Origin of the sequence: Legionella wadsworthii DSM 21896 = ATCC 33877, assembly GCF_000701265.1 — a bacterium.
Taxonomy (GTDB): Bacteria; Pseudomonadota; Gammaproteobacteria; order Legionellales; family Legionellaceae; genus Legionella; species Legionella wadsworthii.
In genome coordinates, this window is the sequence record NZ_JNIA01000024.1 from 115,344 (window position 1) to 173,014 (window position 57,671).

Below are 57,671 nucleotides of genomic sequence, written 5' to 3' on the forward strand. Positions count from 1 at the left end.
ATAGCAGCAGTGAATACAGGGACAAATCCATTTTCATATCCCCTCCAATTCGCGAGAGCACCATTAATCTGCTAGTCTAGAAGTTATACAATGTAACAAATATGGAGATAATCATGAAACCTTATGGTTTAGACAATTGGATGGTCATGGCGAGTCAAATGCAAAAACCATTTCAAGAAATGCTGGATCTTAATGTGAATACCTTCAAAAACTTAAATTATCTTACTTTTCAGGATATTTCCTCGATGAAAGATCCGGGAGAATTATTCAATAAGCACATGAAATTACTGATGAAAAATAGCCAAATGATGCTGGATTATCTGGAACAATCCTATCAACTATGGCAATCTTCTCTTCTACCTTTTTCAAAACCTCTTAAAGAAAATGCTGTTCAATTCTTTAAAGACTCAAATGCGGAACTTTCTGAAAACAAAAAGGATGATGCTGTAAGCATGCTGAAAATGAGGAAATCGACGCAGTCTAAGAACATGGAAACTAGAAATGAAACTGCCGCGCCTCAGAAAAAAACCAAAAGCGCAAAAAAGAAGACTGAATCCAAAACCGCATCCTTACAAAATAAAGTGGTGCCTGAACAAAAAACGGTGAAGTCTATACAGAAGCAACAGGAATCTGCCCCTAAAAAAACAATCCCTAAGAGCATCAAAGAGACCCCAAAGCGTACGCAGGCCAAGTCAAATAGTAAAAACAATGCCTCTTTTCCCCAAATCAATGCAGAAAAGAAACAAAATGAATGGCCTGAGCTCAGTAAGAATATTTCGGATAAACCAAAAAAGAATTCAAAGCTTAAAATGACTCAATTAGAACGAAAAATGCAAATGCCAGATCCCAAAGCGGGATTATTATTGAATGAAATGAGCATACACAATGAGCCAGTAGATCTGAAGGAGCTTGATGTGATACCAGAGCATCATATCATTCATACCGAGCATCCCATGCCTGAGCAGGAAGGAAAAGGAAAAAATCCGTTTAAGAAATAAATGACACGAACAGGTCGGGCCTAGGCCCGACATTAAATTCAATGCTTCCCCATCCTATCTCAAAGATTAGTGAATCAATTTAATGCCCAAAATCCCAGAAATAATAAGGCCAAAGCAGCACAGTTTACTGAATGAAGCAGACTCCCCAAAGATAAATATTCCTATTAAAACTGTTCCTATAACGCCAATTCCTGTCCATACCGCATAAGCTGTCCCTAAAGGTAATTCTTTCATTGCCAGTGACAATAAGAGAATACTCAGCAGTAAAATAAATAAGGTACAGGTGGAGAGTAATACATGAGTAAAACCATTTGTATATTTCAATAAAATAGACCAACAAACTTCTAATAAACCGGCAAGAATCAAAAATAGCCAAGACATAGGACACCTCCTTAAAATGAGGCCGTCCTCAACGAGCAAAGGTAACACAGGGTCGTCCCTGTTAAAAAATAGTAACAAAACAATTCTATTGGAACAAGGTGATGCTGTCCATGAGATCAAGGCTATGGAGAAATCTTCCCAATGGTTGAGATGACGTCTTTCGAAAATTTTAAATTAGGGAATTGAATGGTACACATCCTACCTCATGCGAAAAACACGTATACGGATTCATATTTTGTTAAACGGGTACGGATATGATTGTTTCTTGAGGACAGAAATGAAGCTAAAGATGAAGGATAAGAGGTTCCATGATCATAGCTGTTGAATATGTCCCTCGTCATTTAGCTATTATTTAAGGAAACATCATGAAAACTAAAATTGAACGGGAAAGAGAAAGTCTCGATACAGTGGAGAGATTCACTCATGAACTAAGTTTGTTTTTTACGTCCCTTCTCAACGCTTCAGCGGGAAATCAGATTGAAAATCTCCCGGTCGAGCTTTTTCTGAAGATTATCTCTTCAATGGATTTATCGAATCCAGAAAATTTGACTCAATTAATGTATATTTCTAAAACATTCTGCAAGGTATTAACCAAAGACAGTTTATGGAAACAAAGTGGGTACAATAGTTATCAAGAATATTTTGAAACAAACCGTTTAAACCTCATAAAACAAATCAAAGGCGAAGGGGTTGTTTGGGCGCATCGTTTATTGCAGTTACAGGCTCAGTCAACAATAAAGATATTACTTACAGGGGATGGTGAAGTTGGCAAGAAGCTTGAATTGGCAGCAGTCAATATAGATCGAATGGGATATGCTTTTGATGGCGGGGTACAAGTAGGAATGCACCAATCTCGTCCTATCATGTTTTTTAGTCGAGTGGGGCTTCATGCTGGAGATCAAGAACTCAATCATCTACGGAAGCATTATGAAGGGTCTCAAAATACTTACAGCCGTATGTATACAAAGAATGGGCAGGAAGGTGGCGCCCAAGTCGCCTTTATTTCTATTGATTCGAAATATGACTTTAATCCAAATCAGCTCGTGAAATTTGCTTGTGATGAACAAATGGCAGGAAAATTAATCTTTGTTATCACTGATTCCCCTCTGAATAAAAAGCGGATTCATGAGGTATTGGCAACCAGTAAATACCCAATAGTGGCCGATCAGTTTGCAGGTGTTATTCAGCCCCAAGGCAGACTACCCCAAGAGTTATTTGATTCGGTTGTCATGCAAATGATGCCGTTACTTCATGAGAAAAGTTTTCCTTGCGACACTTCTGCATTTTTGGAAAAGTTAAGCTCTGACTTAATGGGCTTAATCTGTGAGGAATTAGATAAAAAAGAATTGAATAGTCTGGCTTGCGTATCCAAAAATTGCTATAGCCTTTTTAAAACAAAACAGCCTATTAAAAACACTGAAAAGAGAGTGATTAAGGAACAGGAAAACCCATTGGATAATTGCTCCATCATGTAAGCGAAGCAGCGTGAGTAATCAGAACTTGTTGTTTGTCGGGCTAAAAGCCCGACTATTATTATCGTGATGAAAAATAATCTAAAGTATAGCTGTGAAGGAACCTTTACCAAACGCACTGTCTAACATTCCCTCATTGCTGATACTCATACCATCACTGGGTTCATTCACTTTTAACTGGAAGATTCGGTGCGAGTGTATGGAATTTGCATGAAATCTCTTACTCGTATTACTTACATTGTCAGGTAGGACAGACGACCAGATTGTCCTTAATCTGTTTTAACCCCTGAGCCACTTTTTCCTGGCTTAATGCATAACAAAAACGTAATACGTGTTTCCCTTTATCGGGATTTAAATAAAAAGCCCTCCCAGGAACTACAGCAACCTTCGCCTGTTCAAGTAAGCTACGAGTCATGGCCGTATCGTCTTTAAATCCCAGGTGTGAAAAATCAGCCATAATATAATAAGCCCCTTGCGGCACGGTTACTTCAAAACCAATTTCCCTTAACTCGCGAACAATATAATCTCTTTTTTCTAAATAAGATTGACACATTTTTTGATAATAGTTTTCTTGTAATTTGAATGCATCGATGGCCGCATGTTGTAACGGTGTGGCAGGACATACATACAATAAATCTTGCAATAAAGCCATTTTTGCAATGACATGGGCCGGCCCACTGGCATAACCTAAACGCCATCCCGTCATATTGTATGTTTTGGAACAACCAGAAATTGTAATAGTACGGTTTTTGAAATTTTTTAAACAAGCAAAGGACACATGTTGAAAGCCCGGATAAGTAATATACTCATAAATTTCATCCGTGATAACGGCTAAATTATAGTGTTCGGCAATGGCACCAATTGCTAATAATTCCTGTTCAGAAAAAACTTTGCCGCAAGGATTACAAGGTGTACAAATGATAATCGCTCGAGTTTTAGGAGTCATTACTTTTTCCAGATCTTCGATTTGGAAACTCAAATCAGTTAAATTAATGGGTACCGTTTTAACATGGACTTGATACAGCTCTAAAATATTTTTGTGATACCCGTAGAAAGGCTCAAACAATATCACTTCGTCGCCTGGATTAAATAAGGCCATCGTCGCACAGATAAAAGCACCAGTCGATCCATGGGTGACTAGAACTTCGGTTTCAGGATGTACGCTAATTTGATTAAACGATTGAATTTTATTGGCGATAGCTTGTCTTAAATTGAATACGCCTTCACAAGCAGAATAGACATTTTTTTCCTGTTCAAGAGCACGAATTGCAGCTTGCTTAATTACTTCTGGTGTTGGTAAATCACAAATCCCTTGGCCTAAATTGATACCGCCCACTCTTTCACATTCTGTGCTTGCTGCACGAATACCTGATTGACACAAGGTTTCACTCGCTTTACTTGTTTTCAGCATGTTGTTCGTTCCTTTTGATTTTATCCTGTGCATAAGAAAAGATAGCCTACCCAAATCGTTAACCAATTCATTGGTGCCAATGACCCAACCAACTGTTTCAAAATCGAAATGAATCGAAAGACAGCATACCATTTAAAATTCCTACACCCAAGAAACATCTAGTCAGATTCAATTCTTCTAATTACAGATAGAATAAAGTGGATTTTGCTATGCTTCTGGACTAGTAAATGTGCCTTAACTTATAGAAATTTAAAAAGCTTTCCTTTTTAGTAATCTGAATTTGCAAAAACCATTGACGGAATTAAAGAGTAAAATGGCGGAATAATTACAACATTTTAAAACACGTCGCTCATATGAAAATAGAATGCTATAAATAACTAATAATCAGCGGAGTGTAAGATGACTCATATTGCGGACAAGGAAGGTTTTATTTTATCTATCCGTTCTCGATTGCTAATAGGCTTTACCAGTCTGTGTTTGCCTATATTGATATTAATCCTGCTTTTAATTTTGAAAATTAATAGCATCATGCAATTGAGTCAAAAGTTGGAGCTAGCAAGCCTTCCCCAAAATCTGGATTCCGAAATCTATCAACTTCAAGATATTATCGATCATTGGGAAACGGCTGGAGATCCAAAAGACCAAGAATATTTTATGCATAAGTGGGAAGAAATAAATAAAACCCAGCGACAATGGAATAAAATAATGAACTCCGAAGTTCTGCAGGATGAGCTATTACAAAAGAAATGGGAGCAACTGCGGCGGTTTTATGGACCTCTTCATGAACTTCAATCTACCTTAATGAATGCCGCAAAAAATGCAAACAATACAAATGATGTGCAATTAATTAGAAATAAAGCCAATATAATGATGGATCAAATGATAGATCTGATTGATGGTCAGTATTCGCCTGAAAGCGGAAAACGAACTGGCGGACTTTCTAATGCTCTATTATCAGAAATGAGCAAAACGACCCATATTATTTATCAGACTGTAGCGAACTTAAAGCAGTCCGCCTTTTGGTTGTTCATTTTTGCGCTTGCACTTATTTTTATTGTGCCTTATGTTACTCAGAGATCCATATTAGGTGCTGTGGATTATGTCATTAATATAGCAAAAAGAATTGCAGCAGGTGAACGAAACGTACCCATTAAGCTTCGATCCACCGGTAGGCTTGGAAAGCTCATTGTATCCTTGAAAACCATGCAAGAAGCCATTGCGGCCAATGATGAAGCCCTGAGACAACAGGAAAAAGAATCTCGAGAATTATATGAGCAATTATTGGAGTCGTCCAAAAAATTCAGAGAGTACAGCAGTAAAGTGGCTGCAGGAGATCTTAGGGAGCGTCTTGTACTTGAGGAAAACGAATTGTTATATCATCTTGGTCAGGATTTAAATTCCATGGCCGATGGATTGTCTTTAATTACAAGAAATATTACTAGTGCCAGTGGTGACATAGTGAGCAAAGTTAAAACGGTCATTACTTCTGCAGACGAACAATCAGAAAGCATCAACTCTCAAGTTTCAGCGATTCATGTCATTACTACTTCTTTGGAGGAGATTGATAAGAGTTCAAAACAGACTATGGCTAAAGCACAAGCTCTGCGGGAAGCTGCAAAAAATACATATGAACAAGGAAAATTAGGGGCAGAGTCTATAGAACGAAGCATCCAAGGTATAAGAGCATCAGAAGAAAAGATGGAACTTATTGCCCAAACAATTCTCGACTTAAACAAGCACACACAACAAATCGGGGATATCACGCGCGTCGTAAATACTTTGGCGCAACAATCCAAGATGTTGGCATTGAATGCATCAATAGAAGCTTTAAAAGCAGGGGAGGCAGGAAAAGGCTTCGTGGCAGTTGCGACCGAGGTAAGAAACCTTGCTGAACAATCAGAGCAATCTACAGTACAAGTGCAAAAAATATTAGATGATATTCAGCATGCTACCGAAAAAGCGGTTCAGGTGACTGAGGAAGGAGCCAAAACACTGGATGCAGGTACAAAGCTAATTGGAAAATCTGGCCAAGTCATTCAAACACTTAGTAAAATGATTCATGATGCTTCTATTGCCAGTCAACATATTGAGATCGCTATTCGCCAAGAAGCGGTTGGTATTGAACAAATCGTGGAAAGCATGGGCGAAATTAATCGAACGACCTCCTTATTTTCTACTGGGATTCATGAAATGATGACTTTTATTCATCATTTGGATGAAATAGCCAAACAACTTAAAAATGATGTGGGTGTGTACAAGGTTTGATTAAGGAATAGTTACCATACATTTTCCCATTTTTCTAACAACATGACATCCGTACCTCGGATATGCGAAATTTTTTTTATGGTTGTTGATGTATTTTTTAATATGAATTCTATGTCTGAGAATAAGTCGATGCCATGATGTTTTAATGGCCGTAATAAAAAATAGGCCTTCCCTTTATGGGCAAGTGAATTTGCAAGAGCCTGGATATAACTCTGGAAAGAACTGTCTAAATAAAATCTACACCGATTTTTAAACTGGGAAGGTGAAAGCATGCCGTGTTCTGGATGGAAATAGGGTGGATTACTGATAATTAAATCAAATGTTCCTTCCCATTTTTTTTCTCGTAATGCATCATAATTTAAAAGATGCCAGCGGCATTGCAACTCAGATCGGTTCATGTTCGCGACGTTTTGATAAAAATATTCAGTATAAATATCCTGAATTTCAATAAAGTCAATCTGTCGGATTGCGTGAAGGTGCCATGACAGTTCAATCCCAATTACCCCACAACCTGCACAGAGATCTAAAATGCGCAAAGAACCCAGATCTGGATGGGATTGCAATTGATTTGCGACAAATCGCGCGAGATGAATTGAATCCAAACTAAAATGGTATTCGTCAGGTTGTTTGTAGTTATAAGTGAAATTCATGTCTCTGGTTCATCAATACAAATTATCGGGGTAGGCTATTTTAATCTTATTCAGTGGACAATTATCCTATGAAGTCATTTTTTTTGCCAAATAAAAAGAGGAATTATTTTGCACAGTTCATTCAATTTTGTCCTGATCAAAGTATTGCGGGGGGAAAGGTTGCCGATGTAAAGTAGCACAACTCCAAATAAATCTTTATTCCTATATTTTCAAGGATTATCCTTATCCTTTGGAGTTGCTACCTTAGGTCAGGTCTGAACCTTTTATGCACTTTTATAAAATGTACATTTATTCTCAAATCCTTTCTGATGCGCTCCCTCCGAATTGACTTGATAAGAATTCACAATCAGGGTATCGCCATCCATTGTTAAGGTAGTTTCTAAATGAAATGCCAACAGAGTTTGTTCCGAGCTGTTCCTATCAACCCAACTGGTTGTTACAAAAACATCCTTACTTTTTAATACAGTCCCTTCAGTATTCCACGTGAGTAACATATGGTTTGTTGTCGCATTCCATTTATTGGATGAAGACTCACTCAACATTTGTCCTATACCGTACCCCTGGCCATCAAATTCAACATAATAATAGTCGTTTTTAATAGTGACAGTTTGTATCCCCTCAGATGCAGAACACGTACCAGTCCACTGACCAGAGAAATCAGTATAGCTTTGTTTCCTGGCACTTTTGGAGGTCATATCAGTCTGGTTCAATCTGTATTTTGGCATGAAATGGTTCAAGAAATTAGAAGCAAAAGAAGAACTAATCAGACAGCTTCCTAGTAAAACAGTACTCATTATTTTAATACTCATGAACATCCTCCAGTGATTTTTAAAATTAATATAGTTTCTTAGCAATTTTTATTAAGAGAGAGATGGAAAAGAAGTGAGGGAAACCAGTTCTCCGGTATATGAAAGTCTGCTGAGATATTAAGTCAATGTTCTTGATATTGTCAAAAAATGGACTTTACCTGAGACAGGAAATATTTAAAAACGCTTTTTGGTGGATTGCCTGAAGCGGAACTCATACATGGGATGTCGGGCTCAGGCCCGACGGTCGCTAATTAACTTTTAGTACAGGTTTCTGTGCCACTATCTTTTCTCGATTGAGATATCCAGTGACCTTGAAGGGAACCATCTGGCTTGAGTGTGATGGATAAAAGACCCACGAGTGTCGGGTCGGTTGTACTCCAAAAAGAGGAGGTCAACGCATTATTGATATTCGGACTCATTAAGCCAGTTCCATACAGCACAGGATTACCCGAATCATCATCCCATTCAGAGTTATAGGTATCGCCGCTTTTCGATATGTTTAGGGATAAATTTTTATTGTCTAAAGAGCCACCTTTCCACTGACATTTATAATTACCAACGAGAGACGGAGATGTGCTTTTAGTCGTGTCCGCACAAGCCAATGTCGAAAGAAAAAATAAAACGGCTGTTGAAGAGATTCTTGCCAACGCTGCTTTCATAACAAACTCCTTTTGTTCATTCATAAAAATGCATATACCGTTCATGATGATTTTTTACAATTAAATTGTCCTGTTTTACTTCGATTGCTTTGCACCCATTGTCCTTCTAAAGTTCCGTCAGGCTGAGCAACGATATATTGGACAAGAGTCGCTGAAGGAGCCTTTGGCCACCAAAATAAAAAAGAAAATACATGATTCATGTCTTTATTTTGCAGACCAACACCAATGATGCTAGGAGTCGAATCACCTTCTCCTTTTTTTTCCATTCTATAATTATTTTGTTTGTCTTTTTTAATGATAAGTATTTCTTTGCCGTCGGGAGGGTTGATAGTGGCATCATGGTAAGTGCAGGAATAGGTACCCAAAATATCTGGGGATGATGTGGGCGCTGTATCTGCAAAAGCTATAGATAATGCTGAGAAACAAATCACCCCAAGCACCATATTTAAAGTTATCTTATTCATTGAAATCATGAAAAAACTCCTTTTAAAATTACTCCATCTTTAAAATATTTCTACATTTTAGGAAATATTTTTTTAATATTATAGATTATCTTACATCAGATGTTTTAATAAATGGGCAGGACAGAGGTATTTGCAAAAATATAAACTAATTTGATTTTTAATTATTTAACTTGTATCGAATCCGCCCAAGGCGGATCTCCTAAAAAGGGTTGCGATTGCAAATCTTAAATTATCTCTTATCAAGGCCAGAGCTTCACTTCCTTGCTGTTGAATCATTTACGCCCATTTGTGACTATGGCAAAATGGAATGTTTTCTAATATTTTTTTGTAGGAGTTTGCATGGTCTCCGTTTCAGTTATTGGCTCTGGGGCAGTAGGTAAATTTTATGGGGGCCTATTTGTTCTTGCAGGATGCCATGTTTCTTATCTTGAACGCTCAGATTATTTAATTTTGCAAGAGAGAAACTATTATGAGATAGAACTGCCCAACGGCCAAATCTTGAAAATTACACCCAGCCAGGTGGTGAAGAATTACATGCAACTTCCCAAATCGGATATCATACTTGTCGCATTAAAAACCACGGAAAATTCTATATTAAAAGAAATTCTCCCCTGCATACTGAAACCCGAAAGTAAAATTCTTATGTTACAAAATGGAATTGGTAATGAGGAGTTTCTATCTACCTTCATTAAAAACCATTCTATAGTGTGCGGAGTAACTACGATAGGCGCTACAAGAATCAATCCGGGACATGTCCAAATCAAACATTTTGGAGAACTCAAACTTGCTCCTTTTGCAAATAATACCATTTCAGATTGTGATTTCATCAAACAACATTTATGCACTAATCTTTCTCCTGAACTTTGTCCTACCGTTCAATTTTTTGAAAATCATCGTGTTCTTCGATGGACGAAATTATTGTGGAATACCACTTTTAGTAGCTTGTCTTTAGTGTTCAACACCTCAGTGGACAAGCTTTCTTTGTTAGAGAAATACCAGTCCATAGTGCGAGCAATGATGCACGAAGTAAGTTCTGTTGCTAAAAAAGATGGCGCAGAAATTGAAAACACGATTGACGCTTTAATCGATATTACAAAAGGGCTAAAAGAATATTATCCCAGTATGTATTACGACTTGAAGCAGGGTAAGCCAATTGAATCTGAATATATAGTTTCCAATGTAATTGACTATGGTCTTTCGCGGGGTTGCCATATACCTTATTTGTCTTTGATTTACCAAAAATTAAAACTTCTTGAAAAAAGAGATCAATGGTTTAGTGCGTTAGAGCAAGAAGAAATAAGTCATGAGTTATCAATGTTAGGCATCAATTAGGCCATAACTTAGAATGATCCTTGGAAATCAGCGACAACACAATTCAATGAACACGACATAAAAGTGTAGTTTACTACTTTTATGGCAACTTTTCATGAACGCGTTTCATATTGATTGAATTTTGCCATTTGGAAATAATTAACGCTGCAATAGCATTCCCCATCATATTGGTTAACGATCTTCCTGAAGACATAAAGCGATCCACGCCTAAAATGATGACCACACCAGCCACGGGTATTGTCCCTACAGCCGCTAAAGAACTTGCTAATATAATGAAACCGCTTCCGGTCACACCCGCAGCGCCTTTGGAACTAATGATCATAATAAGTAATAAAAAGATTTGCTGGTTGAGTGTTATATCCGAATTTGTGGCTTGGGCAATAAATAAGGCAGCAAGCGTCAGATAAATTGCTGTTCCATCTAAATTAAAAGAGTAACCTGTAGGTATCACTAAATCCACAACGGATTTATCACAGCCCAGTTCATTTAATTTCTCAAGGAGATTGGGCATTACAGTTTCAGACGAAGAGGTTGCAAACACAATGAATATTTCTGTTTTAAAATACTGGATGACTTTTAATATATTTAGACCGAGGAAAAAATAGACAATCATACCGAGTAGCACAACAATAAAAACAATACAGGTTAAGTAAAAACAAAGCAGTAATTCGGTTAATCCAATTAAAGAGTGCGCACCATATTGGCCCACTGTATAGGCCATCGCAGCAAAAGCAGCAATGGGTGCATAATGCATCATGGCATGAATGATATTAAAGAAAATTTTTGTTACATGCTCAAAAGATTCAAGGATAAATTTTCCCTTACTTCCATAAGACATTAATCCTAAAGCAAAGACAATAGCAACAAACAATACTTGCAGAATTTCTCCATGAATCAATGCACTAAAAAAGGTTTCAGGAATAATATTGAGTATAAAATCTTGTACATTGTCTATTTGCTCTGCTTTACCAAGATACGTGCTCGCTTCGGATAGATTTAAAGAAGCCGGGTCTATATTCATACCAGTTCCAGGATGGAAAAGATTTGCCACAACCAGTCCTAAAGCCAAGGCGCACGTTGTTGTAAACAAAAAATAAATAAGAGAAATCCCGCCAATTTTACCAACTGTCTTTAAATCACTTATTGCGGCAATCCCTGAAACAAGCGTAAAAAAAATGATGGGGGTAATCATCATTTTGATGAGCTTTATAAATAAATCCGCGAAGGGTTTAAAGGAGACGGCGAGATTTGGAGCAAGCATACCTAGAAAAATCCCGATAACGATACCGGCAATAACCTGAAAAGATAACTGCTTCAATAAGTTCATAATGAGTCCATTCACGAAAAAAGGGTTTTAAGTTTTATTTTTTTCTAAAGGATTGGCCACTTTATAGATGTAGTTCTCATAGCGAATATAACTCTCTTTAAATACCTGGGGCAGGATGCTTTGTATGACATAGTTTTTCATCTCTTCTAAATCCTGGTGTTTGTCCCACTCCCAAGTTATTGAAAAATATCCATCCCATGTGAAGCACCAGCCAGCAGATTCTTGTTCACAATCATTCTTCCATTGGATGTCACGCAATAATTGATAAGGTTCTAAAGTTTTGCTCACACTGCCTGGAATCGTATGCGATTGATTGATCATATGGATGAAATTTCGCTCATAAACAAGTTGGACTTCTTCTTTGTAGTCAAATCGTTTACCAAGTATCGATTGTTGTACCTCAAGTAAAAATTTATCTTTGGCCAGGGGATCTGATGCAGGATCTTGGGTCACCGTGATATTTAGCATGCCGCTTTTATAAAAATCATCTATAAGTTCTTGAACAATGAATGAGGCAGGATATTGATTTTGATACGATGCATGCCCACAAGCAGGAAGTGCGAATTTGAAATGGTACAAATTTCCTTCATGGCTAATTTGAATTTTTTCTTTGCTTGGCACAGTAATGTCTTTGCACTCCAAAACAGGCTCAGTATTTACAGATGGTGCAACAGGAGCAGCACCAGCTTCTAAATAACAGCAAATCATCATGAGCAAAAAAGTACTCGTCTTTGTTACTTTGGATAATGGCATAGTGGCACCTGGATAAGAATAAAAAAAGTATCATACCATATCTGCAACACAGCACTTACTGATATCCTTATGCGGATGAACCTGCTTTGCTTATGGCGTATTACTGGATGAAAAAAAATAAACGTAGTTGGCCTATATTTTTTACTATTCTGATATTATTCAATTTTTTATTCTATACTTATTAAGGTTTAGGAATTTAATTGACTCTTAAATAGCTCTGGATTGATAATTTATAGGAGATTATTATGGCTAGAAATGATGGAAGCAACAGTGTGGCTATTGTTGCTATTGTCGTGATTGTGATTCTTGTAGCTGTGGGAGCTTATTATTTCTTTAATCAAAATCCTGGTCCTGCAACAGGGACTACCGGTACCACTTCTACAACAATATCTGCACCCAAAACCTCAATAGACATGCCACAAACTACTCCTGGCTCAGGCACAGGCGGTACAAGCACCGGAACAGGTGGTACAAGCACTGGCGGTGGAAGCAGCGGTGGTGGGTCTAATAAATAATGGTCATGACTGGTGGGAATTACTTGGTAAAATAGAAGTAAGCCTCATCTGCGAAACCATATTACCTGGGTCTTGCTCGGTGAGATCTGACCCAGGCCTGTCTTATTTGATGCTTCATCCGAATCACCACGAAATCAAATATTCCCTATTTCATCAAATGACTTGGCGCCTGAAATCAGAACCTCTTGACCCAAAACTTAAAAAGTAGCTTTCCATATTTCCTGAGTCTCCCTTTGACATTGAAGGATAGGTTAAATTTTCAATTGTATAGACGATTTAAACCAAAGGTTAAATCGGTTTTATGGCGAAGGTTCATGCTAGTGTATTGCCTCTATAAAAGAGGATTTTTAACTGGCTGGGGAATCGGTGCTGGTGGCGAAAAAAGGAAGAGAAGTAGTAATATGATGAAAATAATTAGAGAGATATAAAAAACAATTTTCGCTTTCTCGGTTGTAGAAGCATCGGTTCCTTTGAATCCCATATATCCTGAAATTAAGACAATAACTAAAAAAATCAAAGTTGCGGTTAACATTTTATCGTTCCTTTTCAGAATAAAGTTTATTTCGCTAAATCTCTTTTATTTAATTATAGATAGCTTTATCTCGATTGTTTCTTTTAATTGATTCACAGGTTACCTAAATCGCAATGAGATTGATAATAGCCTGTTTGTTTTTAATTTTGGTTTATGTTAGAAATCATAAACTTAATGAATGCAATTGAAATGCATTTTTCTTTTTTATAAAAGAGATTTTCATGGATGAAAAGAATAATAAATCCCTTACGCTTCATGTCTGGGTAGTATGCGCCTTGGGTTTGTTTGTGGATGGTTATGATTTATACATCACCTCTGTCGCCGAACCTTTCATCAACGCTTTATATGAGCCTTCTTCTTTAATGATTGGCCTTACTCAGGCTGCAGCACCTTTAGGTGCAGTATTTGGCGCAATTATTATTGGGCGATTGGCCGATATGGTGGGTAGAAAAAGCATGCTCATGATGAATCTTGTGTTTTTTGTAGTGATTTCATTATGTTCTGCATTGGCATGGGATATTACCTCTATTTGCATCTTTCGATTTTTATTAGGGTTTGGCGTAGGTGCCGATTATCCCATTTGTGCTGCTTATTTGGCTGAAATGATACCTGCTCGGAAAAGCAATCAATTTATTGCCACAGCGATGTTCATTAATTGTTTGGCTTCCCCAGTAGGGGTACTTGTTGCCTGGTTGTTATTTAAAATTCATCCCGAGATTGACGTGTGGCGCTGGATATTCGCTTCAGGAGCTATACCCGCTGCACTGGGCTTATTATTTAGAGCAAGACTGCCAGAAAGTTTTATATGGAAAGTGCATCAACAAATAAAAACCACTTCGAAAGGTTTATTCTTAGACCATTATCGTTTGATTTTTTCTCCTGATCGAGTAAAAATTACTGTTTGCCTCTGTGTGTGCTGGTTTTTATTAGATATTTCATACTATGGTATCGGTTTATTTACCCCTCATGTCTTACAGTCATTTAATCTCTCGAGCGATGCCAGTTTTTTGCAAGCACAAACTGAGGTACTGAAAAGCACCTTGTTGGTGAATGTTTTTGTTTCTTTAGGAGCTTTTGCGGTCATTTTTTTCATCAACCATATTCCATTAATCAAGCTTCAGAAAACAGGATTTTTAGGTTCCTTCATAGGACTATTTATCCTGAGCCTTAGCTTTCTTATTCCAAGTTCCAGTATCATTTTCATCGGGTTTATTTTATTTAATTTTTTTATAAATTTTGGGCCTGGCATTACGACTTATTTATTACCCGCCATGATTTATCCTCCTGAAGTTAAAGCAACGGGCCATGGACTGGCTGCGGGGACAGGTAAACTGGGTGCTTTTGTAGGAACTGTATTTTTACCCATTTTTCAATCCGGGTTAGGTATCTATCTGACTTTATCCATACTGGCCAGTACTCTTTTATTAGGTTGGTTGTTCACTAAATTCATGGAGCGAGAAAAGAGCAAATTACTTCATTTATCAAAGCCAATCTCGGATAAACCCATTTTATCCAGTGCATAAATTGAAAAGGGTAAAATTGTCCTCATTTACCCAATCTTGAAGTCAAGACTTGCCGGCACCCTTAAATTTTCTTTGGGTTTTTTTGAATGTTGAAGTGGTTCTCTTTTTAGTTGGCACATGTTTTTGTGACTTTGAAACACCAGTGGATTGGGGAACATGGTGTTTGGGTTCAAAATCATCGATCTCAATTCGTGATAACTTACATTGTATCAATTTTTCTATAGCGTTGAGCTGGTTTACTTCATCGGCACTGACTAAGGAGACGGCTAATCCTGAAGCCCCTGCGCGTCCGGTTCGCCCAATTCGATGAACATAATCCTCCGCAACCTGGGGTAAATCAAAATTAACCACACAGGGTAGTTGGTCAATATCTATTCCTCGAGCGGCAATGTCAGTGGCGACTAAAATATGCAGTTCCCCAGATTTAAATTCAGCTAAAATTTTAGTTCTCTGGGACTGCGATTTATTGCTATGAATGGCCGCAGCATGAATTTGAGCCTCAGCCAATTGTTTTACTAATTTATTGGCGCCGTGTTTTGTTCTTGAAAATACAAGAGTCTGACCCCACTTGTTTTTGTGAATCAAATGGCTCAGTAAAGCTGCTTTTCGGCTTTTATCCACGGGATGTACTGTTTGTTTGATTTTAACTACGGTTGTATTTCGAGGAGTGATATCAATTTCTACAGGTTGATTAAGTAATGTTTTTACAAGTTTCCGGATTGGATCATTAAAGGTTGCTGAGAACATAAGGTTCTGGCGTTTTTGGGGTAACCATTGAATGATTCTTTTCATGTCATGAATAAATCCCATATCCAACATTCTGTCGGCTTCATCCAGCACCAGCGTATCTACTTCATTAAGCTGTATTGCGCGCTGTTGGTGTAAATCCAATAAACGTCCGGGTGTGGCGACAAGAATCTCTACCCCTGAACGAAGCTTCATCATTTGGGGATTAATTTTTACTCCACCAAAAACAACGGCTGAACGAAGTGATAAATGACGTCCATATTGTAGGATGCTTTCATGGACTTGATTGGCTAATTCGCGGGTAGGGGTTAGAATGAGCACGTAAGTTCTGTTACTTTTAGCGCGTGGTTTTGAGTGCAATTTCTGTAAAATAGGCAATACAAAACTTGCTGTTTTCCCAGTCCCTGTTTGTGCCGAAGCAAGAACATCCCGTTCAGATAGTATATGGGGAATTGCTTGAGCTTGAATGGGAGAGGGCTCTTCGTAACTTAATTCGTTTAAAGCTTGAAGTAAGGGGTCGATTAAACCTAACGACTTAAAACTCATGCTGTTTCCTTTATTTATTGGACTGGTGGAAGGGATGGAAGGTATTTCAAAATGTTTATTTTAAGGGCAATTGTAGCACAACTGTTGAAAAATATATATTGAAGCCTTGTAAAACCTTTTTGAAATGGTGATTTCAATGAATAATTTATTGCATTAACCTCATATCCTTCTAAAATGATGTCAAGTCAGATGACAAGGAAAAAGTGATGGATTATCAATTAACTGAAGCACATATAAACTTTTGGAAAGAGCAGGGCTTTGTTCTTTTGGGTGACTTTCTCCATTACAATTTAAAACAAAAACTGCAAACCTGGTGTGATGAACTTACATCTTGGCCTGAAACGCCAGGGAAGTGGATGAAATATTTTGAAAAAAATGCCCAAGGGGAACGGCAATTGTGCCGCATTGAAAATTTTATAGATTACCACTTGGGTATGCATGAAGTGGCCAATAGTATACGTACTGTCAATTTAATATCCTCTTTAATGGGAGAGCGGGCGAGTATTTTTAAGGAAAAAATAAATTATAAATTTCCAGGGGGAGGGGGCTTTAAGCCTCACCAGGACGCGCCTGCCTTTGTGAGTTTTAACCAGAAATTCCATATCACAATGATGGTGGCAATCGATGATTGCACTTTGGAAAATGGTTGTTTACAAGTGGTAGCAGGGGGGGCCAATAAACCTATTATTCTGCCTCAAGAGTCCGATGGCTCCATCAAAAGGGAAATTGCTGGTGCATTTCAATGGTCTCCGATTGAGTGTAGAACGGGTGATGTCATTTTATTTGATTCCTACTTACCTCATTATTCTGAGGCAAACCAAAGTAATAAACCCCGTCGAGCAATTTTTATCACTTTTAGTAAATTTTCTGAAGGTGGAAGGAAGCGTGAAGCTTATTACCAGGATAAGCGGGAAAAATTTCCTCCTGACTGTGAACGTGACCCCAATAAAGATTACTCTGCCGGAGCAGCTATTTATAATGTCGCTAACCCGATTAGTGAAATGATGCAATGAATACATTGAATATATACCAAAAAGTAGATAAATCTCTTCAATATTTGTCTTTAGCAAACGAAATGGATTACATCGGGGAACCTGTTTCTCAATTAGAACATGCTCTGCAATGTGCGTATTTTGCTGAAAAAGCGGGACATTGCCATGAAGTGATCCTCGCTTGCTTATTTCATGATATAGGTCATTTTGCTTCAGAAACACAGCAAAGGAATATGGAGAACTTAGGCATAGTGCATCATGAATGGATCGGTGCAAAAATTGCCTACGATCTGGGTTTTTCTGCAAAAGTGGCTTTACTCATTGGTCAACATGTTAATGCCAAGCGATATTTGGCAGGTAAAAAGAAGGATTATTTTGGACGTTTATCCGAAGCGAGTAAAAAAACGCTGGCTTTCCAAGGGGGAGTGATGTCTGATGATGAGATGCATCAGTTTGAATGCAATCCCCATTATAAAGATATATTGCGGGTGCGAATTCATGATGAGAAAGCCAAGCAACTGAATATAAAAGTCCCTGACCTTTATCATTACCGATCTTATCTAGTGAACCATTTGAAGAAAACATTAGAAACTGCTGCAAATAGTTCCCTTTGCGATTATGTCGATAACCAATGGGTAGCACAATTTAAAGCATTTCTGGAAAAAGGATGTGGGGAAAGTTCCTGAGGATCCGCTACCCTTCGGCTGTATGCCGCGCACACCTCGCGTCACGTAGGTAAGAGTCATAATTCATTTCGGTTTTTATATACTTACGGCATAGAGGTTCTCCACAACAATAAAAAATAAATTCGCCCGGTACGGAAAAAAGGGCTAAAATTATGTAGAAAAATTTAACATGAATGATCGAATCGGTTGGCCGTTTAATAATTTCTCGAGGGCCAAAATAAAATGCAAACGCACATAAATGAAGAAACGAAACAGCTTTGGATAATTTTACTGATAGTATTTATCAGTTTTATTGGTTCCTCCATAGCTTATCCCATTTTCCCACCTTTGTTTTTACAATCTTCTGATCAGTTGATTATTTCACCCGAATGGAGTGATACCAACAGACGTATTTTGCTGGGGTTAACTCTCGCTATTTTCCCGCTGGGACAATTTATAGGCTCGCCCATCCTGGGTAGAAACTCGGATTTGTATGGCCGCAAGAGAATATTAATCATCAGTTTGGCAGGAAGTTTGCTGGGTTACCTATTGACTGTCTTATCCTTTTGGTTCAATAGTTTTTGGTTGCTCTTGTTTAGCCGATTTTTAACGGGGTTTATGGAGGGAACTTTTGCTGTTGCAAGGGCATACGCTTCAGAATTGACTTCCATCAATAAATTTGTCAGTTTTGGCAGGATCAACAGCATGGCCGGTATTGGTTATATTATAGGCCCAATAATAGGTGGTTTACTGTCCAATTCAAATTTTATCCCATGGTTTTCCTGGTCATTCCCTTTTTTAATTGCAGCGTTGGCCTCTGTGATTACTTTAGCTCTTGCCTGGTGGAAGCTGCCAGAACATAAAAACCTCAATCCACCTAAAAAAGAATCCCTATCGAGTCAATTAAATATTATTCGCCAATTCAAGCGATTATTCGAAAGTCATCCTCATTTAATTCCCATGCTCATCATCAGTACTTTATTCACCTTTGCGGTCGACATGTTCTATGAATTCGGTCCAGTTTACCTGGCAGGTAAATGGCAAATGAGTCCAGGAATGATCGCCCTTTATAATGGGGCACTATCGGCAGCACTTGCTATAGGGGCATCATGGCTCCCGAACCATCTTTCAAAGCGCCTCCCTATTAATAAAATTGTTGTTGCGGCGATAATGGCAACAACCCTGATTTTTGCTGCGATGATTGCCTTCCAGTATCCAATACCCATGTTTGTATTTTTTGCCCTGAGTGGATTTAGCATCACCAGTGTTGTCACCACGCTAACCATTCATATCTCTAATAAAGCGCACTCCGCCATTCAAGGTGAGGTGATGGGGGCACAAGTTGGTTTGCGGACTTTAGGTGATGCAATCATTTGCTTTGTGGGAGGATTTTTGATTGTTCTGTCCCTTATTACCCCCATTGTTTTATGTTGCATTACCGCTTTTATTGCAGGCATCCTTAGCTTGCATTATTTAAAACCTATGGATTAAGAAATTGGTTTGGAAGTCTGGTTTAAAGCCCGGTATTTGACTATCTTGTAAGGTTTAAAAATTAATCTTATAACTGGCTTCGGGCGAATGGGATTGAGGATTATTCATTTTAGCTAGAAAGCCATGCTGAAGTATGCTCGCTATAGGCCATTGTGTTTGCTGATGATGGATTATTTGCCCCTGACATGAGCTTAAAATAAGTTGCCCTTTATCATTGAAAATAGAGAAATTATTATCGTCATTTAATCCTCTTATTGAATCCGAAGATAAAGAAGTCATTCTTGGATTGGCGATGAGTGCATGAAAAAGTAAATCCATACGCGCTTCGGGTTGTTCATCCTCCAGGGATTCGAAATATTTTTGCGCGCAATAGGATAAAGGAGCGGCACTACCTGCAAGTATTCTCACCAATCCTTTTTGCCCTGAAGGCAATATTCCGTCTCTCATTTGGAAATTCCCGTTCTCATCAGCCAAATAGAAGGCATTTTGCTGTTTGCGGATATTGAGGGCACCTAATTTATAGATTCCATCGTCACACCCGGTAGGACCTAAAGCATCTGTAATCAGTATCATTTTTTTATTGATAGCTTTATGGATTAAAGAAATAAAAGATGAAGACAGGTGACCACCATCTGCAATGATTTCAACGCCAGGCGGGCAGCGTTCCGGATTTTCAAGAACCCATTGCACCAATGTACTTTTTGCATCATTTAAAGTAAGTTCCCGTGTTTCTCTACTGCAAGATTCCTGGCAAGCATTTCCCAGATGAGTAAATCCAATTGCACCTGCGGCAATGGCTCTATCAATATCTTCTTTATTATCGGGATTACAGTGGCCGAGAAACACTTTGACAAAAATACCTTCGCGTTCCAGATTTTTTGAATCTTTGATAAATTCTTCTGCACCAGGTATATCTGCAGCCAGGGTTATTTTCCAGTTTTTAATATGGGGAGCCACACTGATAATGTCTCTGAATTGCTTGATACTAATACGCTCTTGCAATGTTTCTTCAGCATGTGCCCCTTTACATTTTTTTGAAATAAAAGGTCCCTCGAGATGAATACCTAAAATTTGAGTGCAACCTGGTATGGGTGTTCGTTCCTGCTTTTCAATAAACTCATTGAGTTTGACTAATGATTTTTTTAAAGAGGGTATTGGCAAGGATACGAATGTGGCTAAAGCATAAGAAAGTCCAGTTTTTCCTAAAGCTAACACGAGATGTTCTAGCTTCTGGTCACTGAATTCATCTCCTAAATCGGAAAAATCTATGCCACCTTGTCCATGGACATGAGAATCGAGCATTCCGGGCAGTAAAAAATAACTTCCTTTACAATCCATTATATTGGGTTGCAGAGGAGGTAAATCTTCATCAATATTGAAAATAATTCTCAAGCCCTTATCATTCACCAGAACGTGCTTTAATTCTTTAGCCCCAGTACTCTTATAAACATAAATATTTTTAAATAACATTTAAATTCTATCCCTTAGGTCAATACTCGTTTCATGACCACTTTAAGTTCCTGCTTTTCTTTAGAATCATATACTTCTGAAAAATATCCTAGAGTTTCGTTGCTAAATTGTTTAAGATCGCGCGAAAATTCCAATTTCTCAAACCCAGCACCTACTGAACCAACATAATGTAACAAAATATGAAAATGAGATGAATGTATCTTTAATACTTTTTTCCGAAGCAATTAATCCATTCTTTTTATTTTACCTTTTTTGATGTTTCACTTTTTAATGGAGTATTTATCTATGTTTGGCCGTACTATTGTTAGGCAGACCCCTGAAGGAATGGCAAAAGAAGTGGCTCGAATCATTCAAAAAAAAATTATCGAGAACAATGACAAAGGAATACCTACGGTATTGGGGCTGGCGACTGGTAGCACCCCTATTCCTGTATATAAAGAATTAATACGCATGCATCAAGAAGAAGGATTAGATTTCTCATCAGTCGTTACCTTTAATTTAGACGAGTATTGGGGTTTAGAAAAAACACATGCCCAATCCTACCATTACTACATGCATCAATACTTTTTTAATCATGTGAACATCAGAAAAGAAAATATACATATTCTTGAAGGGATGATCCCATTCAAAGAAATCAAAGAGCATGTCGCTCAATTTGAAGAGGAAATTAAAAAAGCAGGAGGTATTGATATTCAAATTTTAGGTTTGGGTGTCAATGGTCATATAGGCTTTAATGAACCGGGCTCAAAATTTGATTCCCAGACTCGCTTCATTGAGCTTGATGACAAAACTCGCGAAGCGAACAAACGCTTTTTTGAAACAAAGGACGAGGTACCTACTCATGCACTCACAATGGGAATAGGTACAATTATGCAGAGCAAAGAGTGCATTTTATTAGCATCCGGCGCCACTAAGGCAGACATTATTTTTGACATGTACTCATCATCCTCGGCCGATGAAAGGATACCCGCCACCGCTCTATATCATCATTATAAAGTGACTATCATACTAGATGAACAAGCGGCTTCGAAATTACCTTTAGAAATGAAAAAAGTAAAATCACCCTTGGTATCAAGAAGTATTTATGCGCCAAGTACTTCAGCGGAACCGAATTTTGCTCCAGATATACATAAACCGAATTATTTCATGGTGAATTATAAATAAAAACTAAGTCAACTTATTGGCAATGCATAGCACAGGGAAGTGCAACCATGGTCTGAGTTATGAATTCTAAATGTTTGATTGAAACAAAGGGTAGTTTTATAGCGCAAAACTACCCAATGCGGAAAAATGGATGTTATTGAACACCTGCTTGGCCATTTTGATAAGTTGCTTGACCTTTTTTATAATTCACCTGATTTGTTTGGTACATTCCTTTATTGGTTTGGCCACTATGATAGCCAGTCATATGATATCCTGAACCATGGTGATACCCAGACATGCCACTTTGATAATTTCCATGGCCTTTTCTGTACCGGGTTTGATAGTTTAACTGGTTGGTTTGATAGTTCATTTGAGTGTTTCGGTATCCTATTCCTCTTTTGTGATAACCTACATAGTTGTTATTATAGGTATTATGGCGATATTTCATATGTCTATAGTTTCTATAGCCAGAATAATATCCTGTATTTCCAGTGTATCCTACGTTATTAGAGTAATACCTGTGTTTTGAATAATAACTTGGATAATAACCATAAGAATTTCCATAATAACCATAGTTATTACCATACCCGCTCCAGCCTACGCCATAATAACTGGGAGAGCCGTAGTAGCCACTAGAATATCCTACCCCATAGTAACTGGGTGAACTATAGTAACCACTACCCCAACCTACCCCACGGTAATGAGATCGGTATCCTGGAGATACATATTTCGTCGACACATAGTGGTTGCGATATCCAGGGGAATTATAGGTGTCCATCGTAGTACAACCCCCTAATCCAACCAATGTTGATGCAATCCATACAAAATTTATTGTTTTATTCATTATAACCTCCTGTCGTTAAATGCAACTTTATTGTAGTATTAGAATATAAATCAAGCAAATTGATTTAAGAATGATCTTAAGATTTTTTTATTGAGCGCAAGAAGTTAGGGCATTTACTGTTCAGTCTTTACAAGGGATGAGCACAAGAAAAATAAATTGAAAAGCCCCTGCAAAAAAACATAAAAATTTTGCAAACTTGTCAGATAAATTGGAGTGCATGGATGATGAGCTCCCTGCTTAACCAAATTTTAGAGGTAAATTAAGCTATACTTTTGATAGAAACTGCATTCAAAATAGACACTATGATTAGTAAAGAAGAGCAACTTAAAATAGATGAAGCCCAGGGTTTTATCACGGACATACGCCAGAATCTTTCCCAATGGCAACATGCTAAAATGCCTACCCCATACCGTGAAGCTCAAGCACAATTGTTTGAGGAAATTAATAAAGAAACCGGCAAGTTAGAAAATGATCTCAAGGAAGCGACGACATCGACACAGCGAGACACTGCTCATGAAGCGCTCAAAGAATTGCATCAGAATACCACGAAGGCACAATTACTGAGCCGAGCTGTGATTACCACATCGAACCTAAGTAAAGATGAAAAAATTGATCCTCAAGCAGTACTTAATACAGGTATTGATACCGTAAGAATTGGATGGAATTTGGCGACGGGTTTGGCTTTTGACAAATCAAAGCCTGTCACTGAAAAAATGATGGGTTTTGCCAAAGCGTGCATCAGTGGGGTTATGGGGATGTGTCAAGGCACGATCCAGGGATATAAGGAAGGAAAGGGATTTTTTGATACGGTCGCGAAAATGGTCGCTGGAAGTTTTCAGCAAGGCATGTCAGGATATAATAAATCACTCGCAACAAGTCTGTTGAACGAAAAAGATCGCGGCAGACAAATTATCTCAGATATTAAGGCAGAACATGACAAAGTAAAAGCTGAAAAGGATGATAACCCAATAAAACAAGCCCGCCTGCAGATAATAGAGGCTGAAGAAAAATATCTGGATGTTTTAAAGACGCAATTAGAAAAAAGTTCTGGCAAAGATTTATCAAACACAGTCCGCTCATTGGAATTATTACAGTTAAGTAATGCAGGCACATCGCTACAAAGTACCTGTTTGTCGTTCCTGCATAAGTCCGTGCTCGGAAAAGATAGAGATGTTGATCCGAAAGTTTTGACACAATTAGGAGAGGATACGCTCAAAGTTACGCAAAGTGTGAATCGTATATTAGATGATTCATCTCATAGTATGCCCTCAAAATTATGGACTATGACAAAGGCTTATGTGAGTGCCGCAAAAGTAGGAGTCGAATCATTCCTCAATGGGTTTCAGGGTAAAGGTTTAAAAGAACAAGCCGTAAATGCTTTAGTCAGTGGTTTTTCAGGGTTCATGGATAAATTTTCCAAAAATCTTGCAAAAAGTGCACCAAAATCAACTCAATTAGAAGCAGATGTATTAAGTTTGGGGAGCCCCAATTCCTCTTCCCTAATTACCGAAGTAGGGAAGAAAATTGAAGATAACCCACTTAGTGCACCAAAATCCTCAACTGAAAAAAGTGGACCAGATATCCAATTGGACACCATAAAACAAAATCCGTGATTTTTCTCTTTGGATATTCCTTAGGACTCATTCCAAACCTTCTGGAAATGATCTTCATACAAATTGAATTAAGGAACTACAGAACGCATAATTGGATTCTGCAACGAAATGAGTGTCTCTGTGGATTGAATTGCTTCAATATGTTGTATTTTATTGACTAATAACTGCTGAAGCATATCTATGGATTGACACATGACTTTAATAAAAATATTAAAATGATGTCCTATAGTGTAATAGGCTTCGATGACTTCTTCTAAATCTTCCAATTTTTTTAAAACTGATTGGTAGTCTTTTGCATGGTTTAGGGTAATACCAATAAAACAACACACATCATAACCTAATTGCTTGGGATTAACGTGTACATGTACCCCTTGGATAATACCTGCTTGTCGCATTTTCTCGACACGAACATGAATTGTAGCAGGACTTACTCCATAAGTTTTAGCAAGTTCTGCATAAGCAGTACGTGCATTCTTCATTAATGCATTCAGTATTTTTCTATCCAGATTATCGATCGGATAATTTTCTTGATGTTTCACTATGTAATATTAAACAATATTTAAAATTAACTTAATATTATTAAATATTAACTAACAACACAACCAATATTTTAAATTGATACTAAAAATGGCGTGAAAAAACCATATAATATCTACTCATTTATTTGGGGGGATGGTTATGAAACAATTTTTTATAGAAAAACAAAAGCAAATCACCCGGGTTAAGAATTATTTTTCTCAGCAACTGGAGCGCAAGTTTGGTTTAATTGAGGTGCAAGCACCTTTATTGACGTGTGTCGGCGATGGAGTACAAGATAATTTATCCGGAACAGAACAAGCGGTTTCTGTCAAAGTGAAAGCAATTCCAGAGCATACTTTTGAGGTAGTGCATTCATTAGCAAAATGGAAGAGGAAACTATTGGGGGAGTATTCTTTTCAAGCGGGTGAGGGTATTTATACCCATATGAGGGCTTTAAGACCTGACGAAGAAGTATTAAGCGCCACCCATTCGGTTTTTGTCGATCAATGGGATTGGGAGCAGGTAATTCATATACAAGATCGTAATTTGAGTTATTTGAAAAAAACGGTGATTGAATTGTATGATGCGATAAAAAGCACAGAAGAAATGGTCAGTGATCTTTATGGATTAAATCCGTTTTTACCCCAATACATACATTTTATTTACAGTGAAGAACTCCTCGCTTTATATCCGAACCTGACCCCTAAGGAAAGGGAGCGGGAAATTACCAAAAAATATGGTGCTGTTTTTTTAATTGGGATAGGCGGTACCTTATCTGACGGAAAACCCCATGATTTACGTGCACCCGACTATGATGATTGGAGTTCTGTGAATGAAGTCGGCTTAACGGGGTTAAACGGTGACATTTTGGTTTGGAACCCGATCATAGCCGATGTTTTTGAAATTTCTTCCATGGGCATTCGCGTTAACGAAGTTGTATTGAATTACCAGTTAATTCTTACGGGATGTCAACAACGCTTAAATTTAGATTGGCACCAAAAATTGATTTCTGGAGTATTACCCCAAACCATTGGGGGCGGCATAGGCCAATCTCGTTTGGTCATGCTTCTTCTACAAAAAAAACATATTGGACAGGTACAATGCGGGGTTTGGCCTGAATCTGTAGCATTTTGAAAATAACCAATAGCAAGCGTATTTTAAGATACTGTAGGACGCTTGCTGTTCATTGGACTATCTCAATTGAGAGATAAGACTTTGAAAACATTAATTGTGTCATAATTTTTCATCATGTAAACAACAAATTTAAATTAAGTACTAAAATTAGTTAATAGGATATTTTAGAAATCAAAATTATATGGATATAAATTACAAACTTGCAAAAAGCTCAATTATTTTAAAAGAATACGTCAACAGGTATGCTTATATAGGATTAACGATCTCTATAAGCAGTATTCTTATCGCCTCGCTCATAGTGTCTTATCAAATTACAGGCGTTATTAATTTAAATGGTTTTGTTAAGGCACAAACTACAAACCCTGCCATCTGGATACTTGATTTAAGTCCATTTTTATTTGCATATTGGGGACAATCGTTTTGTTATGGTTTAGTGAATACAGCGGAATCTTTTGTGGCAGATAAAACTGAAGCGCTTTTATATAGAAGCGGGGATCTCGAGTCGAAACTTAAATACGAAAGCGAACATGATTATTTTACCCAACTGCCGAATGCGCTCCTGTTTAATGAACAGATCAAACAGGCCATAAACAAGATTGAGGAAGCCAATGAACTGGGTGTCATTATCTTAAAATTAAATGATTTTAAAACCATTCACAATAATTTTGGTAATTTCAATTCCAACCATGTTTTAATCCAGTTCGTCAAACAATTGAAGGAAATGTTAACCCTTCCCTTTATGCTTCAATCCACTATGGGGATAAATACGATAGCTCGAATTGAAGGTGATGAGTTTGCTTTATTGTTGCCGCGGTTAAATGAAAATCTGAATCATACGACCTTATTAGAAAATATCATTGAAGCGACGACTCATAGCTTTATTGTGGATGGCATTCATGTCAACATTAGCACTACTGCAGGAGCAGCCATATATCCGCATTCTGGTGAAAATGCAATGGCATTAGTGAGCCATGCACGCACTGCCGTTTTTCATGCAAGAAAAAAAGGGGAACCTTTTGCCATTTATGATCCCGATATGGAAGAAGATTTTATATCCAATCGAATTGTGATGAGTTCATTAAAAAAAGCAATAGAAAACCAGGAAATGAAGATTTATTGTCAGTCCATTGTTGAGCTGTCTACTGGAAAGATCATTGGTGCCGAGGCAAAGGCTTACTTAGTTCATGATAAATATGGACTGATCAGTGCAGAACAATTTATTCCTCTTATTGAAGGTTCAGAATTAAGCCAGCAATTTACCTCATTTATGTTAATTAATGCCATCAAACAATTAACTGGTTGGCATCAAGATGGACATAAAATTTATATATCCGTGAATCTGTCTGTTCAAGATGCTATTGATAAAAAGACGACTGTCTTAGTAGAGGAGTTGCTGGTTGAAAATAAAATTTCGCCTGAGTATTTAACACTAGAATTCGATGAACGTGCCTGTTTGGCTGATTGGGAAAAATCCATTGAGGTTTTAAACCAATTAAATACCCTCGGTGTTAAGATATCCATCAATGATTTTTGCAGTGGAAATTCTTCTTTTATCTATTTAGTAAATTTTCCCATTCATGGGATAAAAATAAGTAAATCCCTGGTTTTGGACATGATTCAAGATAGTAATAAATCGAAAATTGTAGAAGCCATCATGAAGTTGTCTCAAATTTTTGATCTTGAGGTTTTGGCAGATGGTGTGGAAAATCAGGAAATAAGGGAGCAATTAACACAATACGGATGCAAGTATGGTCAAGGATCTTATTTCTCACGTCAAATGAGCCCTTATGAATTTAGCATTCTTTTGAATGAAATAAGATAACAAGCGCTTCCATCTAGAGCGTTTGTTCGCGTTTTAACAGTCTCCAAAACCTAGAGAACTCAACTATACTATTCCTTAATAATAATTAAATATTAATCATAATAGTCAATATAATCACAGGGAGAATATTCCATGTTAAAAAAAATCTTCATGATCTTGGTTGTAAGTAGCTTTACATCAAGTTCCTTTGCTTACTGGGGCTATCAAAAAAATTATACGGTATGTAAAGGAGGTAATTGTCACCATACCACTGTAAAAAAAGGCTGTGTCAATGGTCATTGCGGGAAAGTACGATATGGTACTACCTGGCATAGATAAAGCATTTTCTGTAGGTAATGAATAAGCAATCATTATCTATAAAAATTTTCTGATTGATAGCCCTTACTCTTTTGCTTCCTAACATAAGTGAGCATGGGTTTTGTGGTCTTATGATTGTGTCAACAAGACTATGAATTATGCCAACGCTTTCTCCTTACCTAAAAAATTCGACTCTTGCTAAAAAAATAAAAGAAATTTCAAAATGAAACATTTATGATGGAGCTGAGGTATGAACTTATTTGTTTATCATCAGCAAGAATCATTTTTATTCAACATCGCGATTAATATTAAGAAAATTTCTTAAGGAATGGCATAAAAAAGGAGCTTATCTATGTTTCAGGTCGATAATAGCGGTCATGGCAATTGCATGTATTATGCCTATAGCATCTCTTTAATGTACTTTTTGAGGACCCAAAGTAATCCCCTGCTTACCGACAATATCTTCAATAAGCTCAAACTGAGTGGAGAAGAGAAATATCGTTTACAAACTTTATTGTCTCAGGACAGCAATCAAGAATTTACACGCAGTGAAATTAAAAAAATAATTGAGCCGATTCTTGGAAGGGCAGCCAGGAGGTTAGCAGCGGAGCACACAAAAGTTGAGTTTAAAACATCCCCCCAAGATACCCCTTTATTTACAGCAGGTAAATATGGTTTGGAATTTTGCTTCCAACAATTTTTTAAGCAGAGTCGTTCAGGTCTGTCCAGGCTAATTGACCATGATTTTACTAACCGAAATTTTACTGAAGCAGAAGTATACAAAATGAGTGGTACGGATCGTGCCATGACAAACTATGCAAAACATAGGGTAAGCGATGTGATTAAGGAGTTTTATCGCCTGTGGGCCATTAAAGAAAAAGAATGGGAAAAAGAAAGTGGCGATCATACTGAAGACGAAGTTAGGTTTCAGCAAGAAATAATTTTAGATAATATTTTAAGAAGTGAAACCGTCAACTTTTTTTTAACAGAAAATGAAAATTATTTGAATTTATATATAGATCATTTGCGACGAGAATCTGTATGGGGTACAGAAGAAACGCTCTTTGTATTACACCGTGCAATACAAGGAGAACGGATGATACGAAATAGTAAGGGCACCATTGATACATTTTATGATAATGAAATTGTATTGCATCTCCATAGAAATGGCCGTAGTCCTTTTATGCAATTTGGCAGTCCAGTCATGATCTTAAATAATCAAAATAACATTCATTGGGTTTCAATGATACCGGATTCAATTTTTGTTAAGGCAAAATCGGTTGAGCAATCAAAAACAAGGTATCCTGTCGAAATTTCCTACTTTCTCCCTGAGAACAAACAAACAGGTCCAAAAATTGCTAAAACGTTAAGGCAAATGTATCTGAAAGGACTACAAGGGGATGAAAGATACTCTCCTGATCGTTGCAAAGAAATAGCCATGCAGTATCTTAATTACGTTGCAGATCATCAACGCCGTTTCCAACTTACAGACGTGAAGTATTTTATTGAAGACATTGAAAAACGGATTCAACATCAAAGAAAAATGAGTCAATTACCAGGGCCGGAATTAGTTCCAGAATTGGGGGAGGTTAATGAGTCTTGTGATAGCGAAATTCCCCTAGAATCTGTAGCAAAAGAATTTGAAAAAGAAAGTAAAGATAAAGAACGTGAAGAACTGGATCCTTCGACGCGTAGAGGACTCATGCCCCCTATCTTGCCCGAATACCCAATACCCTCTGGGGAGCAAAGAGAATCGATGATCAAGGCCAAAAAGTTTACTCATCCTTACAGTAGAGAGCAGAGGACTATCTTGTATGGGGCAATCTATGAGTGGGTGGACTCTTTGACTGAGAAATCATTTAAAAATTTAATTCGGGCTACATTGAAAAAGTATGAAGGAATGATATGGGGTAGCTTTTGGGGTGCTTCAAGGAGATCGGAAGTTGAAGGTTATCTAAGCAATCATTCTAATGCCAAAGTACTTGCGTTGATTTTTATGAAAGGGGTAGAGAGCTCCACCTTGAACGAATTATTGTTCACTAAGATCGTTGAAATTATAAAAAAAGAGATAAGCAACAATCCAGCTATGTTGGAGGAACAAAAGTATCAATTACTCGCTCAATTTGATGTGCAGCATTCACCTTTTTATGCTGCCAATCTTAAGTCTCATCAACATACGATTGATACCGCTCACCGCGAGTCATTGGAGCATCTGACTTTAACTTGAAAAATATTTTTAAAAAATTCATGAGCTCTTTATAGAGTCTCATGAAAACGCAATAAAATCATATAAAAGTATTATCTAAATAATCGAGTAAGTCTGGATAGTTTATCTGTAGGGGATTGGGGGGAAGAAGATGACGTGACTGAACTGGCTGGAGTGAAAATTCCGATCCGGCCTAAAGATTTAGGATCGGTCATTTTCTCAGTACTGTCAGTACTGTCTTCCATAAAACTGATATTTGCAGAGGGGGTGTCTAAAGTCGTTTTCATTTCTGCATGGGGGTAAATTTTAGCTTTTCCTCCCCCTTTCACTTGAAGTGTTATCCCAGACAATTGATTCTTATCTGCTAACTCAATCGCTTTGTCTACAAAATCACTATTTGCGGATTCTAATATGAGATAAACCTCTTTTCCGGAAAAAAACTGATTTAATGTGCCATCGAACAAGCAAGGAGTCGGTTCCTTTTTATTAGTACATAGGTTTAAATCTCCTATATAAGTCACTTTAATATATTCATTACCCGCGGGAAGATTATTAAAATGGCTTAATAACTCAAGAAGTTTCTCTTTAATGTCGCCGTAGGAAGGATTATCGGGAATGCTTCCATCTAATGATTTTAAATCTTTGAAACTTAATCCAGCTTTTTTAGCTAATTGAGCACAATTGGACTTAGATTGCAAATTCGCATGATAACTGGAAATGATAAGTTCTTGGTTCGGTGTGATTGTATAGTACATATATATTTTCGGCATAAAGAAGACTTCCTTAAAGCAAGAATCAATTAAATTTACGATAATCGCATTGATTTTAATATACTTGCTAAGTTTTTTTTAAACATGGACTATAGAGTACCATATTATTAGGTATTCCCTAGGCCTGAGATATGTTCTTTAACCGTATCTTGCTCAGCCAATTCATCTTTAGGGGATTCTATTGTGGTTTCCGGTAAGCTGCCACTCGGATTGGAAGAGGTTGGCGCGGATAAAGAGAACTCATTTTCCTTGGTTGTGGGTTTGGGGATTGATGGGGGGGCTGTTTGGAATTGTTCTAAAGTGGGAAGTTTTTCCATGTCCTCTTTACTTGGACGAAATGGTTCGGTAAATTCTTGGGGTTTTCCATCCTTCATCTGATAGAGTTTCCCTCCTTGGGAAAAGGCGAGAACTTTGTTGGTTTCCTTGTCTACCATGATAAAATTAGATCCGGATTCAGCCATTTTCTTGGCGAATTCAACAGCATCTTTATCTGATTTAAAAGGCATATGAATTTTGCCATTTTCTACTTTGGGATCATTATTTTTATACCATTCATCCTTTTTGAAAAATTCTTTATAAAAGGAGACCACTTTATCGACTTCAGGAGATTGAACTACGGTATCAGTAGGCTTAGAAGTCGTTGGATTACTTTTTTCATAATTTTCTTGTGAGGTTTTTATCGATCGTGAATGACCCTCGTGTATCGCTTGATACATGGCATAGGCTTCCTGACTGTTTTTGTCATTTGCTTTTTTGGCCTCTACTGCTTTATTGTAAGCTTCATCGTTTGCTTTATCATTCGCTTCTTTGATCTTTAAGTAATCCTCATAACTTATTTTTCCGTCTTTCACCTGTTGACTTGCATCGCGTGTTTTTTGGTTATTCTCATCACAAGTGTCGCGATATTGCTTAAAGGCTTCATCCGATTTGGCATTATTCGCATCATAGGTTTTAAGGTAAGATTGGTATGCTACCTGGCTTGCCGCCGCAAAATGTTTTTGTACGTCTTCATGATCCTTTAACTTGGGTGATTTACCCATAGATCGCAAGAGAGCGTCTTGGGCAAGATCAATCGCTTCTTGATATTTTTTTCTTTCTTTTTCATCAGTGATTAATTTTTCTACATCTGGATGCATAATTAGAAAATATTTAAAGGATATATATAAAAGTTATAGCAGAAAATAGAGCAAATATATAATTCATTCAGACTCTTTTAGATTTTGATGATGATTAGGGTAATGGTACTTTTGTACTCGGAGCAGCTGCTCCGAGAGTAAAGAATCTTATCTTTCAGAAACCTCTTTCCACCAATTTGTTTTAGTTTCCGTAGCCCAATGTTCATCACGCATACGAGCGACAAAAGCCTCAGCTTTTTCAGGGGAGGAAGATTTTTGATCGAGCTTGATGCACCAGTCCCATTCACCCGATGTAGACCACATGTTCTCAACGCCTTCCCACTTAGCCATGGCATTCATTTCAGACATTGATTTATTACTTTTAACAAAAATGACACTATTCCATGCATTCATTATTTACTATCCTTATAAATGTTTTCATAAAATGGCTTGAGTCTATTCAAGCATATTAAGAATAAAATAATTATTGAGTTCTTTCCAATGGATTCATAAATTTTGTTTTTTATCATTTTCGATGCTTTATCTGGTATCTGAGCACTCGGTAAAAAATGACTGTTTATCATAAATATCACTGTTCTTAACAATACCATAAGCTTTTTTTGGTATTCTAATGGTCATGTCATTTTTAAATTATTAAAGAATGTTTGATAAAACAAAAGCCCAAATTCTTGCAAGTTCTATAAATCACGATCAAGATACTGTAGCCCAACAATGGGCAAATACATTTATATTTAATTCTAAAGGGAATCAAGCTGTACCCATGGCACAGATGTTGCTCGCCTGTGTGGCTTGGGGGGACTTCAAAGTACGGCCCTATTTATCCAAATCACCGGAGTTAGGCGCCCCATCGGATCAGTTAAATATCGTAGATTATATCTCCCATGCCAGTCGGATTATTATCGATTATCAAGGGTTATCTGCATCAAATAAAGAAGAATTATTAAGTCTTTTTCCTGGGCGGGGCGACAAAATATTTGCGCGTTCAGCGACACACAACGCCTATCGCGCCCCAACCGGCAAAGTCATCGAAGGAAAAGGATTCTTATTGGGTGTTGTGGGGCAATTACCCTGGTTGATCAAAACACCACAAGATTTTGGAATCAATATAGCCATGGGTGGTGAAGGCCAACGTAATTATTACGGAAAAAAAATATCGGACAATGGTTACAGTGGCCATTTCTATTTTCATCGAAATGACCCCGAAAGCCTGCTCATGCTCGGCTTAGAGCAATCCGCACCGGCGGGATCTCCCCTGGAGCTTGTTTGGGGTGGGAAAAAATATGATGATGAAGAACAACAATATCACGATCAATTCGGGCAAGGACATTCATTAGTAGGTGCTTCAGATACTTACACTGCAGCAGGATCCTTATATTTTAGTGATCCCGTCTATCAAACAAAATTGATGTTGGAAAAAGGGGTTTTTCCTCCTGATAAATACGGAGCAATGCAGGTTAAAGTAAACGATGAGAATTGGCCTCTTATCAAAGAATTTTTTCTCAAATTGACAGAGGTGTCTAAAAATGAGCGTGAAAAAGAGCAGCTCATTCAATTACTAAAATCCAAACCATCTACTGCAAAAGCAACCAAGGACGAGTATCTTAGTTATATTGCACTGGATTTTGATGCTTATTTGAAACGTATTTATGAAGTATTTATTCAGGTGGAAGAATTAGATGTTGAAAGCCAGGGGAGGTTCTCTGTTTTACAAGCGAATCTACTGGCAACGATAAAATTATTGCAAAAAGGGAATATCAGTAGCTATGAACGGTTCAAATTGCAAATTAGAGATTTAATTTCACTTCCTGATACTCCAGCAGAGTACCGAAATGCAATACTACGGATTGCACAATTGTTTGAATTGCAAATCAAGATCGATCCCGAGCTTGAACGCACGAATCAGCAACTTTTATTAAAAACCCAATACGATGACTTACAGGAAGAAAGTAAAGCTGTTCTTGAAAAATTAACCGAGATCCAACTCTATTTTGAACGTAATCCTCCTGCTGAAGATCAGGTTGAATTAAAGCTGATTCTTCAAATTGTAGACAATCAAATTAGAATACTGAAAAATCCGCTCGGCCCTTTAGAAGAAGAAATTTTAGACATAAGTTCAAGCTGGGTCATGTGTGAGGTCCCTGACACCATTACTGTTGAATCCATTGATAAATTAAAAAGAACCATCGAGGAATCGAAGGACTTGTTACAGCAAAGTATTTTGACCTGTTCAAGAGATGTCTCTTTTTCTCAAGTATTGAAAGATTTAGATCACTATTTTCTACCTTTGTCTCAAGTCAATCTTCTTGATTACAAACAAATAAACATAAGTGATTTGGCAAAGCAGTTTAATGAATATATAGCGTCATTGGCAGAGCAAGCAGAAACGCTCAATCTCTGGGATCATCATCCCGAACAAACAGCGAATTTTTTTACTGCTTTTTCAGAAAAAAATAAGGAATTCGATTTCGGCTATGCCTTTATAGAGCAATACCGCGAAAGTACTATCCTAAAACGTTTATTATCCTTAGATCCTGAAACTACAGGAACCAATCGCATCAAACCTTATGAAGTTCCGGCTGCACGATATAGACACCAGTATCCAGAGAGTTACTGGAATAAGGTAATCATGCTTCTTACAGCAGGGTCAGATGTTATTTCATTGTTGAGAACTTTAAAACAACTGCAGTTAGCCGATGTCCCTTGGGAGGGAATGAGCGAAACAGCTATTTCCTTAAAGGAAGCTGTAACACGATTTAAAGAAGCGAAAGAAAGTGTAGAAAATCATATTGAAAGAGCACCAAAAGTACCGAAACAGTCATTTGAAAGTCCTTATTTTTATGCCATCAGTGACGAGTCCCTGCACCAAATGAGTGGGGCCCAACTTGCAACCATTTGTTTGGAAGAGTTAAATTCACCCAATCCCAGCATTTTGGTAAAACGAATTATTCAAAACCAGAAGTTATGGGAAACACTTGATGAATGCTTGAAGACTGGCGCAATTGAACTTGCAGTGCGCAAAGACAATATCGAAGAAAAAATTAAAACCCTTCGCCAAATTCGTCATTTTCATGAATTGATAGCAGCATTTAGAGAAAATAACCTTCTGATAAAAGGGGCGTTTTTAAGGGAGCTTCAGAGCCTGGTCAAAGATTGCACAGCTATTTTTGGTGCCGACGAAGCGCTTCGCGAGGTAGAAGAGGAATATGGAAAATTAAATGAATTTTTCACCCAATTACGAAATCTCCAGGGCAGCCAAAATAAATATGAAGCGCTTTTACAATTAGAACAACAGTATGAAAGGCTTACGGAAAAAGAGAAAACGGATTACAAATCCCAAATGCTTGATGCAGTACAAAGTGTTTATGAATTTTCTCTTTCACAATTACACCCATTACAAACCATTGATAATAAAATTGAAATTTTTAATATCTTAGCTAATGTGTATGCCAAATTATCTCCTACTGCTAAAGAGGAATACCAATTGGTGCAGGATGTAAAACAAAAAGAAAACGATCTGTTTAAAATCCATGTCCAATTAAAAAATGCCGGTTCAGTGAAAGAGAAGCGAGATGTATTTAATCAACCTTTATTTAATCAGGCATTACGTGATTTTGAAACTGTATCTCGTGATATTGCCTCTGAATCTGCTAAAAAGGTACATAAACAATTAGTACGTGCAGAATTAATCTATAATAGTCTTGAACAATCTGGAGTTATTAAACAAGATTCTCCGACAGATGAGATCGATATATTTCTTAATCAAGATCCCATGCTTAAGAAGACCCTTCAAAAGCAATTAATTGAAACAGTATTGCAAGATAAAATTTTTAGAGATGAAATTCTCAAAAAAGAGAAAGCTCATAGTTTCTCCCCTGTATTGATTCAAGATTTATTGACTATAAAGCAATTCCGGGATCAGAAAATAAAACTCAGCGAAGAGAAAAATTATGGTGAAGAATATAATCAATCGATAAATAATTTTTATCAACAAGCATTGGCAATCCGTTTATCAGAAAAACCAATAAAGCAACAGGTACAAGAGATATTAAACACCGCACATAAAGAATTTAAACAACGTGATGAGGGACTTCGTCTAATAGCCGATGTGGTCATGCTGGTGAGTTCGTTAGCGGGTGTAGGCCTTCTGGTCGGTGCAGGACGTCTTGCTTTAGGAAAAACTTTTTTCTTCAGCAGCTATATGAATGAAAAGAAAAATCAAGCACTGGGAAATACTTTGGTTGCGAATTATTTGAGTCCCTTAATAACTGATCGAGAGGCTGAATTAATAAATGATTGGCTTCAGTCTGATGAGGACGAGAATAAACCTTTATTCAGCGCTCCTGGTGCTTAAACCTGAGTAAATGGTTTAGTGGGGCCCGGTATCTCTTGCAGAGCATACCGGGTTCTAGAGTTAGCTAAAAATAGCAATTCACCGCCAGTGTCCCTGTCACGAATTCGGATGCGTGCGGTCCTGTAACTGAAAACCAAACTCCGCCAATAATACCTATATTTGAATTAATATTGTATTCCAGTGCAGGTGCCAATGAAACTTGGTTGTTGGCAGTTCCGCCCACTCCCGCAACAGTTCCTCCAGGAGTAAATCCTGGGTTGCCTACGAAATTACTTCCTGGACTATGTACAAAAAGCACTTCAAAAACCGGAACCCAATTTTGAGTTAATGTGTATTCAAAGGCCAAATCTGCAGAATAGCTATTTTCGAGTTTTACTTTTCCTTTAGTCCCCAAAGTACCGCCAAAGGCATTGACATTATGAACATTCACATCACTAAATTTTGCGCCAACCAAACTCAAACGCGTGCGCAAGTAATGTTCCTGAGAGAGCTGGATTAATTTTTGGAAGTTAAAACCCAGGTAAGTTTGATAAGCTCCTATACCTGTTTGATCAGTACCCAATTTATTAGGATCTAAGTTTTCGAATCGTCCTGTAGGGAAAACCTCTTGAAGGACGAGACGGAGATCAGGAATCCAGGAGTTCTCTTTTTGGCGTAGTACTTGAAAACCTAAAGCCATACTGTAATCCCCAATACCGTTTCCGCGCTGATCTTTGACCCAACTGTAATCGTAAGGCAAGGAGGCTTGTAAATCTAGAAAACTTAGAATACCTAGGCTTATAATCGGTGTGACTTCAAAATTTCGAAATCCATGGGGGTATCCGCTGTAAAAGAAATAAGGTTCAAAATTCATATGTCCTGCGGGTATTGTTTTTCCAGCGGGTGCAAGTAGAGGACCTGTGAACCATGGGCCTGCAAACGCAGCATTGGCAAAAAAAAGTAAAGAGAGAAATCTTAAACGCATGATGAAATTTATTCTTATGATGAGTTGGAAATAGAATTTAAAACTTTTTTCATATGAATGGAATCTATTTTTAAGCAGTTCTTCGATTTTTATATGAATTATTTTGGCAAAATCCTATTAGTTTTTTTAAAATACCTTAAAGATTCCATAATGTTTTAATAAGAAACATTCTTTAGAGGTTTAACGAACGCAACAAATGACTGACAAAAGGTAAAAATAAGGAATTTAAAAGTCCAACCAGAATCATTGCCAAACTTGCAACAGCGCCTTCTGTTTGTCCTATTTTATGGGCCTGTGCTGTGCCCGCAGCATGGGCACCAACGCCAAAAAGAGCTCCGCGGGCAAGGGGGGAACGAAAAGAAAAAAATTTTAGGATGAGCTCACCCATGATTGCCCCTAAAATACCGGTAATGATGACGAATATTGCTGTAAGCTCTGGAAGTCCTCCTACGTCAAGTGACACTTTCACCGCAAATGGGGAACTTATGGATCGTGGGAGCATACTTAAGCGGATGCTTTCATCAAGCCCGACAACCCTTGATAAAGACCAGCTAGATAATATAGCAGTGAAACTTCCTGCGAATACTCCCAGTAAAAGTACTGGCCAATGTTGGCGGATGAGTGCGCGCCTTTCATAAATGGGTATTGCAAAAGCTACAGTCACGGGGCCGATGAACTGGAGAAGCCATTCGGTACTACGAAGATATTCTTGATAATCGGCATGGAGCAAAAGAACAAATCCTGATATGGAAAAGGGGGTTAATAAAAGCGGCATTAACCACCAATAATCCAAGCGCCTATATATTTTTTTAACGACAAAATACAGACAAATCGTAATGACTGACCAAAAAACTCCTCTTACCAGAGGATCAGATGTAATGTGACTTAGCACGCTGAGCTCTCCAATTGTAATAAAAGTCCACAACAGTGGCAGTGACCAACATCACACAAAGTGTACTTAGCAGAATAACAAAGAGAATTTTAATACCTAAAATACCGATAAACTCATGATGCTTCAGTATTGAAAGCACTGCTGGAATTAAAAATAACAACATATCTGCAAGAATTAATTCTGCACCTTGTTTTATGAGGTTCAGTGTTAAACGTTTCGTGGCTAAAAGGAGTAAAACCATGCCAAGACCAAAAATTCCCCCAGAAAAAGGTAGTTTTAATAAGTGAACAATGAGTTCGCTTGCAAGCCAAAACAAACACACCAAACCAATCTGGAGTAGCGAATGCTGCTGAATTTTTAATGTTATATATTTATTCATTGTGCTCATCCTAATGCGTCGTAGTGTATACTTTTATCATCAATGAATAAAATGAATTTACTGACTACTTATCATTCTAAAATGGAATAACTATGGAATTTAAATTAATACGTACATTTGTTGAGGTTATTCGTCAAAACAGCTTTTCAAAAGCGGCAGAAAATCTTTTTGCAACACAGTCTACTGTGAGTAAAGCAATGAAGCAGTTGGAGGAAGAGTTAGGTATGACACTCATAGAACGCTTTAAAAAGCGTAATATCCCGACTGCTGCAGGAGAAATTGTTTACCGTCGAGGAATCAAGTTGCTTGCAGAGCGGGATGATCTCATTAAAGAACTGGACGCAATTCGCGGTTTGAAACAAGGACAGCTTCGCTTGGGCATTGCCCCTGTAGGAAGCGATACATTATTTGCCCCTCTTTTTGCACTTTATAGACAACGCTATCCTGGAATCGAAGTGAAACTGGTGGAACATGGGGGCGATAAGCTTGCAGAATGCTTAAGAGAAGGTGAAATTGACTTTGCGGGTACCTTATTACCTGTTGCTGAAGAGTTTGACTCACAGCTCCTTTGCAGTGAGCCTCTCGTGGTTCTCATGTCTGCGGGACATCCCCTAGCCAAAAAGTCTTTTGTTTCTTTGCAGCAGCTTAGAGAGACTCCATTTGTTTTGTTTTCAAGTGGGTTTGCATTACATCGGATGATTTTGGATGCATGTGATCGTGCAGGTTTTAAACCGAAAATCGTTGCCCAAAGCAATCAAATTGATTTCATGGTAGCCCTTGTAACCGCAGGTTTAGGCGTTGCATTCTTGCCTCGGATGATTGCTTTGGAGCGACTAAATTCTCAAATACATGCGCCATTACTCCATGGAGAGGAGTTTCGGTGGAACATGTCTATGACCTGGAGACGTGATGCATATCTTTCTGATGCTGCAAAAGCATGGTTAGCTCTGGTGCAAGAAGTCCATTCCAAAAAATCATAATATTGGAACATGAAATCCACATGCACGTTAATCTATCATTTCCTAAAAAAGGGGTTGGATCAAAACTGCTCCAACCCTGATTTATATTACAGAGTATACAATCGTTGTATCTCGGATAAGGATTTTTCTATTGTTTCAAGAATAAAATTAACCTGTTCCAGATTGATACTCAAAGGAGGGGCGATACGAAAAACATTACCATATTGTCCTCCTTTCCCAACTAATAGCCCTTTATCTTTACACAGATCCATGAGCTGAAATGCCTCTTCAGATGCCGGAGTTTTGGTTATTGGATCTTTTACCAACTCGATTCCCAAAAGCAATCCGCGTCCTCGAACATCTCCAATAAGAGAATATTTTTTTTGCAATTGATGAAAACCATCTTTTAGCAGGGCCCCCATAATTCGTGCATTTTCCACCAGTTGTTCTTCTTTAATAATGTCTAAAGTAAGTTTTGACTGAATCATTTGCAAGGGATCACCTGCAAAGGTATTGAAATATGTTTTCCCCGTCATTGTTTCTGCGACATCTGTTTTCATGAGTACAGCGCCAACAGCAGCCCCGTTTCCAAAACCTTTGGCCATGGTCACCATATCTGCATCAATGTTCAATGTTTTTGTCAGTAACAGGTCGCCTCCACCACGTCCTGCGCCCGTTTGGACTTCATCACTGATGTATTTACCGCCGTAATTATGAACGATGCGCGCGACTTCATTGAAGTATTCATCTGGAGGGGTAATAAAACCGCCTACGCCCAGCACAGGTTCTAATATAAAAGCTGCAATTTTACCGTGAGTAGAATTTTGAATGGTGGTTTCCACATTTTTAGCACATTCTAAATTACAACTTTCAGGTTTTTGATTGAAAGGACAGCGATAGCAATAGGGTTCAAGCGCTGAGGTTACTCCGGTTACTGGCTGGCCTTTGAATCGCCAGATTGAGTGCCCACATGAGGCAAGTGCAGCCGAAGTTCCTCCATGATAGGAATGCCGCACATTCACCACCATCGTTTCACCTGTTGCATGACGTGCCGCCATTATGGCTAATTCGTTGGCCTCGGAGCCAGAATTGGTAAAAGATACTCTATCCATACCATTAGGTGCTTCCTCAAGCAAACTTTCAGCTGTTTCTATGGGCGCTTGATGTAAATAAAGTAAAGTTGTATGTTGGATGACATCATTCTCAAGCGCTTCAATGAGTGCTTTTTTAATTTTTGGATGATTATGTCCCGCGGAGATGCATACAATTCCGCCTATGGCATCAAGGTATTGTTTTCCTTCAGAATCCCATACATAAGCACCTTGTGCTTTTATCAATTGAATGGGTTCTTTATGATAAAATGCAGCGGTAGGTAAAAAGTGATTTTTTCTAAAATCGATGAGTTCTTCATTCGAGCGTTTTTGTAATTGTTCCTTTTCATTCATACCATTTTTTCCTTTGATGTTTATGCCGACTTGAGCTTGTAAATAAAGAGTTTTTGTTAACACCTTGTATTTCAAGATCTTGTTGATATACTTTAAGCGCGATGCTTTTCGTACTTGTTTTTTGGATATTCAATTCTTTGGATTTCATCTTTTTATCATTCTCCTATTGTATTTTAAAAATATTTAAATTGAAGGCTGGTGGTTATTGGGTTGAAAAGTCCACCTACGTTCTAGGTCCTGGTACTTTGAATATAAGCTTGTGTTATGCCCCGGAAGGTGGTAAGAAAGTGATTAATATGCAGGCAAGCAACAAGACTAATCATAGCAATATGAAATGCTATTCATCATGACCCGAGAAAACCATTACCTAATTCATACAGGTATTCATTGCGACCTCCAGAGCTGAAAATAATTGATAAAAGTACCTGCTCTGAACGTTTAATGGATACACTCAATCCTAAACCTGAAGAAGTCCCTGTAATCCATACGATCTTTTTCATCATATGACTCCAATGTCATTGTTGCCTTATGAGTTATACGCAAAATCTAATTAAGGATCAATTGAAAAATTTTTCATGCAGGGCTTCCGCATTTAGAAAATCTTATTTTCATGGGTTGTATGGTTACTAATTAATTTTTGAGTGTGTTCTGTTAATACCCCTAATTCATCAGCAGATTCGCTTAATGATTTATCTGTTTTATCGAAAAAGTTATGTTTTAAATATGATATTGTTGTTTCTGTTGCCAGTTTTTTCCCAAAAAAAGCATCAGGTGTATGAAAGGAACAAGTTTTAGGAGATTGTTTTGGCTGGTAGGATAATAATATTTTTAACGCGGTTTGATTTTGGTACTTTGTTGCAATAGCGGATGCATTCTCCCCTTTATCATTTGTGAGTTCGACATCAGCTCCGGCTGCTAGCAGTAACCTGAATATTTCAGGTTTATTGTGCGTATAAGATGATTTGCAAGCCTTCATTAAAGGAGTTTTTCCTTTGACATCTTGTCTGTTCACTTGAATGTTGGCCTCATGTAATAATAAATCAACAATCTGATGATTTGCGTACATACAAGCGACATCAAGGGCAGAATTGTCCTGATTACAAGGGGAATTAAGATTCATATCCGGTATTTTTGCCAATTGGCTCATGATGCTGATTCGATTACATGCTGCAGCATAAAACAATGCATTCTCTAATTCAGATTGACTTATTTGTGATGATTTATGGGAGCTCAATATTTCTCTTACGACATCTCTATCATCATTTTGAACAGCTAAAGAAAGCAGGCCATAACCTCTGCAATTTTGAATGTAGCTGGTTTTTTCGTAGACTGGATATAGCCCTTTAAGAGATTGGAGCCTGGGTTGTAATTTTCTTTGTCCTGCTTTTGCAATGAAGGAACAATGTATTACTAATTCATTACTTGTTTCAAAAAGCGATTGATATAAATGGTTAACAAGTGTCCCGCTATTTAATATTTGGTAGGGGTATTCCTCTGACTGCTCGTATAAGTGGTTGATGTCCAAGAACAACCAATTATTATCCGTTAGCTTCTTAAATCCAACGGTATGCTCTTCACTACTGCATACCACCACGACATGGTTTTTAGCGGATAACAGATCATTTAACTTATTGATAAAATTGCAGGTATCATTTACGGTGGCGAAGCTAAATGTTCTGCTAAATAAATTTTTTACTTTATCTTGATTTCTGCAGAGGTTGAGTTGAACCAGCTTGTATATCGTATCGATATCCGATTGTTGGACATTTTTTGCATAAAATTCTGAATATTCTTCCGGAGATTGAGCCAGGCATATTGCTTCCAAAAAAGGCCTGATTTCATTCCGTTTCTGATCCCTGCGGGATAAAATTTGATTTAGTTTGATTTTCTCAGTAATAACAGAGAGCGTATTCGGCAAAGTTTCTTTTTCTCGTTTAATCAGGTTCAGACGATTATAGAATTGAAAATCAAATCCTAATGCTGCTTCTTGAGCCCAAGTTAATGTAAAGCCATGACACACACCTTCTTCATGTTTGTAGTCAAATTTTTCAAATAGTGTTAACAAATCTTCGTGCTCTAAAGCATTATGTTTTACAGATGAAAACAGAGATGGAAAAAAGTGCTTTAAAGATATAGTTTTAAGTTGGTGGATTACCATCAACGTCCAGATGAGGAGAAGCACATAGAGGACATATATCATATACTAATCCATTAGTATCCTTATTAGGAATAAAATCATATCTTAATAAGGAAAGCAAATGGATAGATTAACTTTATAGGCTATTTTAAAACGAATTCAACGATGATTTCCAACCCACTATAATTTAAAATCCAAAGGAAATGGTTCTGTCATTTGGTTGTTTAAATAGTTTAATTGCTTCAGATAATTGTCTAGCCATAAATAAAGTACAAAGTGATTTTATTTTAATTACAGGTAAAAAATGGAAAAAGAAATTTATGGATCTACAATTATTGTATCTAATACCTCATTCAATGTAGATATCCCAAAAGGGAATTAGCATATGATGAATCATGGAGGATATATGAACGTCCGACAATTTGGCTTTGTAGTATTTTTATTGCTGCTTTTATTTACTGGGGCAAACGCGCAAATCACTACTGGCATGAATCCAAATATCTCTAATACTAACACGATCACTAATTTCATCCAATTGGTTCGAGCTGTTGAAGGGGGTGATGATGTACGTGCAATCATCCACTTTGATAATTGCCAGGTCACAGGTCCGGAACTACCCGTACAAGTAAGACGAAGGTTAGATGGGGCAACGACACGTTTTAATTTTACACATTTTTTCCATGGTAAAGAAGAAGTGAGCAACGGCTTGATTGACACGGTCACTACCTCTACGAAAATTTTTATAGAACGCCCCTCAGGAGAGCGATTAACATTCTCTGGACGTTTAAGTGTATTTGAGGATAACACAGCGAGCTTGCATGTTGATTTCTTTGACCCCATACATCATTTGCATCAATTAGAGGTAAATTGGTTTTGTAATATCAGTAATGGTGATGATAATAATGGATTGGTTTTATTCAATTTTTAATCCTGTCAAACCGATTATGTTACAAAAAATTACATGATAGTTTTCATTTGCCAAATTCTTTGGAGTTATCCAGTTCTCTATCTCCATGCATCGATTCTGATAATTTTCACAATTATTCTATCTTAAAGCTATGCAATAAATATATAAATTGATTATAAGTTAAATACATGGTGTATAATTAATACATATCAATCCATGGTTCCTGGTATATCAGTACAAAACATTATTCTTCTTATTTAAGAGGAGCAAACATATGGCTTTATCCAAGTTAATTAAAAATATCGAGCAGACAATATCCGCTCTTGAAAGTACAAAGAAATATAATGCTAGCTCATTAAAATTATTCCCAACCACAGAACAATCCTCTTATGAGGGATTAATCAAAAAAATCCATTCTCAAAACAATTGGTTTGAAAAGATGACACAATATTGGAATGTCGTGCGCCAATGTCAATCCTCTAAACTCAAGTTAGAACGGCTGGCAAAAGAAATGATAGAAGCCAAGAATTTCTCAGAAGACCAAAAAGTAGTTATTTCCCAAACCGCTGAAGAGTGCCATCAAGGGTTCATCGCTTTAGCTAAAGCCCAATTACATTTAGCACAAGTGTTATTTAAGAGCGGAAGTGAAATAGGACGAGGAGAATTAGAAGGAGAATTTTCAAAGCTCCAAGAAAACATCAGTTCATACAAAAAAACTTTAGAATCAGTTGCGGTAGCCATTGCCGACCACCAATTAAGAGATATTCGAGAAGGTGAGATCATTAGGCTCGATGCGTTAATCCCCTACCTTCAAAAAGTTTATGATAATGTTTATCAGGAGAAAAACCCCTTTTTGAGGAAAATAAAAAATGCTCTAAAAAACAGTGACCGGGTAAAAGAAATTGAATTCTTAAATGATTTATCGAAAGATCCTGAATGTACTGAATCTATTCGATTACAAGCGATCTGCCTGGTCCGTAATAAAATTAAAACCGAATTTTTTGGGAAGGGGAGTACATTGAGAAAATTGTTAGAAAGTATTGATGAACAAAGTATTGAAAAAGACAGTGATGAAAAATTAAGTCAATTCATCAGTACACGTCCTAATCTCATGAATAAAATGCCACAAAGCTTGATAGAGTTTTTAGCAAAAGATGAAGGATGGCAACAAACAATGAGTACGGAAGTTAGGCAAAATACCCAGCTGTAATGCGTATTCTGATATATACTATATTGTGTTTGTTCATTTTTATTCTCTAACAAAGTTCAACCAGACAAGGAGAGAATCATGAAAGGAATAGTGAAATCTATCGTTTTAAGCGGAATATTTGTTCTATCAACCTATGCTATGGCTGATAATGCAACATCTAATCCATCTTCAATCAATAATGCAGGAAGTACTCCTGCTACAAATAATACCAGTACGACGATGAGCACTCCTAGCGCTACTTCAACTGATACGAATACAACTGGAGCTCAGTCAAATACTACCAATGCAGGTATGTGGATATGTACTACTAATGCAAGTAGTCCAGATTCAGGCTCAGCTGCAGATCAGGCTGATAAAACCATGGCTAAAAATGCAGCTAATGGAAATTCTGCGTTTGATTTTGCCTTAAAAAATTGCCGTGATTGTACCAAAATTACTTGTGAATTACAAACACAACCTGCGCAATAAATCAAGATAGCTAGAAATCCAGAGCGATTCGCGCTGGATTTCTCTAATTCACTATGTTACTTAAAAATAATGTTGCATCAAATGACCAGAATACCTCTTAAGAGGGAGATTTATTATTTATTAATTTTTTTCTGAGCATTTCCCATTAGTTGTATAAGTAAAATCCGCAATTGAGGAAAAGAAATTTAAAAATTAAGATGAGAACTTCTGAATTCAAGCTGATATAAATGATCTTGAACGAATAATTTATCAAGTACCTTCAACAAAGAAACGCGTTGCTAAATAATCAAGGAATAATGACAATGTCAGATAAGATGAAAGGGACTGTGAAATGGTTTAACGAACGCAAAGGCTTCGGCTTTATACAGTGTGCTGGTCATGATTATTTTGTTCATTTTAGTTCCATCCAGGGAAGCGGCTTTAAGACTCTGAAAGAGGGTGAAGCTGTTTTATTTACCCAGGGAAAAGGAAATAAAGGACTTTTAGCAGAAGAAGTTCAACTTGCTTGATATAAATGTATCAATTGTACCGATGTGAAAAGATGTTTCCCCTACCAAATTCCGTGGTTTGTTCCCACGGAATTTTAATAATCGAATATCATAGATTATTTTGCTAAATTTTCCTGCAAAAAATTAGATAATTTCTGTTCTGTTAAATGCATCACATCATTTTTAATATTCTGTGTTATCAAATGATTCACATTTTTATCCATGTGCTGAAGTAAAAGACCATTCATATGAGGCGGGGCTACAATGATTAATTGATCATAATCATGATGGTTTCTGCCGCTATTTAATTCTTCTGCAATTTCTCTGGCAAAATGATCAATTTCAATTTCTTTGGGATCAGTTTGCTGGGTGTAGGCTCCTCGAACATTCGATGCAGAGTTAAATCGCCCTGGGGCGGAGGAGGTTAATTCAGTATCTTTTAATTTACTTTCTGGATGAAGAAGTTCCTTAACAAAGGTAAGCTGATAAGGTTTTGTAGTCGATTTATAAATTCGGCAAGTGTTGGAATCTGTCGTTACAATCCAGGTGTGGTGCTCAATGACTTTCATTGCAATATCCTTATGTTTTAATTCCTTATTACAGATTTTAGAACCTCATTGCCTTAAATCAAGAAATTACTGTGTTTCAGCTTCAGTTTCTTCTTGCAGCTCGGCCTTTTGAGTCATTGGAAAATCATTTTTTACTGCATATTTTTTTAAAAGATATAAAATAATGCCATCTACCTGCTGATCGATCTCTTCAAATCTTTCTCTATTGTTATTGTCCATCACCATGACTCCATTCATTGATATTGCCATCCTGCGGCAGCGCCCATAAATAAACTTTGACAATTATTGATATCTTATTTTGAACTTAAAGCGTATTTCAAATCAACCAGACAGTTGTCAATTTTTTTTTTGAATAATCGGATACATCGTGAATAGAACATTTTAAATGTCCTATTCCTTTTGTAACAATCCTGAATCTTACTTGCACTACTTAAGGAAAATAGCGGTTACAATTTACAGAAGCAAATTATCTTTATTTAGGCAAAGTGAAAATAAACCAAGCTCCTTTTCCATTGTGATCTTGTACAAACAATTTGCCTCCATGGGCTTCAATCAGGTTTTTACAAATAGTTAAACCCAATCCCGTCCCTTGCTCTTTGGTAGTAAAATAAGAGTTTAATATTTTATCTTTATTTTCCGCAGTGATTCCAGGTCCATTATCGCGAAAATGAATCTCAATATATTGATTATGATTTTTTGTCTCAATGGTTAACTCAGGAGATGTACAGACATCTTCTTGCATGGCTTCATAACTATTACGCGTTAAATTGATAATGACCTGCATGATTTGTATTCGATCAATATTTATTTGCGGAAGGTTTTCATCTAAATTTAAACGGATCTTTAATTTCGAATAATTCAACTCATAATCTAAAAATATCAATGTATCTTTAATCAATGTATTGATATCCGATAACTCAGGATAATAGACATCTTGATGAATAAAACTTTTCATTCGGTTCATAATTTCACTGGCATGCTTTGCTTGTGAAATAATTTTATTCAATAAGTGCAATAAACTGTGCTCCAATTTATTCTCATCAATGTCTCTTTTTAATTGTAAAAGACAGGTTTGACTATAAAGAAATATTGCAGTTAAGGGCTGATTCATTTCATGAGCTAAGGCTGATGCCATGCCCTCCATAGTATTTAAGCGCATGGCATGGGCTAATTTTGCTTGCTCGATCATTTTTATTTTTTTTTGCAAATAAAAATTGGTGAGATCTTTGATGAGTAAAATAATTTCATTGTTTTGAGTATTAGAGTTATAGATGGAATTAAAATTTATTTCAAAACAAAAATTCACTTCATCAAAATCACTGAAATTTTCGATGACGAGGGTTGACCTTTTTCCTAAAAGAGCTTGATGACAGGAATCAATTAATTGTTGTTTGTATTCCGAAAAATCAGAAATAAGAGTTAGAAAATTCATGCCTTTTTTAATTTTTATGGCAAAAATTCTTGAAAAAAAATCGATGAAAGATGGATTGATTATTTTAAAATAAAAATCTTTATCTAAAGTCGCTATCGCATCAGAAACATTGTGTAATAGGTTATTCAATGTTTGTAAAGATTGATTCAATTGGATTTGTTCAGATTCTAATTGGCGAATGTAGGTAATGTCTCTCAGGATGAGCAATATTAATCCATTTTTTGTAAAAAGGCACTCCATTTTTATATGTTTGCGGGTTCCCTTTCCGATTAATTTCAATTCGCAAACCTGCATCAGTTTTGTATTAACAAGGTTTTGAATGCAGGATTTAAATGTATCTATTTCAAAAGTACCGATGAAATCTAAAAAATTCCTATTGATTAATTCATTACGCGTATAATTAAGTAATAATGTACTTTGGAAATTAACAGCTGAAATAATAAAGTTTCTATTGATAGTAAAAAAAGCCGAGGAATTGAAATCATAAAATTCCGTAAATTCTTTTTTCAAAGCCATTAATTCTAAATTCAAAGTATGAATTTCTTGTTCTTTTTCAGATAATTTTTTTCTTTTGAATAACAATCGTTCATTTAAATTTTTAATTTCTTCTTGGCTTTGAACCGAAGTTTCCTTAACAAAATTCATTAAATTTCCTTAAATATTCGAAATTAAAAAAATATTTTATAAAGATGCATTTGTTCTATAATCACCAAAAAATCACTATTTTGGTGATGTATAGAGGTCTAATTCCACTCAATTATCAACCTCTTTAAAGAATAACATTAATACAGAATTCGATATTTTCTGAATGGTCACTTTAAAAGAAGTTTCCTGATTAAATTTGAAATCGCCTTCACAATGATTATCGATTGATTTTAAAAAATCTTCTAAAAAAGGCTTTAATTTGTTGCAATTCATTTTCAGTTTGGCTGAAAAAATGTTTTGCGCAGTAAGATTTAACTCATTTTCATTAAAAACATTCATAAAACAATTATTCGCCAGAATGTATTTAAACTGTTTATCTATGATTAATGTAGGGTAGGGTATTACATTAATGAGCTGTGATTCAATTTCCTTTATGGATTTATAATCATTATTTATTTTTTCTAATTCGTTTTCCGCTTTTTTTTGATTATGTATGTTTAAAAAGGTAATTACAACACCATCGATAATATTGTTCACGGTACGATATGGTATGATTCGAACTACATACCACCGTCCACTCTTGTCCATGACTTCTATAGTTTTTGATTCCAATGTCTTTAGAACCCTACGTGAATCCTCGATTAATTTGTCATATTGTAAAGTGGACACAATATGATTGAGGGGACGGCCTACATCTGTAGGAATTAAATTCACAATCTCGGTTGCCCTTGGGGTGAAACGTTTGATACATAAATCTCTATCTAAAAAAATAGTCGCGATTTCCGTATTATCCAAGAGATTTTTAATGTCGTCATTGGCGCTTGATAATTGCTCTATTCTGTTTTCCAGCTCAGAATTTACTGTGGTTAATTCTTCATTTAAAGATTGTAATTCTTCTTTTGATGTCTCTATTTCCTCATTAGTGCTTTGGAGCTCTTCATTTGTGGACTGTAGTTCCTCATTGCTGGATTTTAATTCCTCATTAGAAGTTTCCAATTCCTCAATAGTGGACTGTAAACTTTCCTTTGTATATCTCAGCTCTTGCTCGAGCTGGAGGACTCTTTTACCCAGCTCAGTTTTTTTGTCATTTTTTGTGATTTCAGAGTTTGGAACTAAGGCAGGGGACTCTTCAAAAATAATCAAAAGAAGCATACGATGAAACACTCTTGCTTCTATAATTGGTCTAATTTTGATATTGATGTATCTAAATTCATTACCTTCTTTCAGGGGGAGATGGCTTAATATTTCTTCTTTTTGAAGTGTTGATGCTTTCCTCAGGGCACTTATTACTTTAGTCTTTATTTCAGGACGAACCATGTCAATGAAGTTCAAACGAACTTCGCCTGAAGTAAACTCAATGTATTTACTGGTGCGCCCATAGATGTAAATGATTTTTCCACCTTCATCAAGTACGAAGGCAGCAGGAGTATAATTATTTAATAAAATATTTTCTACTAAATGGGATAAATTGGGTTCAATATCTTGTGTATTCGTTTCCATATATTTTATATTCGCTGATTTAGATTGATAGTTTGGATAGGGTAGATTCATTATGGAATTATATGATGGGGAAGAATTACCTTTTCTCTGGAAAATTTTCCAACGTCTATTTAAGATCGTAAATAAATCTACGGAACCGCTAATTGCCTCGGAGGTCCCCAAAAATAAGAGTCCTTCTGGATTAAGACTGTAGTGAAATAAGGAAAAAAGTTTTTTTTGTAGTTGGGCATTCAAATAGATTAACAAATTTCTGCAACTTAATAAATCAAGCTTGGTAAAGGGCGGATCTTTAATCACGTTTTGCACAGCAAATATGATCATTTTCCGTATGTCTATATTTAATTTATAGGAGTTTTCTTCTCGCGTAAAAAAACGGTTTAAGCGATTCTCAGGAATGTCCTTTTCAATATCAAGAGGAAAGACTCCTGAGCGAGCAATTTCTATGGCTTCTTCATCAATGTCAGTGCCAAAAATTTGAACATTAAAATGACATTTTAAACTTTCCATGCATTCTTGCAAGATGATTGCAATAGAATAAACTTCCTCACCCGTGGAGCAACCTGGGATCCAGACCCTGATACTGTCACTTTGTGATTTATTCGTAAAAATTAATTTAAGTATTAGCTCTTTAAGGACTTCAAATGCCTCCGGATCTCTAAAAAAATTGGTTACATTAATAAGGAGTTCTTTAAATAAAATTTGAATTTCACTTGGCTGCTGATGTAAATATTGAAAGTAGCTGGATAAGGTATCGAGTTGTAAAATATTCAAACGTTTTTGAATGCGACGGAAAATAGTATTGGGTTTGTATAAAGAAAAATCATGACCTGTTGTATTTTTTAACAAAGACAATATTTTCTGTATTTCTTCGGCAATACTTGCTGGAAGCGGCGTTTTTTCTTTTCCAAAATGCGCGACATAATTGAGTAAAAAAGGATAAATTTGTTGGGGTAAAAAAATATAATCGACCAGTCCCGTGTTAATTGCACTTTTAGGCATCACATCGTAGCTTGCAGATTTAGCCATTTGAGCTATGACTAATCCTTTTTGTTTTGATATGGCACGTAAACCTAGTGTCCCATCGCTTCCTGTTCCAGAAAGAATAATACAAATGGCTTTTCGCCCTTGATCTTCAGCTAATGAACGGAAAAAGTAATCAATTGGGTGTGCTCTGGTTTCATTCGTAAAATCACTTAAAAACAAGATACCTTTTTGAATAAAAGAAATTTTCCCAGGAGGCAATACATAAATATGATTGGCTTCAATTTTTAAACCATTGGCAATGGGCATAATTTTAAGTGAGGTATATTCTTGTAATATTTCCGGTAACAAACTAATTTTATCGGGACTTAGATGAGTGATTATAACGAATGCAAGATTGTTATTTAGTTTAGATAGGGAAAGAAAATCTTTTAACGCATCCAATCCTCCAGCTGATGCCCCAATTGCTGCAATAAATAAATCATTGTCAGTTTTTTTTTGTAATGATTCCTCTGAATCACGATAATTTTTTTTAGACATTGTGTTATTTTTTTTTGTAACCATCTAAAATTCCTAAGATATAAAGAAATACATTTATATCCAATTTTTTAAAGAGCAATTTACTTGTTTATAAGAAAGGATGCTATATCAAATGTTGGGAAACCCGCTTAATATAATACCAATGACATGATCTCCATAACAAGATGCGGCTGAAAAAAGTAAAGGGTAGATAGATGGCCTATTCAGAGCAAACTCCTTTTAAGTTATAAAATAAGATCACACCTATATCTTTGTGGTCAATTATTTGGCAAAATCACTTTAAATGAGCTATTAATATTGTGTAATTTTTATTATTACTCCTGTATTGCGATACAATCAGTCCATTCAATTTGGTTCTGATCGATATAATTGGTGAGAATTCGAAGCAAATCGTTTAGATCGAATGGTTTTGATAGAAAAATTTCATGAGGCATTTTTTCCATCTTTTCCAAATTCGTTTTTGCTGAAGTAATAATCGTTGTAATATTTTTTATCCTTAAAGATAACTTTTTTTTCTCGCGAAATTCCATACCATCCAGAACAGGCATCATAAGATCCAGAAAGATGACTGCTGGAAGAGGATTTTTCTCAAGGAAATTTAATGCCTCTTGGCCATTTTTAACACCTACAGTAACATATCCTGCATATTCTAATGCCCAAATTAATGCTTCACGAACTTCGTTGTTATCATCCACCAAAAGGATATATGGGCTCTTCTTTTCGAGTGTCATAGCATCATTCGTTTAAAAGTTAATAAAACCCTTATCCTAAGTTTTAGGTGAGGAGGGGAATTTGTTGTTTATTCCTTTACTATCCTATTATTTGGCCAATAAATAACCAATCATGCCAAGACTTATGCTGATTCATTCACAAATGCAGTTGGATCAATCACTTTGGTATAAATCAGATTTATTTTAATCAGTTCAGCCAAAGACTTTGCCTCCATTTTTCTCATGACGTTGGCACGATGCACTTCAACTGTCGAAATAGATATATCCAGTTCATAAGCAATCTGTTTGTTTAATTTTCCATCGACTACCAAATCCATCACCTGTTTTTCCCTTTTGGTTAAACTATTAATCCGATCATGGTAATTTGAATGAGTTTGAATGGGCGTGCTATTTATTTTTTTAATACATTTTTGAGTGATTTCTAATAAATTTTGATGATTGACGGGCTTGAGAATAAAATCCTCAGCCCCTGCTTTCATGGCTCTTATAGCCATTGAAATATCACCATAACCGGTGATTATAATGACTTTCAGTTGATTCATAGAAGCATTCAATTGCTCCAGTAATTCCAGGCCGCTCATGAACGGCATCCGCACATCAATAATCAGGCATCCTTGTTCATTATTATAACTATCAAGAAAATCTTTCGCATTATGATATACTTTAACTTGTTGATTAATCGATTCAAATAACCACTTAAATGATTTACATATCTCTGGATCATCATCCACGATAAATACTGTAGCATTAGGCATATCCATTACCCTCTAAAAAAACTATAAATTGGCAATCCATATTATTAGCAGACAATTCAGCTAATAAATCATTTCGATTTTTGTTTAGCAAAGAACGGCAGTAATTCATTTCTTTTTCAATGTACTCCTCTTGTATTACAAAATTTGTTTTAATGATTATTTTCCCTACAGATTCATGGCTTCTTGTCTGAATAGCTATCTCCGAATTTTGTATCTTATTTATCTCTATAGAATGGATGCAAAGTTTTATTAAACGAAATAAAACCTGTTTTACAGGGCTATCACTCAGTTGGGAGTGAGAAAGATTTTCATGAAAATTAAAACAGATTTGAATCGCGTGATAATCAATTTCATAAGCATAGAGCGAGATAATTTCGTTAAGAAGGTGTGCCATAGGGTTGGGTTCACTGAACAGTATGTTTTTGTACGAAAGGTCATTGAGCTTGTCGATTTTATGACATAATAACTCAATATGTTCATTCATTTTTATAAAGGTATGACGTAATTCCTCAGACTTAAGATTTTGCCGTTCTAATCGAAGCTCACAACCCCCAAGATAGGCTTTAATCACAGTTATTGGTTGATTTAATTCATGAATGATTTGTGAAATACCCTGTGTTTGATTATTTTCTTGGATGCCCCTTTTCATTTACCACTATCCCAACTGTCAAAAATACTAAACACATCTTGTATCCTATGTTTATTGAACAACTTTACTACAATGTGTTGGGAAAATTTAATTGATTTTCCACTTACACAAAGAAAATGATTTTATAGTACTTGATATTTAATTCCTAGTTTATTCTGGTAAACCTTAAAGATGTCTTAATGGGCATAATTTTAGAGGATTGCCATAAACCATTGAGATTAAAAATGCCTTTAAAATTACAAATTGCCCAATAAATCCCCGTGTTCATGCGACCTTTTCCTCTTTTCAAAGGACACCGTCCTTAGTACATTGTATTTTTTATTTCTTTAAGTTAAGTTGAGTTTAAATCAAATGAAAGGATGATAGATGGCCGAGCTTATTGGTTTAGCAATGCGCAATTTTACAGTAACCTGTTTTATTTTAGGTTTAATATTTTCCCTGTTGAATGGGCTCCTTAAATCGATGCCGTTGAATAAATCGACAATTATTGAACTCCTATTTTCCTGGTTTCTTTTCTTTAGTATTGGTTTGGCGTATCTGTTTAATTTTGTCATGCATGTTTTTTTTGGGGATTTTACAGCGCATTTTATTGGGTGGCCCCAAAGCCCTTTCCAGATGGAAGTCGGATTTGCCAGTTTAGGGATTGCTGTGAATGGATTTATTAGTTTTAAAAATAATATTGCTTTTCGCGCTGCCACAATTATAGTTCCTGCATTATTCTTGTGGGGTGCTGCCTGCGTACATTTGTATCAGATGATTGCTGCGCATAATTTTGAGCCAGGTAATGCAGGTACCATTTTTTGGACTGATATTTTAATGCCAATCATTGCTTTTGTATTATTAGGTTTACAATACCGCAATCCACCCATGGAGAAGCACAAAAGCACCACGTAAAACGAAGAAAAATAAAGCTTTATGGTGTTCATTTGACAAAATCATTTAATGTTCCAAAATTTTACATATAGGTTAAAAAATTTGGAGCATGTCATGAGCAAGGTAACCCAATTTAAAAAGGGATCTCCAAGGAAAAGTTCTTCCAATAAAGGATCTTCAGTCGAAATTAACCGTTCACAAAATCCATTTTTGAGTCTGCAAAATGAGGTGGAGCGATTATTTAATGATTTCAATCATTTTTTTACACCCTCTCGTTTTAATTGGCCGCTCCAGTTTGAAAAAATGGATCTTTCTCCCTCCATGGACATTGTTGAAGATAAAGATCATTTTTGTATTCAATTAGAAATGCCGGGTATGGATGAAAAAGACGTGAGTGTAACAATTTCCGATAATATTCTTACTATCAGCGGTGAAAAGTCCAGTTCTAAAAAAAATGAAGGTAAAAAATTTATTTCACGAGAAATAAGTTATGGGAAGTATGAACGTTCGTTATCGATACCTTCATCCGTAGATACCAGTAAAGTTAAAGCCACCTTTAAAAAAGGAATGCTTTGGGTCGACCTCCCTAAAAAGTTAGCCTCTAAAGGAAGCTCACGAGAGATAAAGGTAGAGCAAACCAAGTAGTTTATGATTGCCTCATTGATAAAATGAGGCAATCAATTCAACTAATCTGCCAAAAGCCTATCTGTTTCAAAAGAAATAAGTACAAGATGCATCTTTTAAAGAGGATCTTGGCTGGAATAATAGGTATTATAATGATTTCATATTTAAAAAATCGAATTGCCCAAGCTCAGCGCCTTTGATACTAGCTTGCACCAAAGTATCTGTAATGACTCCTTCAATAATATTATCAAGAGGAACAGCCAAATAACTTTTCATGATTTGAACTTGACGATTCAAGTTTTGTGTTGCAAGTGTGTGAGGATTGGAACAATTTAATTGAAACTGCTTCATACCAATTTCAGAAGTAATTTTGTTTAATGCTTTTTCATGTTGTGCAGCCATACTGGATTTTATTGCTCGCATAACATCATCTACAGTATGCCCAATCTCCAAATATACAGCACATGCATCTGCCAAAAGGCTAATTTCATGAACATAACTTTCTTTTTTTCCTAACATTAAAAAAGTGAGTGCTGAAGAAGCCAAGGATTTAATTTTAGGAATATCAACAGTGTCTGGCTCGACACCCAGGAGTTCATCTAAGGAGGATATTTTCTGCTTGGGCCTATCTATTTTAGTTTGCACATCAGACTCGGATACATAACTTAGGGTAATGACTATGCACATCATGTTCTAGGATTAATCAATTGTAAAGATGTTTTTTATGATTACTCCTTGTCTAAACGGAGATATTTTAAATTGCATCTGATTCCACTCATCCTGTGCAGTTAAAACTTTATGGTATAATATGGCATTTCCATTTTGGACAGTTTATAAGCAGGTGGTCACTTGATCAGCAATCGTATGGATCTTCGTTCTTATCTTAAAGAAAGCTGTAGCCATTCACATGAATTTGCTCAGGTTGTTTTACCCTTATCGGGTTCCATGGAATTGGAGGCAGGAACTTATTCCGGTATCGTGAATCATAATTTGGGAGTTTATATCGCCCCTAATGAGCTCCATTGCTTTGCAGGCAGTGATCATAATCTCTTTGTCATTGTCGATGTGCTTCATCCCAATTTGGTCCTTGAGCAGTCGAAATCTCGTGCATTCACTTTATCGCCTCATTTGAAACAATTTCTTCATTTCACACAGCATTACTTAATGGGTGCACAAGAAGATTCATTCTCGTTTTCGCTGATGAACCAATTACTGCTTCATTTCGCGACAGAATCTTTTTCTCCAGAATTTGATTCGGTTGCCATGAAGGCCAGAAATTGGATTGATGCTCATTTTACCCATCCTGTAGATATCAATAAAATCGCCAAATTTTGTTATTTGAGTGCCAGTCAATTGCAGCGGCGATTTAAACAAGCTTTAGGCATGAGTTTGGGTGAGTATTGGCGTTTTAAAAAACTAAATCACGCCAAACATCTCCTGTCTTTAAACTGCTGTTCTATTGAAGCTGTGGCGTATGCAGTGGGTTATGAGAATCTACCTGCTTTTAGTCGGCGATTTAATCAAATGTTTGGTGAATCCCCCACGCAATGGAGAACGAAAGTGTTCTCAGCAAAGAAGTTGCGTGAAACGGATAACTTCTTATGAATTGCTAAGAGATAAACTCACTTTAGTTTTTATCACTTAGAGAATGACAATGAAAAATTCTAAATCTGGCCTGTTTTGTCT

General features: G+C 36.6%; 56 protein-coding genes (1 of these 56 only partly in view). 25 read left to right on the forward strand and 31 right to left on the reverse strand.

Annotated features, from left to right (window positions below):
- Positions 1-113 precede the first annotated feature (113 nt).
- Positions 114-998 (forward strand): hypothetical protein, encoded by an 885-nt coding sequence (locus tag BU07_RS0104220; RefSeq protein WP_031563860.1) that lies wholly within the window; start codon positions 114-116, stop codon positions 996-998.
- A gap of 66 nt (positions 999-1,064) precedes the next feature.
- Here BU07_RS0104220 and BU07_RS0104225 read toward each other — a convergent pair whose 3' ends face one another.
- A complete protein-coding gene (locus BU07_RS0104225; protein WP_031563861.1) occupies positions 1,065-1,379 on the reverse strand; it encodes a DMT family transporter in 315 nt (104 codons plus the stop codon).
- 365 nt (positions 1,380-1,744) lie between these two features.
- Between BU07_RS0104225 and BU07_RS0104230 the strand changes: the two genes are divergently transcribed.
- Positions 1,745-2,854: an F-box protein gene (locus BU07_RS0104230; RefSeq protein ID WP_031563862.1), complete on the forward strand. Its 1,110-nt coding sequence runs from the start codon at positions 1,745-1,747 to the stop codon at positions 2,852-2,854.
- A 238-nt stretch (positions 2,855-3,092) separates the two neighbouring features.
- Here the strand turns inward: BU07_RS0104230 and BU07_RS0104235 are convergent, their stop codons facing one another.
- Positions 3,093-4,394, reverse strand: a complete 1,302-nt coding sequence (locus tag BU07_RS0104235; protein WP_051635457.1) for a pyridoxal phosphate-dependent aminotransferase — start codon at positions 4,392-4,394, stop codon at positions 3,093-3,095.
- A 267-nt stretch (positions 4,395-4,661) separates the two neighbouring features.
- Here BU07_RS0104235 and BU07_RS0104240 point away from each other — a divergent pair, with 267 nt between their 5' ends.
- Positions 4,662-6,527 carry a methyl-accepting chemotaxis protein gene (locus BU07_RS0104240; protein WP_031563864.1) on the forward strand — a complete coding sequence of 622 codons (1,866 nt, stop codon included), beginning with the start codon at positions 4,662-4,664 and terminating at the stop codon, positions 6,525-6,527.
- Positions 6,528-6,538: 11 nt separating this feature from the next.
- On the opposite strand, the gene BU07_RS0104245 is transcribed toward BU07_RS0104240, so the two are convergent.
- The 4 genes from BU07_RS0104245 to BU07_RS0104260 all read right to left on the reverse strand — a co-directional run bounded on the left by BU07_RS0104245 (position 6,539) and on the right by BU07_RS0104260 (position 9,118).
- Positions 6,539-7,177: a methyltransferase gene (locus tag BU07_RS0104245; protein ID WP_031563865.1), complete on the reverse strand. Its 639-nt coding sequence runs from the start codon at positions 7,175-7,177 to the stop codon at positions 6,539-6,541.
- A 263-nt stretch (positions 7,178-7,440) separates the two neighbouring features.
- A complete protein-coding gene (locus BU07_RS0104250) occupies positions 7,441-7,986 on the reverse strand; it encodes a hypothetical protein (protein ID WP_031563866.1) in 546 nt (181 codons plus the stop codon).
- Positions 7,987-8,237: 251 nt separating this feature from the next.
- Positions 8,238-8,645 carry a hypothetical protein gene (locus BU07_RS0104255; protein WP_031563867.1) on the reverse strand — a complete coding sequence of 136 codons (408 nt, stop codon included), beginning with the start codon at positions 8,643-8,645 and terminating at the stop codon, positions 8,238-8,240.
- Between the two features lie 41 nt (positions 8,646-8,686).
- The gene (locus tag BU07_RS0104260) at positions 8,687-9,118 is read right to left on the reverse strand and encodes a hypothetical protein (protein ID WP_242601853.1); all 432 of its coding nucleotides are present in this window, start codon (positions 9,116-9,118) and stop codon (positions 8,687-8,689) included.
- A gap of 330 nt (positions 9,119-9,448) precedes the next feature.
- On the opposite strand from BU07_RS0104260, the gene BU07_RS0104270 reads away from it, so the two are divergent.
- Positions 9,449-10,441: a ketopantoate reductase family protein gene (locus tag BU07_RS0104270; RefSeq protein ID WP_031563869.1), complete on the forward strand. Its 993-nt coding sequence runs from the start codon at positions 9,449-9,451 to the stop codon at positions 10,439-10,441.
- A 79-nt stretch (positions 10,442-10,520) separates the two neighbouring features.
- On the opposite strand, the gene dctA is transcribed toward BU07_RS0104270, so the two are convergent.
- Both dctA and BU07_RS0104280 read right to left on the reverse strand, forming a co-directional pair.
- Positions 10,521-11,768 (reverse strand): C4-dicarboxylate transporter DctA, encoded by a 1,248-nt coding sequence (gene dctA, locus BU07_RS0104275; RefSeq protein ID WP_031563870.1) that lies wholly within the window; start codon positions 11,766-11,768, stop codon positions 10,521-10,523.
- 27 nt (positions 11,769-11,795) lie between these two features.
- Complete coding sequence (locus BU07_RS0104280) at positions 11,796-12,521, reverse strand: hypothetical protein (RefSeq protein ID WP_051635458.1); 726 nt, start codon at positions 12,519-12,521, stop codon at positions 11,796-11,798.
- A 245-nt stretch (positions 12,522-12,766) separates the two neighbouring features.
- On the opposite strand from BU07_RS0104280, the gene BU07_RS0104285 reads away from it, so the two are divergent.
- On the forward strand, positions 12,767-13,036 hold the full coding sequence (locus BU07_RS0104285; protein ID WP_051635459.1) for a hypothetical protein: 270 nt from the start codon (positions 12,767-12,769) through the stop codon (positions 13,034-13,036).
- A 331-nt stretch (positions 13,037-13,367) separates the two neighbouring features.
- Here BU07_RS0104285 and BU07_RS0104290 read toward each other — a convergent pair whose 3' ends face one another.
- Positions 13,368-13,568 (reverse strand): DUF1328 domain-containing protein, encoded by a 201-nt coding sequence (locus BU07_RS0104290; RefSeq protein WP_031563873.1) that lies wholly within the window; start codon positions 13,566-13,568, stop codon positions 13,368-13,370.
- A 221-nt stretch (positions 13,569-13,789) separates the two neighbouring features.
- Between BU07_RS0104290 and BU07_RS0104295 the strand changes: the two genes are divergently transcribed.
- Positions 13,790-15,091, forward strand: coding sequence for an MFS transporter (locus BU07_RS0104295; RefSeq protein WP_031563874.1), 1,302 nt, complete (start codon positions 13,790-13,792; stop codon positions 15,089-15,091).
- 42 nt (positions 15,092-15,133) lie between these two features.
- Here the strand turns inward: BU07_RS0104295 and BU07_RS0104300 are convergent, their stop codons facing one another.
- Positions 15,134-16,384: a DEAD/DEAH box helicase gene (locus BU07_RS0104300; protein ID WP_031563875.1), complete on the reverse strand. Its 1,251-nt coding sequence runs from the start codon at positions 16,382-16,384 to the stop codon at positions 15,134-15,136.
- A gap of 206 nt (positions 16,385-16,590) precedes the next feature.
- Here BU07_RS0104300 and BU07_RS0104305 point away from each other — a divergent pair, with 206 nt between their 5' ends.
- From BU07_RS0104305 to BU07_RS0104315, 3 genes are all read left to right on the forward strand, one after another.
- A complete protein-coding gene (locus BU07_RS0104305) occupies positions 16,591-17,397 on the forward strand; it encodes a phytanoyl-CoA dioxygenase family protein (protein WP_031563876.1) in 807 nt (268 codons plus the stop codon).
- The gene (locus tag BU07_RS0104310; RefSeq protein WP_031563877.1) at positions 17,394-18,062 is read left to right on the forward strand and encodes an HD domain-containing protein; all 669 of its coding nucleotides are present in this window, start codon (positions 17,394-17,396) and stop codon (positions 18,060-18,062) included. Before BU07_RS0104305 ends, BU07_RS0104310 begins: the two co-directional genes overlap by 4 nt.
- A gap of 222 nt (positions 18,063-18,284) precedes the next feature.
- Positions 18,285-19,532 carry an MFS transporter gene (locus BU07_RS0104315; protein WP_031563878.1) on the forward strand — a complete coding sequence of 416 codons (1,248 nt, stop codon included), beginning with the start codon at positions 18,285-18,287 and terminating at the stop codon, positions 19,530-19,532.
- A 54-nt stretch (positions 19,533-19,586) separates the two neighbouring features.
- Here the strand turns inward: BU07_RS0104315 and BU07_RS0104320 are convergent, their stop codons facing one another.
- Positions 19,587-21,002 (reverse strand): N-acetylglucosamine-6-phosphate deacetylase, encoded by a 1,416-nt coding sequence (locus BU07_RS0104320; RefSeq protein ID WP_031563879.1) that lies wholly within the window; start codon positions 21,000-21,002, stop codon positions 19,587-19,589.
- A gap of 285 nt (positions 21,003-21,287) precedes the next feature.
- Between BU07_RS0104320 and nagB the strand changes: the two genes are divergently transcribed.
- The gene (nagB, locus tag BU07_RS0104330) at positions 21,288-22,166 is read left to right on the forward strand and encodes a glucosamine-6-phosphate deaminase (RefSeq protein WP_051635460.1); all 879 of its coding nucleotides are present in this window, start codon (positions 21,288-21,290) and stop codon (positions 22,164-22,166) included.
- 133 nt (positions 22,167-22,299) lie between these two features.
- Here nagB and BU07_RS0104335 read toward each other — a convergent pair whose 3' ends face one another.
- A complete protein-coding gene (locus BU07_RS0104335; protein ID WP_031563882.1) occupies positions 22,300-22,989 on the reverse strand; it encodes a hypothetical protein in 690 nt (229 codons plus the stop codon).
- A gap of 302 nt (positions 22,990-23,291) precedes the next feature.
- On the opposite strand from BU07_RS0104335, the gene BU07_RS0104345 reads away from it, so the two are divergent.
- Entirely contained in the window at positions 23,292-24,602 is a 1,311-nt protein-coding gene (locus BU07_RS0104345; RefSeq protein WP_031563883.1) for a hypothetical protein, read from the forward strand.
- Between the two features lie 68 nt (positions 24,603-24,670).
- Here BU07_RS0104345 and asnC read toward each other — a convergent pair whose 3' ends face one another.
- Complete coding sequence (asnC, locus tag BU07_RS0104350) at positions 24,671-25,141, reverse strand: transcriptional regulator AsnC (protein ID WP_031563884.1); 471 nt, start codon at positions 25,139-25,141, stop codon at positions 24,671-24,673.
- Between the two features lie 139 nt (positions 25,142-25,280).
- Between asnC and asnA the strand changes: the two genes are divergently transcribed.
- From asnA to BU07_RS17790, 4 genes are all read left to right on the forward strand, one after another.
- Positions 25,281-26,255 carry an aspartate--ammonia ligase gene (asnA, locus tag BU07_RS0104355; protein ID WP_031563885.1) on the forward strand — a complete coding sequence of 325 codons (975 nt, stop codon included), beginning with the start codon at positions 25,281-25,283 and terminating at the stop codon, positions 26,253-26,255.
- A 181-nt stretch (positions 26,256-26,436) separates the two neighbouring features.
- Complete coding sequence (locus tag BU07_RS0104360) at positions 26,437-28,077, forward strand: putative bifunctional diguanylate cyclase/phosphodiesterase (RefSeq protein WP_031563886.1); 1,641 nt, start codon at positions 26,437-26,439, stop codon at positions 28,075-28,077.
- 132 nt (positions 28,078-28,209) lie between these two features.
- Positions 28,210-28,395 (forward strand): hypothetical protein, encoded by a 186-nt coding sequence (locus tag BU07_RS17175; RefSeq protein ID WP_084157792.1) that lies wholly within the window; start codon positions 28,210-28,212, stop codon positions 28,393-28,395.
- Between the two features lie 331 nt (positions 28,396-28,726).
- Complete coding sequence (locus tag BU07_RS17790) at positions 28,727-30,601, forward strand: hypothetical protein (RefSeq protein ID WP_051635462.1); 1,875 nt, start codon at positions 28,727-28,729, stop codon at positions 30,599-30,601.
- Positions 30,602-30,672: 71 nt separating this feature from the next.
- Here BU07_RS17790 and BU07_RS0104375 read toward each other — a convergent pair whose 3' ends face one another.
- The 3 genes from BU07_RS0104375 to BU07_RS0104385 all read right to left on the reverse strand — a co-directional run bounded on the left by BU07_RS0104375 (position 30,673) and on the right by BU07_RS0104385 (position 32,879).
- A complete protein-coding gene (locus BU07_RS0104375; protein WP_031563888.1) occupies positions 30,673-31,350 on the reverse strand; it encodes a hypothetical protein in 678 nt (225 codons plus the stop codon).
- Between the two features lie 107 nt (positions 31,351-31,457).
- A complete protein-coding gene (locus tag BU07_RS0104380) occupies positions 31,458-32,486 on the reverse strand; it encodes a hypothetical protein (RefSeq protein ID WP_031563889.1) in 1,029 nt (342 codons plus the stop codon).
- A 147-nt stretch (positions 32,487-32,633) separates the two neighbouring features.
- A complete protein-coding gene (locus BU07_RS0104385; RefSeq protein WP_031563890.1) occupies positions 32,634-32,879 on the reverse strand; it encodes a hypothetical protein in 246 nt (81 codons plus the stop codon).
- 247 nt (positions 32,880-33,126) lie between these two features.
- On the opposite strand from BU07_RS0104385, the gene BU07_RS0104390 reads away from it, so the two are divergent.
- Complete coding sequence (locus BU07_RS0104390; RefSeq protein ID WP_031563891.1) at positions 33,127-36,837, forward strand: LepB GTPase-activating domain-containing protein; 3,711 nt, start codon at positions 33,127-33,129, stop codon at positions 36,835-36,837.
- A gap of 64 nt (positions 36,838-36,901) precedes the next feature.
- Here BU07_RS0104390 and BU07_RS0104395 read toward each other — a convergent pair whose 3' ends face one another.
- The 3 genes from BU07_RS0104395 to BU07_RS0104405 form a co-directional block, all read right to left on the reverse strand.
- On the reverse strand, positions 36,902-37,801 hold the full coding sequence (locus BU07_RS0104395) for a hypothetical protein (RefSeq protein ID WP_031563892.1): 900 nt from the start codon (positions 37,799-37,801) through the stop codon (positions 36,902-36,904).
- 172 nt (positions 37,802-37,973) lie between these two features.
- Positions 37,974-38,693: an LrgB family protein gene (locus BU07_RS0104400; RefSeq protein ID WP_031563893.1), complete on the reverse strand. Its 720-nt coding sequence runs from the start codon at positions 38,691-38,693 to the stop codon at positions 37,974-37,976.
- Positions 38,671-39,072, reverse strand: coding sequence for a CidA/LrgA family protein (locus BU07_RS0104405; protein WP_242601852.1), 402 nt, complete (start codon positions 39,070-39,072; stop codon positions 38,671-38,673). The genes BU07_RS0104400 and BU07_RS0104405 overlap by 23 nt, the downstream gene beginning before the upstream one ends.
- A gap of 92 nt (positions 39,073-39,164) precedes the next feature.
- Between BU07_RS0104405 and BU07_RS0104410 the strand changes: the two genes are divergently transcribed.
- Positions 39,165-40,052: a LysR family transcriptional regulator gene (locus BU07_RS0104410; protein WP_031563895.1), complete on the forward strand. Its 888-nt coding sequence runs from the start codon at positions 39,165-39,167 to the stop codon at positions 40,050-40,052.
- Positions 40,053-40,138: 86 nt separating this feature from the next.
- Here BU07_RS0104410 and BU07_RS0104415 read toward each other — a convergent pair whose 3' ends face one another.
- From BU07_RS0104415 to ankG, 4 genes are all read right to left on the reverse strand, one after another.
- The gene (locus BU07_RS0104415; RefSeq protein WP_031563896.1) at positions 40,139-41,476 is read right to left on the reverse strand and encodes an aspartate aminotransferase family protein; all 1,338 of its coding nucleotides are present in this window, start codon (positions 41,474-41,476) and stop codon (positions 40,139-40,141) included.
- Complete coding sequence (locus tag BU07_RS17585; protein ID WP_172459784.1) at positions 41,469-41,624, reverse strand: hypothetical protein; 156 nt, start codon at positions 41,622-41,624, stop codon at positions 41,469-41,471. The genes BU07_RS0104415 and BU07_RS17585 overlap by 8 nt, the downstream gene beginning before the upstream one ends.
- Before the next feature lie 196 nt (positions 41,625-41,820).
- Positions 41,821-41,979, reverse strand: a complete 159-nt coding sequence (locus BU07_RS17365; RefSeq protein ID WP_154659363.1) for a hypothetical protein — start codon at positions 41,977-41,979, stop codon at positions 41,821-41,823.
- 89 nt (positions 41,980-42,068) lie between these two features.
- Positions 42,069-43,676 (reverse strand): Dot/Icm T4SS effector AnkG/AnkZ/LegA7, encoded by a 1,608-nt coding sequence (gene ankG / locus BU07_RS0104430; RefSeq protein ID WP_051635463.1) that lies wholly within the window; start codon positions 43,674-43,676, stop codon positions 42,069-42,071.
- A 343-nt stretch (positions 43,677-44,019) separates the two neighbouring features.
- Between ankG and BU07_RS0104440 the strand changes: the two genes are divergently transcribed.
- From BU07_RS0104440 to BU07_RS0104455, 4 genes are all read left to right on the forward strand, one after another.
- Positions 44,020-44,541, forward strand: coding sequence for a hypothetical protein (locus BU07_RS0104440; RefSeq protein WP_031563898.1), 522 nt, complete (start codon positions 44,020-44,022; stop codon positions 44,539-44,541).
- A gap of 253 nt (positions 44,542-44,794) precedes the next feature.
- Positions 44,795-45,730 carry a hypothetical protein gene (locus tag BU07_RS0104445; RefSeq protein ID WP_031563899.1) on the forward strand — a complete coding sequence of 312 codons (936 nt, stop codon included), beginning with the start codon at positions 44,795-44,797 and terminating at the stop codon, positions 45,728-45,730.
- 78 nt (positions 45,731-45,808) lie between these two features.
- A complete protein-coding gene (locus BU07_RS0104450; protein ID WP_031563900.1) occupies positions 45,809-46,198 on the forward strand; it encodes a hypothetical protein in 390 nt (129 codons plus the stop codon).
- A gap of 302 nt (positions 46,199-46,500) precedes the next feature.
- Positions 46,501-46,707 carry a cold-shock protein gene (locus tag BU07_RS0104455; protein ID WP_031563901.1) on the forward strand — a complete coding sequence of 69 codons (207 nt, stop codon included), beginning with the start codon at positions 46,501-46,503 and terminating at the stop codon, positions 46,705-46,707.
- Between the two features lie 95 nt (positions 46,708-46,802).
- On the opposite strand, the gene BU07_RS0104460 is transcribed toward BU07_RS0104455, so the two are convergent.
- The 7 genes from BU07_RS0104460 to BU07_RS0104490 form a co-directional block, all read right to left on the reverse strand.
- On the reverse strand, positions 46,803-47,255 hold the full coding sequence (locus tag BU07_RS0104460; RefSeq protein WP_031563902.1) for a host attachment protein: 453 nt from the start codon (positions 47,253-47,255) through the stop codon (positions 46,803-46,805).
- 66 nt (positions 47,256-47,321) lie between these two features.
- On the reverse strand, positions 47,322-47,492 hold the full coding sequence (locus BU07_RS17500; protein ID WP_162173975.1) for a hypothetical protein: 171 nt from the start codon (positions 47,490-47,492) through the stop codon (positions 47,322-47,324).
- Positions 47,493-47,727: 235 nt separating this feature from the next.
- Positions 47,728-49,332 carry a PAS domain-containing sensor histidine kinase gene (locus BU07_RS0104470; protein ID WP_031563903.1) on the reverse strand — a complete coding sequence of 535 codons (1,605 nt, stop codon included), beginning with the start codon at positions 49,330-49,332 and terminating at the stop codon, positions 47,728-47,730.
- A gap of 108 nt (positions 49,333-49,440) precedes the next feature.
- Positions 49,441-52,377: a CheR family methyltransferase gene (locus BU07_RS0104475; RefSeq protein ID WP_031563904.1), complete on the reverse strand. Its 2,937-nt coding sequence runs from the start codon at positions 52,375-52,377 to the stop codon at positions 49,441-49,443.
- Between the two features lie 290 nt (positions 52,378-52,667).
- Positions 52,668-53,084 (reverse strand): response regulator, encoded by a 417-nt coding sequence (locus tag BU07_RS0104480; RefSeq protein ID WP_051635464.1) that lies wholly within the window; start codon positions 53,082-53,084, stop codon positions 52,668-52,670.
- A gap of 122 nt (positions 53,085-53,206) precedes the next feature.
- The gene (locus tag BU07_RS0104485; protein ID WP_031563906.1) at positions 53,207-53,845 is read right to left on the reverse strand and encodes a response regulator transcription factor; all 639 of its coding nucleotides are present in this window, start codon (positions 53,843-53,845) and stop codon (positions 53,207-53,209) included.
- On the reverse strand, positions 53,832-54,488 hold the full coding sequence (locus BU07_RS0104490) for a sensor histidine kinase (protein WP_031563907.1): 657 nt from the start codon (positions 54,486-54,488) through the stop codon (positions 53,832-53,834). Before BU07_RS0104490 ends, BU07_RS0104485 begins: the two co-directional genes overlap by 14 nt.
- A 366-nt stretch (positions 54,489-54,854) precedes the next feature.
- On the opposite strand from BU07_RS0104490, the gene BU07_RS0104500 reads away from it, so the two are divergent.
- A complete protein-coding gene (locus BU07_RS0104500; protein ID WP_031563908.1) occupies positions 54,855-55,382 on the forward strand; it encodes a DUF6790 family protein in 528 nt (175 codons plus the stop codon).
- 93 nt (positions 55,383-55,475) lie between these two features.
- Positions 55,476-56,006, forward strand: a complete 531-nt coding sequence (locus tag BU07_RS0104505) for an Hsp20/alpha crystallin family protein (protein WP_031563909.1) — start codon at positions 55,476-55,478, stop codon at positions 56,004-56,006.
- 126 nt (positions 56,007-56,132) lie between these two features.
- Here BU07_RS0104505 and BU07_RS0104510 read toward each other — a convergent pair whose 3' ends face one another.
- The gene (locus BU07_RS0104510) at positions 56,133-56,675 is read right to left on the reverse strand and encodes a hypothetical protein (RefSeq protein ID WP_133134437.1); all 543 of its coding nucleotides are present in this window, start codon (positions 56,673-56,675) and stop codon (positions 56,133-56,135) included.
- Positions 56,676-56,849: 174 nt separating this feature from the next.
- Here BU07_RS0104510 and BU07_RS0104515 point away from each other — a divergent pair, with 174 nt between their 5' ends.
- Both BU07_RS0104515 and BU07_RS0104520 read left to right on the forward strand, forming a co-directional pair.
- Positions 56,850-57,590, forward strand: a complete 741-nt coding sequence (locus BU07_RS0104515) for a helix-turn-helix domain-containing protein (protein ID WP_031563911.1) — start codon at positions 56,850-56,852, stop codon at positions 57,588-57,590.
- A gap of 49 nt (positions 57,591-57,639) precedes the next feature.
- Positions 57,640-57,671, forward strand: partial view of a DMT family transporter gene (locus BU07_RS0104520; RefSeq protein WP_115262262.1) — the start only. 859 nt of this gene lie beyond the right edge of the window; 32 of the gene's 891 nt are visible here — the first part of the coding sequence; the start codon lies at positions 57,640-57,642; its stop codon lies off the right edge, out of view.

Bases quoted from the DNA above. Each gene is read 5' to 3' on its own strand.
- nagB (WP_051635460.1), top strand. From the start codon at position 21,288: ATGTTTGGCCGTACTATTGTTAGGCAGACCCCTGAAGGAATGGCAAAA.
- BU07_RS0104345 (WP_031563883.1), top strand. From the start codon at position 23,292: ATGATTAGTAAAGAAGAGCAACTTAAAATAGATGAAGCCCAGGGTTTT.
- BU07_RS0104300 (WP_031563875.1), bottom strand. From the start codon at position 16,384: ATGAGTTTTAAGTCGTTAGGTTTAATCGACCCCTTACTTCAAGCTTTA.
- BU07_RS0104415 (WP_031563896.1), bottom strand. From the start codon at position 41,476: ATGAATGAAAAGGAACAATTACAAAAACGCTCGAATGAAGAACTCATC.
- BU07_RS0104455 (WP_031563901.1), top strand. From the start codon at position 46,501: ATGTCAGATAAGATGAAAGGGACTGTGAAATGGTTTAACGAACGCAAA.
- BU07_RS0104335 (WP_031563882.1), bottom strand. From the start codon at position 22,989: ATGAATAAAACAATAAATTTTGTATGGATTGCATCAACATTGGTTGGA.
- BU07_RS0104460 (WP_031563902.1), bottom strand. From the start codon at position 47,255: ATGAAAGTCATTGAGCACCACACCTGGATTGTAACGACAGATTCCAAC.
- BU07_RS0104390 (WP_031563891.1), top strand. From the start codon at position 33,127: ATGTTTGATAAAACAAAAGCCCAAATTCTTGCAAGTTCTATAAATCAC.
- BU07_RS0104380 (WP_031563889.1), bottom strand. From the start codon at position 32,486: ATGCATCCAGATGTAGAAAAATTAATCACTGATGAAAAAGAAAGAAAA.
- BU07_RS0104305 (WP_031563876.1), top strand. From the start codon at position 16,591: ATGGATTATCAATTAACTGAAGCACATATAAACTTTTGGAAAGAGCAG.
- BU07_RS0104395 (WP_031563892.1), bottom strand. From the start codon at position 37,801: ATGCGTTTAAGATTTCTCTCTTTACTTTTTTTTGCCAATGCTGCGTTT.
- BU07_RS0104250 (WP_031563866.1), bottom strand. From the start codon at position 7,986: ATGAGTATTAAAATAATGAGTACTGTTTTACTAGGAAGCTGTCTGATT.
- BU07_RS0104410 (WP_031563895.1), top strand. From the start codon at position 39,165: ATGGAATTTAAATTAATACGTACATTTGTTGAGGTTATTCGTCAAAAC.
- BU07_RS0104310 (WP_031563877.1), top strand. From the start codon at position 17,394: ATGAATACATTGAATATATACCAAAAAGTAGATAAATCTCTTCAATAT.
- BU07_RS0104485 (WP_031563906.1), bottom strand. From the start codon at position 53,845: ATGGATATGCCTAATGCTACAGTATTTATCGTGGATGATGATCCAGAG.
- BU07_RS0104505 (WP_031563909.1), top strand. From the start codon at position 55,476: ATGAGCAAGGTAACCCAATTTAAAAAGGGATCTCCAAGGAAAAGTTCT.
- BU07_RS0104315 (WP_031563878.1), top strand. From the start codon at position 18,285: ATGCAAACGCACATAAATGAAGAAACGAAACAGCTTTGGATAATTTTA.
- BU07_RS0104480 (WP_051635464.1), bottom strand. From the start codon at position 53,084: ATGACACTCGAAAAGAAGAGCCCATATATCCTTTTGGTGGATGATAAC.
- BU07_RS0104285 (WP_051635459.1), top strand. From the start codon at position 12,767: ATGGCTAGAAATGATGGAAGCAACAGTGTGGCTATTGTTGCTATTGTC.
- BU07_RS0104225 (WP_031563861.1), bottom strand. From the start codon at position 1,379: ATGTCTTGGCTATTTTTGATTCTTGCCGGTTTATTAGAAGTTTGTTGG.
- BU07_RS0104290 (WP_031563873.1), bottom strand. From the start codon at position 13,568: ATGTTAACCGCAACTTTGATTTTTTTAGTTATTGTCTTAATTTCAGGA.
- BU07_RS0104270 (WP_031563869.1), top strand. From the start codon at position 9,449: ATGGTCTCCGTTTCAGTTATTGGCTCTGGGGCAGTAGGTAAATTTTAT.
- BU07_RS0104510 (WP_133134437.1), bottom strand. From the start codon at position 56,675: ATGATGTGCATAGTCATTACCCTAAGTTATGTATCCGAGTCTGATGTG.
- BU07_RS0104235 (WP_051635457.1), bottom strand. From the start codon at position 4,394: ATGGTATGCTGTCTTTCGATTCATTTCGATTTTGAAACAGTTGGTTGG.
- BU07_RS0104375 (WP_031563888.1), bottom strand. From the start codon at position 31,350: ATGCCGAAAATATATATGTACTATACAATCACACCGAACCAAGAACTT.
- BU07_RS0104385 (WP_031563890.1), bottom strand. From the start codon at position 32,879: ATGAATGCATGGAATAGTGTCATTTTTGTTAAAAGTAATAAATCAATG.
- BU07_RS0104470 (WP_031563903.1), bottom strand. From the start codon at position 49,332: ATGAATTTTGTTAAGGAAACTTCGGTTCAAAGCCAAGAAGAAATTAAA.
- BU07_RS17585 (WP_172459784.1), bottom strand. From the start codon at position 41,624: ATGAAATCCAAAGAATTGAATATCCAAAAAACAAGTACGAAAAGCATC.
- BU07_RS17790 (WP_051635462.1), top strand. From the start codon at position 28,727: ATGTTTCAGGTCGATAATAGCGGTCATGGCAATTGCATGTATTATGCC.
- BU07_RS0104515 (WP_031563911.1), top strand. From the start codon at position 56,850: ATGGATCTTCGTTCTTATCTTAAAGAAAGCTGTAGCCATTCACATGAA.
- BU07_RS0104500 (WP_031563908.1), top strand. From the start codon at position 54,855: ATGGCCGAGCTTATTGGTTTAGCAATGCGCAATTTTACAGTAACCTGT.
- BU07_RS0104260 (WP_242601853.1), bottom strand. From the start codon at position 9,118: ATGATTTCAATGAATAAGATAACTTTAAATATGGTGCTTGGGGTGATT.
- BU07_RS0104405 (WP_242601852.1), bottom strand. From the start codon at position 39,072: ATGAATAAATATATAACATTAAAAATTCAGCAGCATTCGCTACTCCAG.
- BU07_RS0104450 (WP_031563900.1), top strand. From the start codon at position 45,809: ATGAAAGGAATAGTGAAATCTATCGTTTTAAGCGGAATATTTGTTCTA.
- ankG (WP_051635463.1), bottom strand. From the start codon at position 43,676: ATGATATATGTCCTCTATGTGCTTCTCCTCATCTGGACGTTGATGGTA.
- BU07_RS0104440 (WP_031563898.1), top strand. From the start codon at position 44,020: ATGAACGTCCGACAATTTGGCTTTGTAGTATTTTTATTGCTGCTTTTA.
- BU07_RS0104255 (WP_031563867.1), bottom strand. From the start codon at position 8,645: ATGAAAGCAGCGTTGGCAAGAATCTCTTCAACAGCCGTTTTATTTTTT.
- BU07_RS0104245 (WP_031563865.1), bottom strand. From the start codon at position 7,177: ATGAATTTCACTTATAACTACAAACAACCTGACGAATACCATTTTAGT.
- BU07_RS17365 (WP_154659363.1), bottom strand. From the start codon at position 41,979: ATGATGAAAAAGATCGTATGGATTACAGGGACTTCTTCAGGTTTAGGA.
- BU07_RS0104295 (WP_031563874.1), top strand. From the start codon at position 13,790: ATGGATGAAAAGAATAATAAATCCCTTACGCTTCATGTCTGGGTAGTA.
- BU07_RS0104280 (WP_051635458.1), bottom strand. From the start codon at position 12,521: ATGCCATTATCCAAAGTAACAAAGACGAGTACTTTTTTGCTCATGATG.
- BU07_RS0104490 (WP_031563907.1), bottom strand. From the start codon at position 54,488: ATGAAAAGGGGCATCCAAGAAAATAATCAAACACAGGGTATTTCACAA.
- BU07_RS0104475 (WP_031563904.1), bottom strand. From the start codon at position 52,377: ATGGTTACAAAAAAAAATAACACAATGTCTAAAAAAAATTATCGTGAT.
- BU07_RS0104445 (WP_031563899.1), top strand. From the start codon at position 44,795: ATGGCTTTATCCAAGTTAATTAAAAATATCGAGCAGACAATATCCGCT.
- BU07_RS0104360 (WP_031563886.1), top strand. From the start codon at position 26,437: ATGGATATAAATTACAAACTTGCAAAAAGCTCAATTATTTTAAAAGAA.
- BU07_RS0104220 (WP_031563860.1), top strand. From the start codon at position 114: ATGAAACCTTATGGTTTAGACAATTGGATGGTCATGGCGAGTCAAATG.
- asnA (WP_031563885.1), top strand. From the start codon at position 25,281: ATGAAACAATTTTTTATAGAAAAACAAAAGCAAATCACCCGGGTTAAG.
- BU07_RS17500 (WP_162173975.1), bottom strand. From the start codon at position 47,492: ATGAATGGAGTCATGGTGATGGACAATAACAATAGAGAAAGATTTGAA.
- BU07_RS0104230 (WP_031563862.1), top strand. From the start codon at position 1,745: ATGAAAACTAAAATTGAACGGGAAAGAGAAAGTCTCGATACAGTGGAG.
- dctA (WP_031563870.1), bottom strand. From the start codon at position 11,768: ATGAACTTATTGAAGCAGTTATCTTTTCAGGTTATTGCCGGTATCGTT.
- BU07_RS0104320 (WP_031563879.1), bottom strand. From the start codon at position 21,002: ATGTTATTTAAAAATATTTATGTTTATAAGAGTACTGGGGCTAAAGAA.
- BU07_RS0104240 (WP_031563864.1), top strand. From the start codon at position 4,662: ATGACTCATATTGCGGACAAGGAAGGTTTTATTTTATCTATCCGTTCT.
- BU07_RS17175 (WP_084157792.1), top strand. From the start codon at position 28,210: ATGTTAAAAAAAATCTTCATGATCTTGGTTGTAAGTAGCTTTACATCA.